Raw genomic sequence first — 55851 nt, 5'->3', positions numbered from 1 at the left:
GCCGAGCCGGTAGGTGCGGGTGAGCCGGTCCGCGTCGACGGACCAGCCGGGGAGCTCCCTCAGGCGGTCCTCGATCTCCTTCTGCGACAGCGGCTGTGTGGGCACGGCGGTGCTCCCTCCGGTCGGGTGGTGCGGGGTGACGGGGTGACGGACAGGGCCCCGGGGGAAAGCTACCCGGCGTCCCCCTCTGGGATACCGTCTGGCCATGACAACTGTCGTGACCGACACGGGGGTGGGCCCGCTGCTGCGCGGATGGCGTGAGCAGCGGCGGCTGAGCCAGCTGGAACTGGCGCTGCGCGCGGACTCCTCGGCGCGGCACATCTCCTTCGTGGAGACGGGCCGTTCCCGGCCGAGCGAGGAGATGGTGCTGAAGCTGGCCGAGCACCTGGAGGTGCCGGTGCGCGAGCGGAACGCGCTGCTGCTCGCGGCGGGGTACGCGCCCCGGTACGCGGAGTCGCCGCTGGACGCGCCGCGTCTGGAGACGCTGCGCTGGGGGATCCAGCAGCTGCTCGACGGGTACGAGCCGTATCCGGCGCTCGTGGTCGACGGCACGTACACCGTGGTGGCGGCGAACCGGGGGATCGAGCTGCTCCTCGGCGGGATTCCGGAGCATCTCCTCACCCCGCCGATGAACGCGATGCGGCTCACCCTGCACCCGGAGGGCCTGGCGCCGCGGATCCGGAACCTGCGGGAGTGGCGGGGCCATCTCCTGGCCCAGATGGAGCGTCAGATCGCGCTGGCCCGTTCGGAGCCGCTGCGGGAGCTGTACGAGGAGGTGGCGGCCTATCCGCTGCCCGAGCGGATCGACCCGGAGGACCGGCCGGACGCGGAGCCGTACCCGTACTTCGCGCTGCCGCTGCGGATCGAGCACGACGGGCGGGTGCTGTCGTTCGTGTCGTCGATCTCGACGTTCAACACGCCGATGGACGTGACCGTCGCCGAGCTGGCCATCGAGACGTTCCTCCCGGCCGACCCGGAGACGGTCGCGTACCTGCGGTCGCTCGCCGCGGCTGCGGCGGGCGCCTGACCCTTCAGCGGGCGGCGGGCGCGGCGGCCCTGAGGGCGGCCCACTGGAGCGCGGCGAAGCCGGCGACGGTGGCGGCCTGCATCGGGGTCCAGAGCAGGCCGGCGGTGGTCGGCTCCAGCCAGGCGACGAGGGCGACGACGCTGAGGACGGCCCAGAGGACGTTGGCGTCGACGACGAGCTTCACGGCGAGCGCCGGGGGCTGCGGGCGGCTCGCGAGCCAGGCGACGCCGGCGGCGAACGCGGTGAGGAACAGGCCGAGTTCGAGGAGGAGTCCCGCGTCGACGCCGAGGAGGTCGCCGAGCGGGCCGGAGGCGGCGAGGTAGGCGATCCCGTTGGCCCCGGTGACGACGGCGTCGAGGGCGAGGAAGCGGCGCACCGCGGACTGGGGGCGGGTGGTGCGGGCGAGGCCGGCGAGCAGGGTCTGGGACATGGCGGATCACCCTCCAGAGGGGGGACGTTCGTGCGGGTGGTGGGCCCGGAGCCCGAGCGGAGTGCGCCGCCCGGGTTCCGGTGTCCATGAGCATGCCGGGCGGCGCGGAGGGGGTCGATTACCTGCCGGGTAATGCCGGTCCGTGGGCGGCCGTGCCGTCGCTCCCCCGGGGTGAGTAGTCTTCGCGCCGGGGTGGCCGGAACCGGTGCCCCGGAGGGGGGAGAACGCCGATGGCGTGGAACAGGGAACGGGCCATGGTGGCCACCGGGGACGATCACAAGGTGACGCCCGCGGAGCTCTTCTTCGACCTGGTGTTCGTGTACGCGATCACGCAGGTCACCGCTCTGATGGCGGCCGCGCCCTCGCCGGTGCGGATGGTGGGCGCGATGGTCGTGCTCGCGCTGCTTTGGTGGTGCTGGTGCGCCTTCGCCTGGCTGGGCAATGTCGTACGGGCCGATTCCGGCGCCCTGTTCGGCGTCCTCGTCACCGTGATGGCCGTCGTCCTGATCGTGTCCCTCGCCGTGCCCAGGGTCTTCACGGACACGCCGGGCGGGCTGTCGGAGCCGTTGGTGTTCGTGCTCTGCTACGGCGCGGTGCGCACCCTGCACCTGACCTCGTACTGGCTCTCCAGCCCGGGGGACGCCGCGCTGCGGGCCACCCTGCGGCGTACGGCCATGGCGTCCGTGCTGCCGCCGCTGGTGCTGCTGCTCATCGGCTGCGCGTACGACGGGCGGGTCCAGCTCCTGTGGTGGCTGGGGGCGGTGGCCGTCGACTACGGCGGGATCTACATCACCGGTTCCTCCGGCTGGCGGGTCAACTCCCCCGGGCACTTCGCCGAGCGGCACGGTCTGATCGTGATCATCGCCCTGGGCGAGTCCATCGTGGCGATGGGCGTCGGCGTCTCCGGCTTCCCGCTCTCGTACGCGGTGCTCGGCGCCTCGGCCGCGGGGCTGCTGCTCTCGGCGGGGCTGTGGCGGCTGTACTTCCGGCAGCTCGGCGAGGCCGCCGAGCACCGTCTCACCTCGCTCGACGGCGACGAGCGCACCCGCTTCGCGCGGGACGTCTACACCTTCCTGCACCTGCCGCTGGTGGCGGGGGTCGTGCTCTGCGCGCTCGGGATGAAGAAGGTGCTCCAGCAGGTCGCCGACACCGCGCACTACGACCTGGCCGAGCCGCTGCACGGCGTCGTGGCCTGGTCGCTGACCGGGGGCGTCGGCGTCTATCTCCTTGGCGCCGCCGCGATCGTGCTGCGCACCTCGGGCCGGCGGCCGACCGCCCTGGCCGTGGGCGGGGTGTGCTGCCTGGCGGCGGGCCCGCTGGTGGGCCTGGTCCCGGCCCTGGTGGCCCTCGTGGTGCTTGCGGCGACGGCGACGGTCCTGGTGAGCCTGCACACGAGGCGGGGCCCGAACCGGTCGCCCGAGGATCAGGCGGCCTGAGGCGGGCGCGGCCTGCCGGAGCGGGGAGGGCTGGAGCGGGGAGGGCCGGATCGCCCTGCCCGGGTCTCAGTGCAGGTCACAGGCTCGGGCTGGAGGATCGTGACGGTTCGCCAGGTACGGAGCCGGGTGAACGTACAAGATCCAGAAGAAGGGCGCGCGGGCGCATCTAGCTCGTCACACTGGCCCCATGGCCCCCACCAGCCCCACTCTCATAGGTTCCGTCCGTCGAGCGCTGGCTCTGCTCGAACTCGTCGCCCAGCACGGCGAACTCACCGCCAAGCGCCTCTCGCGGATGGCCGGGCTGCCCCTGGCCACCACGTACCACCTGCTGCGCACCCTCGTCCACGACGGCCATCTGCGCCATGAGCGCGGGGCGTTCCGGCTCGGGCCCGCCGCGCCGCGGCTCGCCGGGCAGGAGCGCGGACACGGCGCCCGGCTGCCGGACTGGCTGCGGATGCTGGGCGAGGAGCTCGACGCGCCCGTGTACTACGCGGCCATGGACGACGGCGAGGTCGAGGTCGTCATGGGTGTGGAGGTCCCGGGGCGTCCGGTTCCCGAGGAGTGGGCGGAGTTCCGCGCCACCGCGCACGCCCACGCGCTGGGGCAGTGTCTCCTCGCCCAGCTGGACCCGGAGGCCCGCCGGGCGTATCTGGCGCGGCGGCCGGTGAGCCGGCTGACGCCGCGGACGGTCCCGGACGAGGAGGCGCTCATGCGCAGGCTGGCCGGGCTGCGCCGGGGCGTGCCCGTGGTCGAGCGGGAGGAGTACATGCTCGGCACGGTGTGCGGGGCCGTGCCGATCACGGTCGGCGGGGTCCACTCGGCGGTGGGGTTCTCGCTGCCGGTGGACGAGGAGGACCGTCTCGAGGAGACGGCGCTGCGGCTGCGCGTCCGGCTCGAACGGGCGTTGACGGCCCATGCCTTCACGGTGCTGACCTGAGGTCCGTCGGCCTCCCGGAGGGGGCTCCGGGAGGCCGGTGCGAGGTTCAGCCCAGAGGGCGTTCCCGGCGGAGGCCGTCCTTCCGGTGGGCGGGCGGCTCGGGCGTCGGCGCGGGTGCCGGGGTGCCGGGCTCGGGGGCGGTGCGTTCGGTGCGCCGGGCGCGGGCGGCCTCGGCGCGCAGCAGCGCCTGGAGGACGGCGTACGGGTCGACGGGCATGACGGGGCTCCTCGTGGTACGGGGGTGATGGGGGACTGCGGGGAGGCGGGGCCTCTCAGCAGCGCATCACCACGCACCGGAGCGCGTCGTCGCCGCGCGGGGCGGGTACGGGGGCGGAGGCACGGGCCCGGCGTGGGCCGTGCGGCCGGGGCCCGGGCACGGCGGGGCGCAGGCCCGTGCCGGCCCGTCGGCTCCGGCCGGGCAGTCCGGCCTCGGTGGCGGCCTGGTCGTGGGTCTCGCCGCCCGGGTCGGAGGCCGGGGCGGCGGCCGCGGCGCGCGTCTCGGCGACGGGGAGCGCGGCGGCCGCCCCGGTGCCGAGCAGCGCGGCGAGGACGAGGAGGAGCGCGATCCACCGGTGCCGGCCCCGGTCCGGGCGCGCCCGGCGCCCCGCCGGGGTGGCGGGCGCGGCGGGCGTCTGGCGGTCGGGGCTCACGGAGATCCGTACTGCCCCGCCGTGCGAGGAGTGCGGCGCCCGCGGTCCGAGATCCGCCCGGGCGGCCTACGCGCGGGCCCCGGATTTCACCGCCCTGGCCGTCAGGCCGTGGCGCGCTGCTTGCGGGCGGCCATCCACGCGTACACGAGCACGCCGGCGAAGAGGAACAGGACGCCTTGGTAGACGGCGGCGTAGCCGGAGCCGGCGACGAGCCAGAGGGAGAAGCCGAAGGCGGCGAGGGCGAGGACGCCGTCGCGGGCGAGCCGGGCCCGGGACACCTTCTCGGACTGCCCGGAGAGCAGGAAGTAGATCTGGGCGGCGGTGGACAGCAGGTAGGGGACGGTGGCGGTGAAGGTGGTGACGAGGACGAGGATCTCGAAGACCCCCTTCGTGCCGGCGGTGTAGTTGTAGACCGTCAGGAGCGAGGCGAGGACGACGGTGACGAGGACGCCGACGGTCGGCACGCCGCGCCGCTTGACGGTGAAGACCTTCGGGAAGAGTCCGTCGCGGGCGGCCGCGTAGGGGGCCTGGGCGCTGAGCAGGGTCCAGCCGTTGAGGGCGCCGAGCATGGAGACCATGGCCATGCAGGCGACGGCGGCGCCGCCCCAGGAGCCGCCGAACATGGCGTTCACGGCGTCGGAGAAGGGCGCGGTGGAGTCGACGAGCTTGTCGTGGGCGACGGTGCCGAAGACGGCGAGGGTGCCGAGCAGGTAGACGGCGGCGGCGCCGAGGGTGCCGAGGACGGTGGCGCGGCCGACGTTGCGGCGGGGGTCGCGGACCTCGCCGGCGCTGACGGCGGCGGACTCGACGCCGAGGTAGCTGAAGAGCAGGATCGCGGCGGAGGCGGAGACCGCGCCGAGCGCGCTGCCCCCGCTCGGGTGGAAGGGCCCGAGGTTGGCGCTGTCGAAGAAGAACAGGCCGCCGACGGCGACCAGGATCAGCGGGACGAACTTGAGCACGGTCGCGACCAGCTGCACGGCGCCGACGTAGCGGGTGCCGGCCAGGTTGGCGAGCGCGGGCAGCCACTGGAAGGCCAGGGCGGCGGCGATGGTGGCGGGCGTGGACGTGTGGACGGGCACGAGGACGTCGAGGTAGCCGACGGCGGCGACGGCGAGGGCGGCGTTGGAGACCCAGGCGGTGATCCAGTACGACCAGGCGGCGAGGAAGCCGGCGAAGTCGCCGAAGGCGGCGCGGGCGTACACATAGGGTCCGCCCGTCTGCGGCAGGCGGTGGGCGAGCCGGCCGAAGACGAGGGCGAGGGCGATCGCGCCGAGGGTGAGGACGCCGAAGGCGACGAGGCTGATGGTGCCGTACGGGGCGACGGAGGCCGGCAGCAGGAAGATGCCGCCGCCGATGATGTTGCCCATGACCAGGGCGGTCGCGATGGGCAGTCCGAACCGGCGGGCGTGCGGGGTGCCCTCCTCGTCCGGGGTGCCCTCCTGCTGTGCCGTGTCCCGCTGTGGAGTTGTGGTGGCCGTGCTCATGGGGTGGTGCGCCTTCCGTCGTGCAAATCCGGACCATCGTCCGGTAAGGGCGAACAGGCGTCCAAATCAGCGGTTTTTGTCCTGCGCGACCGGGTCGTCAACCGGAAGAACTGATTCCGATGCGCCCGTGGACGAGGAAATCTCCAGAGGCCCCAGCGGCACCTGCGGCCCCGACGACTCGCGCAGCCAGCGCCGCAGCACCCGGTGCACCTGCTCCGCCCCCACCAGCTCCTCCCCCTCCCCCACCGGCGGCGAGAGGTCCGGCGGCGAGAGCAGGAAGGCGTGCGACTGCTCACCGCCGAGACCGCCGTGCGAGCCGATCTGCTCCTCGAAGGCGTGCACGGTGCCCGTCGCCGGGTCGTACAGGGAGTTGACCATGATGTCCGCGACGTGCGGGAAACCGTCCGTGCGCCGCACCGCCCGCGCCGCGCCCCGCCCGAAGACGGCGAGCGGCCCGTCGTCCGCGAGCTCGGCGACCGGCACCTCCACCCCGTCGCGGGCGAGCACCACCGAACCGTGCTCGGCGCTCGCCACCAGCACGAAACCGACGCCCGGATGGTGCGCCAGGGTCCGCAGCAGTGCCGGATGGCGGCGGTCGATCTCCTCCCGGGTCATCCGGTGCGGCACATCGGGGAAGGAGACGAGACCGAGGTTCCCCGAGGCGAGGACCACCGGCTCGGAGAGCCGCGCGGGCAGCTCCCGCGCCGTCTCGTCCTTCTCGTCCACCGGCCGGTGCAGGGCGCTGCGCAGCGCGTCCCTGGCCGCGTCGCGCGCCTCGGAAGCTCCCCCGGACTCCGTCCGCGGGTGCCCCCATCGGGTCCGCCGTGCGCGGCGCGGCACCGGGAGCCCGCACCCCGCCCGTACGAGCTCCTTCAGCGTCAGACCGTACGCCGACGCGAAGGTCTCGCCCGGGGACTGCCCGTGGTCGGAGAGGAGCACGATCCGGTACGGGCGCGGGGCGTGCTCGGCGACGGTCGCGATGAGCGCGATCGCCCGGTCGAGGCGCTTCAGGACCTGGTCGGTGTCGCGGCCGTGCGGTCCCGAGTGGTGCGCCACCTCGTCGTACGCGACGAGGTCGGCGTAGACCGCGGTCCGGCCGGCCAGCATGTCCCCCATCACGGCGGAGACCACCACGTCCCGCTCGACGACCGTCGCGAAGGCCCGGACGAAGGGGTACGTGCCGCCGCGCGAGACCCTCGGGGTCTCCCGGCGCAGCCGCGCCCGCGTCGACTGGTACATCTCCCGGGCGCACTCGGCGACCAGCGATCCGGCGGTGCGGACGGCGTTGGCCGGGTCGGAGAAGTACGCGAAGTAGCCGGCCCGGGAGCGGTTGCGGCGGCCCCGGCGGGCGGCCATCGACAGGACGAGGGCGAGCTGGTCGGCGCCGCCGCTGAACAGGTTGCCGCGGGAGGCGCCGTCGACGGTGAGCAGACCGGCGTCCCCGGTGCGGCGCACGGCCCGCCGCTGGAGCTCGACCGCGCTCGCCGGGCGGTTGGACACCATGAGGCGGCCGGTGTCCTTCTCGTACCAGCGGAAGGCGGGCACGTCCTCGTTGGAACCGTGCAGGATGCCGAGTTGGCTGGCGCCGGTCTGGCTGGACCAGTCGGTGCGCCAGGGAGTGAGCCGGTGGCCGGCGTCCAGCCAGCCGGCGACGGTCGGCATGAGACCGTCGGCGACGGCGCCGCGCAGCACGTGGTGGCCGACGCCGTCGAGCTGCAGGAAGACCGTGCCGGGCACGGCCCCCGCCAGGTCGACGGGGTCGCGGGGGCGGGTGCGGCCGGTGAGCCGGTAGAGCCGGCGCCGGTAGGCGTCGTCGTCGCGGACGGCGAGGGCCGTGGAGGTACCGGAGGCGACGGCGGACATGACGGCGGCGACCACGACGGCGGTCTCGGGGTCGGCGGCGCCGCGCCCGTCGGGGATCAGCCAGAGCGCCACGAGCAGCAGCGAGCCGTTGAGGAAGAAGACGAGCAGGCCGAGGACGAGCGCCGGGACGAGCAGCAGGGCCCGCACGATCACCGGCCAGACGAGCGCGCCGAGCAGACCGAAGGCGCCCGCGGCCGTGGCGGCGGTGAGGGCGGTTCGCGTGAAGCTGTCGCCGTCGGCGGACTGGAGCTCGAAGTCGGGGAGCAGCCCGGCGAGGACGAGCATCGTGAGCGTGGACACCGCCCACACCGCGACCATCCGCCCCACCGCTCTGCCCGCGGACCGCCAGCGGTCGGCGCCACCCCATCGCCCGTCACCCACGCCCGCTTCACCTTTCGCCCGTTTCCTGCCTCAAGCGTGGCACAACGGCCGCGATCGGGCGGGAAGGGCGGGGGCCGGGAGCCGGTGGTGAGGAAGGGGGTTCAGGAACCGTCGTATCCGGCGGTGGGCATCGACAGCCGCCGGTGCACCCCCGCCTTCGCCGCCGTGTCGTACGGGGGTTCGTCAAGTCCGACGGTCTCCACCCGCACCCCCCGGCGCTCGCACTCGGCGCGGAAGCCGGGCACGGAGGTCAGCGCGCGGGCGAGGACCCGCTCGCTGGGCGCCACGAAGAGATCCACCGTCCCGGCCTCCACGTCGGCCCAGAGCTCCGCGTGGTCCGGGCGGATTCCGTAACAGAACAGCTGGCGGGCGAGCACGTACCCCTTGTCGTCCGCCCAGCGGGCGCACACCGCGTGCTGGCCGCGCGTGTCGACAAGGAAGGGGTCGCTGTCCAGCTCTTCGAGCGGGGTGAGGCTGGCGATCGCCGCCACCCGAACGTCGTCCATGGGCCGACCCTACTGCCGGAAGGTGATGCCCGAACATCCTCCGGAGCATGCTCCGGACATTTACTCTCGTTACGGAACGAGCACGGACGACGCGGAGCAGAAGGGCGGCATGCCGGTGGAGGTCACCTGGTGGGGTCACGCGACCTGCACGGTCGAGGACTCCGGGGTCCGCTTCCTCACCGATCCGCTGTTCGCGCGGCGGCTCGCCCATCTGCGCCGGCGGCGCGGCGCCCTGCCTCCGCCCGAGGCAACCCGGGCCGAGGCCGTCCTCGTCTCGCACCTGCACGCCGACCACCTCCACCTCCCCTCCCTCGCGCAGCTCCCGCCGGGGACCCGGGTCCTCGTGCCGCGCGGCGCGCCCGCCGCCGTACCGGGGCTGCGCAGGCTCGACCGGCACGGGCTGCGGCTGACCGAGGTGGAGCCGGGCGACGCGGTGACGGTGGAGGGCGTGACGGTACGGGCCGTCCCGGCACTCCACGACGGGCGGCGGCTGCCGGTCGGGCCGCACCGCTCCCCCGCGCTCGGGTACGTCGTGGAGGGCGAGGCGCGGACGTACTTCGCCGGGGACACCGGTCTCTTCGACGGCATGGCGGACGCGGTGGGCCCGGTGGACGTGGCCCTGCTGCCGGTCGGCGGCTGGGGACCGTACCTCGGGCACGGTCATCTCGACGCGGGGCGCGCGGCCGAGGCGCTCGCCGCGCTCTCGCCGGCGGCGGCGGTGCCGGTGCACTACGGCACGTACTGGCCGATCGGGCTCGACGGGGTGCGGCCGCACGAGTTCCACGCGCCGGGCGACGAGTTCGTCCGGCACGCGGCCCGGCTCGCACCGAAGGTGGCGGTCCACCTCCTCGGCCACGGCGACCGGGTGCGACCGGAGGTCGCGCGGTGACGGAGGGACTTGCGGCCCGGGGGCGCGGGGTGACGGAAGGACTTGCGGCCCGGGGTCGCGCGGTGGCGGAAGGACTTGCGGCCCGGGGTCGCGCGGTGACTGGAGGACTCGCGGCCCGGGGTCGCGCCGTGACGGAAGGACCGCGGGAGGTCGCCCGGTGATCGGTGGTCTCACCGGCATGGTCACGGCGGTGCGCGAGCTGCCGCCCGAGTCGACGCAGCAGGCGGTCGGCTATCCCTCGCTGTTCCTGCTCGTGGCGCTCGGCGCGCTGGTGCCGGTCGTGCCGACGGGCGCGATCGTCAGTTCGGCGGCGGTGGTCGCCTTCCACCAGTCCTCGCCGTTCTCGCTCCTCTTCGTCTTCCTGGTGGCGGCGGCCGCCGCGCTGCTCGGTGACACGGCCCTCTACTGGCTCGGGCAGCGCGGGGTCCGTTCCCGCAACGGCTCGCGGTGGCTGGCCGCGCTGCGGTCCCGGGTGACGCCGGACCGGCTCGCGCACGCGCAGGAACGGCTCGACACGCACCAGGTGTCGGTGCTCGTGCTGTCCCGGCTCGTGCCGGCGGGGCGGATCCCGGTGATGCTGGCGTGCCTGCTCTCGGAGATGCCGCTGCGCCGCTTCGTCCGGGGGGACGCGGCGGCGTGCCTGGCGTGGGCGGCGACGTACCAGCTGATCGGGATCCTGGGCGGCTCGCTGTTCCCGGAGCCCTGGCAGGGCGTGGTCGCGGCGGTGGGCCTGACGGTGCTGATCAGCGCGGTCCCGGCGCTGTGGCGGCGGCTCCGCCGGACACCCCGGGAGGCGCCGTCAGGGCACGAGCACCCGTGAGGCGCCGACCGGCAGGTCCCACAGGTCCTCGCGGGGCAGGCCGGCCTTCTCCCAGGCGGCCCTGACCCGGGTGAGGGGTTCGAGGACCGGCTCGGAGGAGAGCACGAAGGTGGCCCAGTGCATGGGCGCCATCCGCCGCGCGCCGAGGTCCTGGTGGGCGCGGACCGCCTCCTCGGGGTCGGTGTGGACGTCGCTGAGCCACCAGCGCGGGTCGTACGCGCCGATCGGGAGGAGCGCCAGGTCGATGCCGGGGTAGCGGCGGCCGATCTCGGTGAACCAGTGGCCGTATCCGGTGTCCCCGGCGAAGTGGACGCGGCGCCCGGCCCGGTCGGTGAGCACCCAGCCGCCCCACAGGGAGCGGCAGGTGTCCAGGAGGGTGCGCTTGGACCAGTGGTGGGCGGGGACGAAGTCGAAGCGGACGCCGTCGAGTTCGGCGGCCTCCCACCAGTCGAGCTCGGTGACGCGGCTGAACCGGCGGCGGGTGAACCAGCGGCCGAGTCCGGCCGGGACGAAGACCGGGGTGTGCCGGGGCAGCCGCTTGAGGGTGGGGCCGTCGAGGTGGTCGAAGTGGTTGTGGCTGATGACGACGGCGTCGACGGGCGGCAGGTCCGCCCAGCGGACCCCGACGGGGGTGAGCCGGGCCGGTGTGCCGAAGATGCGGCGGGACCAGACGGGGTCGGTGAGGACGGTGAGTCCGCCGACGCGCAGGATCCAGCTGGCGTGCCCGGCCCAGGTGACGGCGAGGGTGTCGGGTCCCGCGGGCGGCAGCGGGCCGGGCTCGAAGGGCAGCAGGGGGATGTCGCGGAGGCCCTCGGCGCGGGGGCGTACGGCTCCTTCGCGGGCGAGGCGGGCCAGGGCCCGGACGCCGGGCAGGGGTGCGGTGAGCCGGTCGGCGAAGGTGCGGGGCCAGTCCTGGCGCAGCCGTCCGAGGGGCTGGAGGAGGGGCGCGGGGGCGGGGGCCGGGGGCGCGACCCGGCCGGGGTACGGGGCCTGTCCGGCCCGGGCGGGGGGTGCCGTCCGTTCGGTCATCTGCGGGCTCCGTTCCGCTCGTGCTCGGCGCTGGGTGGCGGGGTCGTGGGACGCCGGCGGGGGAACGCGTGCGTCCTCGCTCTCATCGGAGTTCCTCCAGGGCTCCCCCGAACTCCTCCAACGCCCGTGCCACATGGGGAAGTTCCACCGGCTCGGCGGCTCCGAGGGTTTCGGCGCGCTCCTCCTCGCCCGCGCCGAGGAACATGCCGGTGCCGAACCTGACGCGCAGCGCGCCGAGTTCGTCGCCGAAGCGGTGGCCGCCGGTCGCCGGGGCGCCGAGCCGCTCGGTGAGGTGGCTCTCCAGCTCCAGGGAGTCCGTGACGCCCCGGGCGGCGAGCCCGGCACGCAGCGGGCCGAGGTCGGCGTAGAGGTGGCGGCCGGCCTGCGGGGGCCGGGCGAGGGCTCCCGCGTCGAGGACGGCGCGGTACGCGGCCGTCGCGAGCAGTCCGTGGACGGTGGCGGCGCGCCGGGCCCGTACGGTGACGTCCTCGGGTTCGTCGAGGGCGTGGGCCACGGCGGGGGCGACGGGCCCGGGGACGAGGGCGCCGAGGGCGGTGAGCACGTCGAGGACACGGGCCCGGGGGTCGGTCCAGCGGTCGGCGCGGGACGGGTCCGTGGGCGGGAAGCGGGCGACGGCGCAGGGCCAGGCGGCGGGGGTGAGGGCGCCGCCGAGGTCGGTGAGGACGGTGACGTCGTCGGGGCACATCTCGGCGGGGCTGAGCAGCACGGTGTCGTGGTGGTGGAGGGTGTCGCGCCAGGTCTCGTCGCTGATGACGTGGAGGCCCTCGGCGACCGCGGCCTCGCAGGCCTCGCGGACGAGTTCCGGCGGGGCGACGGTCGCGGTGGGGTCGTCGGCGACGGAGATCAGCAGGACCCGGGGGTCGCCGCCCTCGGCTCGGATCCGCCGGACGGTCTCCAGGAGGGCGTACGGGTCGGGGACGCCGCCGGCCTCGGCGGGCGTCGGCACGTGGTAGGCGGGGCGGCCGAGGAGGCGGGCCTGCGGGGTCCACCAGGCGGGGCAGGGGCGGGGCAGCAGGAGGTCGCCGCCGTGGGCGGCGATCAGGGCGAGCAGGAGGGCGGGGGCGCCGGGGGCGGCGACGACGTCCTCGGGGTGGGTGCGCAGGCCGCGGCGCCACCAGTAGCCGGCGGCGGCCTCGCGCAGGACGGGTCCGCCGCCGGGAGGCTCGGGGGCGGCGCGTCCGGCGGCCGCGGCGAGGAGCCCGGCGAGTCCGGGCAGCACCGGGAGGCCGGTGTCGGGTGCGGGTGGTCCGTAGCGCACCGGGCCGCGGCCTTCCGGAGCCGTCTGCCGCATGTCCCGTACCTCCTGAGCGCACGGGGGCGCCGGGCAGGCACCCCCGTGCCCTTTATACGAAGGTTCGGGCGTTTCCGCCCCTTCAGACGACGGTGACCGGGTGACGCACGACCGCGTTGAAGAGGTACCCCTGGGTGTTGTGGACGGCCCGCTCGGGCTGGGTGTTGCCGGCGGCGTCGGTGGTGCGGGAGAGCAGCGTGGCCGGCCCGGTGGTGTGCGGGCGCCACGGCACGCTCCAGCGGACCCAGCCGTCGCGGCGCGGGGTGTCGTGGAGGTGGGCGTGCCGCCAGTGGGCGCCGCCGTCGGTGGAGACCTCCACGGTCCGCACGGGCGCGAGGGCGGACCAGGCGCGGCCGGTGAGCCGGTGGAGACGGCCGGCCTCCAGGGTGGCGCCGAAGGGCAGCTGGTAGGCGGACTTGAGGGTCTGGCGGGTGATCGGCGCGCTGCCGCCGGCGGGGTGGGCGTCGCCGAAGAGGCGGTACCAGGAGGTGGACCAGGGCGAGGTCAGCGGCTTGGTGGAGACCTCGATGTCGCCGAGCCACTTGATGGAGGCGATGCCGACCCAGGAGGGCACGACGAGCCGGACGGGGTGGCCGTGGTCGTACGGGAGGGGCTCGCCGTTCATCTCGTACGCGAGGATCACGTCGTCGAGGGCCTTGGCGACCGGCAGCGGGCGGCGGACCCGGCCGTGGTCGACGCCGCCGGAGACGTACGGGTCGTCCAGGCCGCGCGGCTGGACGTCGACGGCGTCGTGGGCGATCCCGGCGCTGCGGAGCACGTCGGCGAGGCGGACCCCGCGCCAGCGGGCGGCCCCGACGGCGCCGAGGGTCCAGGGGGTGCCGGTGACCGGCTCGCCCTGCTGGGTGGCGTAGAGGCTGCGGCCGTTCCCGGCGCATTCGATCAGGGCCGTCCGGGTGACGGAGGGCAGGTCGCGCAGCTGCCCGTAGGTGAAGGTGACGGGGGTGCGGCCGTGGAGTCCGTCACCCCAGAGGGTCAGCCGCCAGTCGGAGGCGTCGAGGACGGGGGTGGAGGTGTGGTTGCGGACGAAGAACCGGTCGGCGGGGGTGAGGAGGCCGGTGTCGGCGAGGTTGTCGAAGCGCGCCTCGGCGTTGGTGCCGCGGACCGTGAAGTACTCCGGCGGGAGGGCTTTGACGATGCCGGGCGCGGAGCCCGCCCCGACGTTCAAGGGATCGGCGTACGCGGGGGCGGCGGTGGCGAGCCCGCCGAGGGCGGACACCGCCGGACCCGCTGCGAGCAGCTTCAGGAGGGAGCGGCGGGCGGGCGCGGGCGAGTGCGGCACGGGACTCCTCGGCACGTGGGAGAGACGGACCGCCGGGCGGCGGCGGGCCCACCCTAGGGGCGCGGGGGCGTCCGGGACGGTCCGTTCACGGGGCTGTCACACGAGGGTTCGTCAGGTCGACGGCCGGGGCGCCGGGGGCCGTCCGTCAGGGCGAGGGCCGAGGCACGGGGGCCCGATCATCGGGGGCGACGGCCGAGGCACCGGGGCCCTTCCGTCAGGGCGAGGGCCGAGGCGCCGGAGGCCGTTCGTCCGGTCGACGACGCCGAGGCACCGGGGCCGCGGGAATGCGGAGGCGGCCGGGGCGCGCGCGGGGACAGAATGGCGCATGCCGATACGTGAAGCGTTGCCCGAGGACGCGGCCGCACTCGCCGCCGTTCACGTCCTGTCCTGGCAGGCCGCCTACCGCGACCTCGTCCCCGACCCGTACCTCGACGCCCTGGACGTCGACGAGCGCGCCGCCACCTGGCGTGCCCGTCTCACGGCCCCCGACCGGCCCACGGTGCTCGTGGCGGCGAACGACGGGCGGCTCGTCGGGTTCTCCTGCTTCCGGGCCTGGCCGGACGGGGAGTTCGCGGCCGAGACCACGGCCGAGCTCGCGGCGCTGTACGCCCTGCCGGAGGTGTGGGGCACGGGCGTCGGCCGGGCGCTCCTCGCCGCGTCCACCAAGGCGCTCACCGCGGCCGGGTTCCAGGCGGCGGCGCTGTGGGTTTTCGCGGACAACGCGCGGGCGCGGAGGTTCTACGAGGCCGCGGGGTGGCGGCCGGACGGGACGACGGTGCGGGAGGAGACGGGCGGGAGGGTGCTAGAGGAACTCCGGTACCGGCGCGACCTGTTGAAGTGACCGAGTGTCCACATCCCAAGACATGGATCTCATCATTCGGCCGACGTGCGTACGGTGGAGGCACGCACCCACACCGAGGGAGTCGCTTCGATGACGCACGCCTCCGCGCAGCCCGCGGCCCATGAGACCGCCGTCTACACGCACGGCCACCACGAGTCGGTCCTGCGCTCGCACAGCTGGCGGACCGCCGCCAACTCCGCCGCCTACCTGCTGCCCGAACTGCACGCAGGCCTGGACGTCCTGGACGTGGGCTGCGGGCCCGGCACCATCACCGCCGATCTGGCCGCGCTGGTCGCGCCGGGCCGGGTGACCGCGGTCGACGCGGCCGAGGACGTGCTGGCCAAGGCCCGCGCCGTCGCGGCCGAACGCGGCCTGGAGAACGTCGAGTTCGCGGTCGCCGACGTCCACGCACTGGACTTCCCCGACGACTCCTTCGACGTCGTCCACGCCCATCAGGTGCTGCAGCACGTCGGCGACCCCGTCCAGGCGCTGCGCGAGATGCGGCGCGTGTGCCGGCCCGGCGGGGTCGTCGCGGCCCGCGACAGCGACTACGGGGCCTTCGCCTGGTTCCCCGAGCGGCCCGCGCTGGACGGATGGCTGGACCTGTACCACCGGGTCGCCCGCGCCAACGGCGGCGAACCGGACGCGGGACGGCGGCTGCTCTCCTGGGCCCGGCAGGCCGGCTTCACCGACGTCACGACGACGGCCGGCACCTGGTGCTTCGCCACCCCGGAGGAGCGGGACTGGTGGAGCGGCATGTGGGCGGACCGTACGACCGCCTCCGGCTACGCCGACCAGGCCGTCGAGGGCGGGCACGCGACCGCCGGCGAACTGGCGTCGATCGCGGAGGCCTGGCGGGAGTGGGGCAAGCAGGAGGACGCCTGGTTCATGGTCCCGCACGGCGAGATCCTGTGCCGGGTGTCCTGACCCGGAGCGCTTGGGGCCCGGCCGGCGTTCCGGGCGGGCCCGCACCCGCGCATCAGCTCGGGCGCATCCGGAACTCGTAGGCGTCCGGCAGCGGTTCGTCGGTGAGCTCCGCCCAGACCTCGCCGAGGATCTCCGCGCCCTCGCGCAGGTCCGCGACCTCGAAGCCCTCGTCGAAGACCGCGCGGGCCTCGCCCGGCCGGCCCTCGGCGAGCAGGATCCGGACCTCCAGGAGACGGAACGCGCCCCTCCCCCGGACCCCGTCCGGAAGACGCGCCCACAGCTCCCGGGCCCGGGCGGCCCGGCCCGCGGCGAGCAGCGCCGCCACGCCCTCCCGGCCCAGCGCCACGGCCACGGCCTCGCCGCCGTCCCGGTCCTCGTGGTCGGCGAAGGCCTCCGCGAACCGCTCGGCGGCCCGCTCCGGGTGACCGTCCTCCCGGTCGGCGACGGCCAGGCAGTACAGCAGCGGCCAGCGCACCTCCGCCCCGCGCAGTCCGCGCTCCCAGCTCCGTACCGCCTGGGCGCGGTCCCCGGCGTGCCACTGGGCGATCCCGAGGTGGTACTCGGTGGACGGGTCGGCCGGGGCGGTCTCCAGCATGTCCCGCCAGGGCGCGGCGACCAGCGGCGCGCCCGGTCCCGCGCCCTTCGCCGGGGGAGGCAGGACGCCGGTGCGCAGGAGTTCCCGCCAGGGTTCCTGGTCCGGGCCCAGCGTCGACTCGGGGAAGGGCGTACCGGGCAACGCGTGTCCCCCGCGCAGGACTTCGAGCGCTCCCCAGCCCGAGCCGGCCGCGAGGACGGTCTCCGGCTCGGCGTCGGCCGCCTCCTCGCGCCAGGCGGTGTACGCGGCGTCGACGGCGGCGCGGGGCAGCGCCGCCTCCAGCCGGTGTTCGACGTCCGCGCAGGCGGCGGCCCAGTCGTCGCCGAGCGCCGTGGCGGGGTCGGCGGCGAGGGGTCCGTACGCCTCCAGCCAGCTGAACTCCGCTCCGCCCGCGAGCTCCAGGTGCTCCAGCTGGGTGCGGGCGAGTCCGGCCTGGATCTCGGCGTAGCCGGGGGTGCCGGGTTCGGTCAGCCACTCCTGCCAGCGCCTGCCGCCGCGCTCGGTGCCCCACAGGAAGAGCTTGCGGCCGCGCAGCGCGTCGGTGGATGTCTGGACGAGTCCGCGGCCGTCCGCGTCGAGGGCGGCGATCCAGCGGCGCTGCTCCTCGGGCAGGTCGTAGAAGAAGTCGGCGGCGTGGGCGCCGTTCAGCGGGTACGAGCGGTCGGTGCCGTCCTCGGTGACGGGCACGGGGAGGCGGGTCAGGCCGCGGTCGTAGCCGTGGTGCCAGGCCGCGTCGGCGGGCGCGAGGACCCGGCGCTCCTCGGGGACGGCGATGTTGGACCACCAGTAGGCGGGGGCGGTCCGCTCGTGGGGGTTGCGGACGCGGACGCCGACGTAGAGGAAGTCGGAGCCTTCCGGGAGCCACAGGTCGACCTGGAACGGCAGGTCGCGCAGCCGTTCCCACTCCCACAGGCGGAGCATCGGGCCGCCGTCGGGGGCGCGGACGGTCGCCGCGTGGAGGGGCGAGCAGGAGAGGGTGGTGTGGCCGGTGGCCCCGATGTTCCACTCGACGCCGCCGGAGAACCAGGCGCCGTTGAGGGCGAAGGCGGCGGGCTGGAGGACGGGGTTGCGGTAGAGGAGTTCGCGTCCGGTGGGCTTGTGGTGCAGGGAGTGGACGCGGCCGCCGAGGCCGGGCAGCACGGTCACCCGGAGCCGGTCGTTCTCGATCACGATCGTGTCGAGGTCCGCGGGGGTGCGCTCGCGGCCGTAGCCGTCGCGCACGGGGGCGGGGAGCAGGCTGCGCAGGGGTGCCCGTCCGATGCCCCGGGCCATGTCGCGCGGGAGTTCCGCGAGGGTCCGCGCGTCGACCGCGTGTGCCCCGGCACCGGCGGGGGCCCGCAGTGCGGGGAGAGGGTTGTCCGGGCCCAACGGGGCCGCGGGCAGCGTCAGTACGGCACGTCGTACGGTCGTCATTGATCCATGGAACACGCCGGAGCCGGTCCTGACCAGGGGTTCTCCACGGTTCTCCGCGTCCGGCACCGGTGCGCGGATATTCCGGGCGGAGGCGGCGCTCGCGGCCGTAGGGTGACCGGTCGGAACCATGACACAAGGGCACAGGGAGTACGAGGAATGGGCACGCAGCACACCTACCGGGTCATCGTGCGCGGCACGTTCGACGGTCTGTCGGAGGAGAGCCGGGCGCGGCTGCTCGCCGAGGTGGAGGACCACGGGATGGCGGCGATGCAGTTCACGGAGGAGGGCTCGCTGGCCTACGACCGGACGCTGAAGGCCTTCTCGTACCGCCTGGTCGTCGTCTCGGACGCCGAGGACGGCGACGAGATGGCGGGCGCGATCGCCGAGGACCGGGTGGAGAGGGCGCTCGGGGAGCTGGGCCACGGGTACAAGGCGCTGCGGTCGACGGTGACGGACCTCGACACGATGAAGATCAACCGCAAGCGCTAGTCGGAGGCCGTGATGGCCCAGCGTTCGTGGTCGCGCCAGGCTCCGTCGATGTGCAGCATCGCGGGCGAGAAGCCCTCCAGGCGGAAGCCGGCGCGGCGGACGAGGGCGCGGGAGGCGGTGTTGCCGGGCTGGATGTTCGCCTCCAGGCGGTGCAGTTCCAGGGGCCCGAAGGCGTGGGCCAGGACCAGGCCGAGGGCCTCGGTGAGCAGTCCGCGTCCGGCGGCGTGCGCGAAGGCGCCGTAGCCGAGTGCGCCGCTGCGGAAGGCGCCGCGGACGATGTTGTTGATGTTGACGAAGCCGGCGATCCCGCCGGCTTCGCCGCGCTCGCACACGAGGAAGCCGACGCGGGCGGGGTCGCCGGTCAGGGCGCCGGCGTAAGCGGCGTACGCCTCGGGCGTGCACGGCGGGAAGAGCCAGGGGTGATGAAGCTCCCGGCTCTCACGGGCACGCGCGGTGAACTCCTCGGCATCGGCCACGGAGAAGGACCGCAGACCCACGCGGGGCCCGGCGGCGAGGTACGAACCATGATCGTCGGCCATGGGGCCAGGCTATGCGGCGGGAGCGGCGCCCGCCCCCCGTTGTGGGCAGGCGTTCCGCAAGGGGCCGTGCCCACCCCTCGTTGTGGGCATGCGTTCCGCAAGGGGCGTGGGGGTCCCCCCTGCTCGAGCGAAGCCGAGAGCTTGGGGGAGGGTGGGCACACGGAACGGCGCCCTTGCCGGCGCCCGAGGCTCCCGAGCCTGAACCCGCACCCCTGGTGGCGCCGTCGTCGTGGTGCGGGCCAAGGCGCGGAACGCGGAGGCGCCGCTGGGCGCGCCGTCCCGTGTGCCCACCCGTCCCGCCCTGCGGGACGATTGCCCACACGGCAGCAGGCGCGGGCCCACACGGCGGCGGGGGCGTCAGCGGCGGGCGTCGCGGACGCGGGGTGGGCAGGTCTCGCCCTTCCGGACGACTCCGATCATGACCGTGGTGCGCCGGTCGAGGCCCGTGCCCGCCGCCGGGTACTGGGTGCAGACCTGCCAGCGCGGCGGCCACAGCACCCGCCGGTCCCGGCCGCTCACGTCGTGGACGTCGAGCCGGGTGCGGCGGGGCAGACGGGTGAAGACCCGCCACAGGCCCCGGTCGAGGAAGTCGGGCATCGGCCGTGTCCCGGCCTCGTCGTCGGGTGCCGCCGCCTCCTCCGCCGAGGAGGCGGCGAGGGCCGCGAGGGCGAGGACCGCGCCGCCGACGACGACGGCGGCCCGCCTCACTTCCGCCTCCGGGCCGCGACGTAGTAGCCGCAGGCGGCGCCGAGGAGCGCGGCCACGAGCAGGGCCACGTAGAGCGGCATCGTGACCTCGGGGATCAGCAGGCGGATCTTCACCTCGCGGGTGTTCTCGAAGATGAAGACCAGGGTGAGGACCGCGACCGCGATCATCGCGATCCGGCCCGGGGTGAAGGCGCCGGCGAACCGGGACGACGTGTCCCCGCCCGCTGTCCGTGGCGTGTGCTTCGGACTCATTGCCCGGCCCCTCTCCTCCGTCGTGCCGTCGGTCGTACCCGGCCACAGCCGTGGGACCAGAATGGGACGCGCGGCGCCCGCCCGTGACGGCGAGGAGAGCCGTACGGGTGACTTGTCAGACAACGTGGGCCGACTACCGTGGTGCGCAGACCGGCGGAGAGCAGGCCGGGGACGAGACGAGGAGGGGCCGTGGCGGTCAGCGGACAGCGGCGGCGACCGGTCGTGGCGCTCTACGAGCGGATCGCGGACGCCGTCCACGACGGCACCTACCCGCCGGGCTCCACGCTCCCCTCCGAGCCGAAGCTCGCCGCCGAGCTGGGCGTCAGCCGGCCGGCCCTGCGCGAGGCCCTGCTGCTGCTCCAGGAGGACGGCGTCCTCACGGTACGGCGCGGGGTGGGCCGCACCGTCAACGACCGTCCGCCCCGGCGGGGCTTCGAGCACGTCCAGCCGCTGGAGCAGCTGATCGGCGCGGGCGCCCCGCTGCGGGTGCGGGCGCTGGTGCGGACCGTCGAGGAGCCGACCGACTTCACCACCCAGCACCTGCTCGCGCCCGCCCGCGCCGAGCTGCGGTTCTGGGAGTCCGTCCTGACCGGGGAGGGCGCGGCGGCGGCGCTGAGCCACGAGTGGGCGGCGCCGGACGAGCTGCTCGACCGGGTGCACCCGGAGTTCGGGCGGGCCCTGCGGGAGGCGGCGGCGGACGCCGGGGGCGCGGTCTCGATGCTCGCGGTCCTGGTCGCGGCCTCGCGGGAGACGGCCCTGAGCGCGCACAGCGGGATCACGGCGACGCTGCTCGGGCGGCGGCGCGGGGAGCAGCTGGGCCGCCCGGCGGACACCCCGGCGGTCCTGGTCACCCAGGTGGTGCGGGTCGGCGAGACGCCGGTCCTGGCGGCCAAGCACATGCTCCCGACGGGCACGCCCGCGCTGCCGGTGCTGCAGTCGCACTGAGGCCGGGAGAAGGGGCCCGCGGGGGGCCTGCCAGGTCCGTCACAGCACCGGGCCCGGCCTTGGCGTACACTTCCCCGCCATGCACTTGTCTGACAACCCTGCCACGCCTGCCGCCGCCACCGTCTCCGAGTGGATCCGCCGGGCCCCCAAGGCCGTCCTCCACGACCACCTCGACGGCGGGCTGCGTCCCGCGACCATCGTCGAGCTGGCGCGGGAGTGCGGTTACACCGCGCTGCCGACCGAGGACCCGGCCGAGCTCGCGGTCTGGTTCCGGGACGCCGCCGACTCCGGTTCGCTCGAGCGCTACCTGGAGACCTTCGCGCACACCTGCGCGGTCATGCAGACGCGCGAGGCGCTCACGCGCATCGCGGCCGAGTGCGCCGAGGACCTGGCGGCGGACGGCGTCGTCTACGCCGAGATCCGTTACGCACCCGAGCAGCACCTGGAGGGCGGTCTCACCCTCGACGAGGTCGTCGTGGCGGTCAACGACGGCTTCCGCGAGGGCGAGCGCCGCACCGGCGGCCGGATCACCGTCCGTACGCTGCTCACCGGCATGCGGCACACCGACCGCTCCCTGGAGATCGCGGAGCTCACGGTCGCGCACCGGGACAACGGCGTGGCCGGCTTCGACATAGCGGGCGGCGAGATCGGCAACCCGCCGGCCCGCCACCTCGCCGCCTTCCAGCACCTGAAGCGGGAGAACTGCCACTACACGATCCACGCCGGCGAGGCCGTCGGCGCGGAGTCGATCCACGAGGCCGTGCAGGTCTGCGGCACCGAGCGGATCGGTCACGGCGTGCGGATCACGGACGACATCGCGGAGGACGGCACGCTGGGCCGGCTCGCCTCGTACGTCCGGGACAACCGCATCGCCCTGGAGGTCTGCCCGACGTCCAACCTGCAGACGGGCGCCGCGAAGGACTACGCCTCGCACCCGATCGACGAGCTGCGCCGGCTCGGCTTCCGGATCACGCTGAACACCGACAACCGGCTGGTCTCCGGCACCACCATGAGCGAGGAGTTCCAGCACATGGTGGACGCCTTCGGGTACGGCCCGGAGGTCTTCGAGGAGTTCACGGTCGCCGCCCTGGAGGCCGCGTTCCTGCCGCTGCCGGAGCGGCAGCGGCTCGTCGACGAGGTGGTCCGCCCGGGGTACGCCGCGCTGTAGGACCTCCTATCGGACCCTGCCCTCCACCAGGGGCAGGGAGAGCGTCCCCGTGGACTCGGGGGCGCTGACGACGGTCACCGGCTTGATGCCGCGGTTGCCGGAGTACGCGGTGTCGCTCGCGGCGACGACGAACTCCAGCCGGTGGCCGGTCTCGTAGCGGTGCACGATGCCCGGCAGCTCGACCGTGAAGGGGCGGGTGACGTCGGGGACGCGTACGGGCGCGACCAGCCGGTTGACGAGGGTCTTCGTGCCGTCGGGGGCGACGTCGTACAGCTTGGCGAAGAGGACGAGCTTGTCGGCGGCGTCCCCCGATTCCTGGACCCGCTCGGTGGCCGGGGAGACGACCTGGAGGGTCGCCCTCGGTGCGCCGACGAGGTCGACGGGCTCGGTGAGCGGGGCGCTGGTCCAGCCGAGGTAGGTGCCGGGGGTGTCGTACGGGCGGGGGTCGGGGAGCCCGATCATGCCGGCGAGCGAGGACTCCGAATGGCTGGTCGGGACCAGCCAGTTGCTGTACAGGCGGGAGCCGCGGGCGACCTTCGTACGGTTGTCGACGAGCTTGCCGTCGCCGGAGAGGTACAGCTTCTGGCTGAGCGCCGGGACCCGGTCGGCGGTGCCGTAGCCGCTCCGCCCCTCGCGGTACCAGGCGAAGGCGGGGCCGGTGTCCGCGGCGGCGTTCTTCCGGAGGTACCGGTCGAACCAGGCGAGGACGCGCTGCCCCACGTAGCTTCCCTCGGGGTTCCCGAGGTCGAGTTCGCCCGGCCGCTGTCCCCCGCTGTGGCCCCAGGACTGCCAGATCATCCGGGTGTCGATGCCCCGCTCGCGCAGCCGGTCGTAGGTGGCGCGGGCCTCGTTGAGGTTGAACAGGCTGTCGGACTGGCCCTGGACGATCAGGGTGGGGGCGGTGATCCGGTCGAGGTAGGAGACCGGGGAGACGCTGCGGGCGTAGGCGAGCATCCGCTCGCTCGCGGCGGCCGGGTAGCGGCCGGAGTTGAGCAGCTTGATCGTGTCGCAGGCGTCGGTGACGAAGTGCAGACAGCCGAGGGAGTTGATCCGGCTGGGGTCGAGCGACGGGGAGAGCAGGGGCTGGCCCTCGCCGATGAGGTAGAAGCCGTTGGCCCACTGCCATTTGAAGACGCCGGGGGTGTTCCGGTCGGCGGCGTTGGGGGCGAGCGCGTACGCGAGGTCGTTCCAGGTGATGAGGGGGACGAGGGCGTCGATACGGGGATCGACGGAGGCGGCCGCGAGTTGGACGGCGCCGCCGTAAGAGCCGCCGATCATGCCGACGCGCGGGTCGTCCGCGCCGTCCCGGGTGACGAAGTCGGCGCGGGTGCCGTCGTCGGCGGCGCGGCTGCCGGCGAGGAAGTCGACGAGGCGGGCGGCGGCCCGGCCGTCGCCCTCCGGGGTGTCGAGGGAGATCAGGCAGCCGGACTTGCCGAAGCCGAGGCCGGAGTAGACGAGGCCGACGTAGCCGCGTTCGGCGAAGGCCTTGCCGATGGCGGCGGTGGAGCCGTCGCTCTTGCTGCCGCCGAAGCCGTTGGTGGCGAGGACGGCGGGCGCGGGGTGCGCGGCGTCCACGCCGGCCGGGCGGTAGAGGTCGGCGTCCACGGTGCAACTCCGGCCGCCCGCCTCGACGGTGAACCGGAGCGGGGTGACGGTGTACGGGGCAGCTTCGGGCTCCGCGCCGGCGGCGGGCGCGGCGAGGGCGAGGGGCGCGGCGAGCGCGACCGCACCGGCCGCGAGCGCGAGGACCTTGCGGGATCGGGGCACGGCACGGGACACAGAGACCTCCACGCTGAGGACGACGCCGAGAGACCCGGGTACCTACCGACTGGTAGGTACCCGGGCAGCGCCCATGCTGTGACACGTGTCATAGGCACGTCAACGCACCGGACGAAGGTTGTTGACGCAGATTCAGTGAAGGCGGCGCGGACCGCCCCGGCAGCCGGGTCCGCGGACCGCCGCCCACTCCTCGATGGGAGAATGGCGGCATGACAGGCGCTGAGGAATTCAGACCCGAATCGGAGCGGGTGACGCGCGCGCTGCGCGATCAGATCATCGACGGGACCCGGGCACCCGGCAGCCGGCTGGTGGAGCGGGAGATCGCGGCCGAGCTCGACGTGAGCCGGCTGCCCGTCCGCGACGCCCTGCGGGACCTGGTCGCGGAGGGCCTGGTGACGCCGCGGCCGCGCACCTGGGCCGTGGTCCGGGAGTTCAGCGCGTCCGACATCGCGGACCTCGGCGAGGTCCGGTCCGCCCTGGAGGTCCTCGGCTTCCGGCTCGCCGCGCAGCGCCGCACCCGGGCGGGGCTCACCAAGCTCCGCGCCGACCTCGACGCCGAACTGGCGGCGGCGGCCAAGGGCGACGGCCCGGCCGCACGCCGGGCGGCCGCCGACTTCCACGAGACCGTCACGGAGCTCGCGGACAACGCGCTGCTCAGCGAGCTCAACGCGACCCTGCGCAGCCGGATGCGCTGGATGCTCGGGCAGCACGACGACTTCACCGTCGTCGCCGAGGAGCACGCGGAGCTGTACCGGGGGATCGAGGCGCGGGACGTGGAGCGCGTCGAGAAGCTGGCCCTGCGCCACCTGGAGACGAGCCGGGACGAGGCCGCCGCGCACCAGCGCAGGACGGCGGAGCAGTAACCCTCCGGGCGTCGCCGGCGGCGGGTCGCGATCCCACCGGCGTGGGCCGTGGGCGCGGCGGGCGCGGGTCTGGCGCACCGGTTCGCCCCGCAGCTCTCCGACGCGGTGACCGGTGTCGTACGGACAGGGGCCCCTTCAGCGCAGGGCCGGTGCGTCCAGGGTGAGCGTGCCCGTGTCCGCGTCGAGGACGGCGGGCAGGCCGAGCGGCAGGGTCAGGGCGGTCGGGCTGTGTCCGAAGCCCATCTCCTCCAGGACCGGCACGCCGAGGCCGCCGAGCCGGTCGGCGAGGACCGCGCGCACCTCCTCGTACGGGCCGCACTCCTCCCAGGAGCCGAGGCCGATGCCCGCGACCCCGTCCAGCCAGCCGGAGCGGAGGAGTTGGGTGAGGATGCGGTCGAGGCGGTACGGCTCCTCCCCCACGTCCTCCAGGAGCAGCAGCCCGCCGCGCGCCGAGGGCCGTCCGTGCGGGGTGCCGAGGTCGGCGGCGAGGAGGCTGACGCAGCCGCCGAGCGTCACGCCCCGGGCGCGGCCCGGCACCAGGGCCCGTGCCGTCTTCGGGGCGAGCGTCAGGACGGTCTCGGGTGCGAAGAGGGTGGCCCGCAGCGACTCCTGGGTGGTGGCGTCCGAGAGGAATGTGGCGGCGGCGACCATCGGCCCGTGCAGGGTGGCGAAGCCCGCGCGGACGGCGAAGGCCTCGTGCAGGGCGGTGACGTCGCTGTAGCCGACGAACGCCTTGGGCCCGGCCGCCCGGATCGCCGTCCAGTCCATCAGGTCCACCATGCGCTGGGCCCCGAAGCCGCCGCGCGCGCAGAGCACGGCGGAGACGGCGGGGTCGCACCAGGCCTCGGTCAGGTCGCGGGCCCGCGCCCGGTCCGCCCCGGCGAGGTACCCGAGGGTGGGGTGGGCGTCCAGGACGTGCGGGGCGACGACCGGTTCGAGGCCCCAGCCGCGCAGGATGCCGAGCCCGGCGGTGAGCCGCTCCTCGGGTATGGGCCCGCTGGGGGCGACGACCGCGACCCGTGCCCCGGGCGCGAGCCGCTCGGCCCGGGCCAGGGCGTCCACCGGGGTCACGTGCGGTACTCCAGATCCGTCACGTCCGGGCGTTCGATCCCGAAGGTCCTTACGTACAGGGCGAGTTCGGCCTCCAGGGCGCGGATCATGGTGTCGGCCCTGCGGAAGCCGTGCCCCTCCCCCTCGAAGGCGAGGTAGGCGTGCGGGACGCCCCGGCCGGCCGTGCGGGCGAGGAAGCGCTCGGCCTGCGCGGGCGGGCAGATGACGTCGTCGAGGCCCTGGAGCAGCAGGAACGGGACCGTGACCCGGTCGACGTGCTCGATGGGCGAGCGCTCCTTGTAGCGGGCGGGCACCTCGTCGAGCGGTCCGATCAGTCCGTGGAGGTACTGGGACTCGAAGTCGTGGGTCTCGTCGGTGGCCCAGCCCCGCAGGTCGAGGATGGGGTAGATGATCGTGCCGCAGGCGTACACGTCGGTGGAGACGAGGGACGCGGCGGTCGTCCAGCCGCCCGCGCTGCCGCCGCGCACGGCGAGCCGGGCCGGGTCGGCGGTGCCCTCGGCGGCGAGCGCCGCCGCGACGGCCGCGCAGTCCTCGACGTCGACGACGCCCCACTGCTCGCGCAGCCGCTCCCGGTACTCCCGGCCGTAGCCGGTGGAGCCGCCGTAGTTGACCTCGGCGACGCCGATGCCCCGTGAGGTGAAGTAGGCGATCTCCAGGTCGAGGACGAGCGGGGCGTGCCCGGTGGGCCCGCCGTGCGCCCAGATCACATAGGGCGGCAGCTCGCCCTCGGGCCCGGTGAAGCCGGGGTGGTGGGGCGGGTGGACCTGTGCGTGGATCTCCCGGCCGCCGGGGCCGGTGAAGGTGCGGATCCGGGGCTCGGGGAGGTGGGCGGGGTCGACGGCGTCGCTGTGTGCGGCGCCGACGACGCGGCTGCGGCCGGTGCGGGTGTCGAGCTCGACGAGCTCGTAGGAGCGGTGCGGTCCCGCGGCGACGCCGACCACGCGGGTGCCGTGCGCGGCGAGGGTGGAGGCCCATTCGGTGCGGTCCCCGCCCGCGTCGACGAGGGCGCGGCGCTCGGGGTCGAGGATCCCGAGGGTGGTGGTGCCCCGGCCGTGGACGACGGCGATCAGCCCGTTCTCCAGGGGCGTGAACCAGCGCAGTCCGATCTTCCACAGCGGGCCGCCGAACTCCTCGGCGCGGGGGCAGAGCGCCTCGGGTTCGGCGAGGACGCCGTCGGCGGTCGCCTCCGCACGGTAGAGGTTCCACCAGCCGGTGCGGTCGCTGACGAACAGCAGTCGGCCGGCCGCGTCCCAGTCGACCTGCGGGATCGACTCGGCGGTCCCCCCGGCGACGGTCCTGGCCTCGCCGAAGGCGCCGTCGGGGGTGACCTCGGCGAGCAGGACCTCGGTGCCGTCCCAGGGCATCCGGGGGTGGTCCCAGGCGAGCCAGGCGGCCCGGCGGCCGTCCGGGGAGAGCCTGGGTCCGGTCACGAACCGGTGCCGCCCGTCGGAGAGTTCACGGACGGCGGTGCGGTCCTCGGCGGCCGAGCCGTCGAGGGGCACGGCGGCGAGGACGCGACGCACGTCGGTCGGCGCGGGGCCGGTGAACTCCTCCAGGACGCACCAGACCTCGCCACGCTCCGGGTGGATCACCGGGTCCACCCAGCGCAGTCCGCCGCCGACGGCGGAGACCGGGGTGAGCGGCCGCGGCTCCGCGCCGGGGGCATCGGGTTCGTACGCGTAGAGCCGCTGGTCGGGGAAGTGGCAGAACACGGCGAGCGGTCCGTCCGCCGGGCGCGCGACCGCCGCCCAGGGCTGCCCGCCGTACTCGATCACCCGGCTGCGGACGTTCCACGGGGCGGGCAGCAGGCCCTCCTCGGTGCCGTCGGCGCGCCGCCGGACGAGGGCGCGCCGGCCGCCCTCCTCGGGCCGGGGCGCGGTCCACCACAGCTCGTCGCCGACGGTGCCGAGGTACTCGGGTCGCCCGTCGCGCGCGGCGGCGAGCGCGGCGCTCACGGGCGACGGCCAACTGCCGTACCCGGCCGTGGTCGTGGGCATGCCGTCTCCGCCTGTCATGGGCCTGTCTCCCCCTGTCACGAGCCTACGCGGACTTCAGATAGTGGTCGAGCACCCGGACGCCGAAGTGCAGGGCGTCCACGGGGACGCGCTCGTCGACGCCGTGGAAGAGGGCCCCGTAGTCGAGGTCCGGGGGCAGCCGGAGCGGCGAGAAGCCGTAGCCGGTGATGCCGAGCCGGGAGAACTGCTTGGCGTCGGTGCCGCCGGACATGGTGAACGGCACGACGTGGCCGGCCGGGTCGAAGCGCTCGACGGCGGCCCGGAGCTTGGCGAAGGTCGGCGAGTCGACCGGGGCCTCCAGGGCCACCTCGCGGTGGTGGAACTCCCACTCCACGTCGGGCCCGGTGAGCTCGTCCATGGTCGCGGCGAACTCCTCCTCGGCGCCCGGCAGCGTCCGCCCGTCGATGTAGGCGACGGCCTGGCCCGGGATGACGTTGACCTTGTAACCGGCTTCGAGCATCGTCGGGTTGGCGCTGTTGCGGACGGTCGGCTCGACGAGGGCGGCGGCGGGGCCGAGCTTGTCGAGCAGGAGGTCGACGTCCAGGTCGGGGGCGCTCGTGTCGACGTCGACGCCGTACAGCGCGGCCAGTTCGGTGAGGGCCGCGCGGACCGTGGTGGTGAGGCGGACCGGCCAGGTGTGGTGGCCGATCCGGGCGACGGCCGTGGCGAGGCGGGTGACGGCGTTGGCCGTGTTCACCTTGGAGCCGTGGCCGGCCCGGCCGTGGGCGGTGAGCTTGAGCCAGGCGGTGCCCCGCTCCCCCGCCGCGATCGGGTAGAGGGTGGTGCCGGGCTGCGGATGGAAGCTGAACGCCCCGGACTCGCTGATGCCCTCCGTACAGCCCTCGAAGAGCGCGGCGTGCCGGTCGGCGAGGAAGCCGGAGCCGTCCTCGGCGCTGGCCTCCTCGTCGGCGGTGTAGGCGAGGACGATGTCCCGGCGCGGGCGGATGCCGTGCCGGGCCCAGTTCCGGACGACGGCCAGGACCATCGCGTCCATGTTCTTCATGTCGACGGCGCCGCGCCCCCACACGAGCCCGTCGCGGACCTCGCCGGAGAAGGGGTGCACGGCCCATTCGGCGGGGTCGGCGGGCACCACGTCCAGATGGCCGTGGACGAGGAGCGCCTCGGCCGAGGGATCGGTGCCGGGGATTCGCGCCACGACATTGGTGCGGCCGGGGGTCCGCTCCAGGAGGGCCGGCTCGATCCCGGCGTCGGCGAGCCGCTCGGCGACGTACTCGGCGGCCGGCCGCTCGCGGCAGTCGCCGCCGCCGCAGTTGGTGGTGTCGATGCGGATGAGCTCGGAGGTGAAGGTGACCACCTCGTCGAGCGCCGTCGTGTCCGGGCCCCGGACCTCCTCAGCCATACTGCTCCTCCACCGCGGCCGAGACGATGGTCGTGACCGCCTTGAACGTGCGAATTGCCTCGTACATCGTCTCGCTGGTGTACGCGACGCGCCGCTCGCCGCTCCGCGCCACGCCGGGAACCACCGTGGCGGCGGCGCCCAGGTGCTCGGCGTCGAACTCGAGCTCCACGGTGAACGGGCCGCCGCGGACCGGCTCGTGCCGGACGGCGAGCGCGGTGGCCGTCTTGGCGGCGGCCCGGATGTCGGCGGCGGTCCTGGCCGGGGTCCGGCACACCGCCGCGTACCGCGAGACGTGGTCCTTGACGGCGACCTTGGGCGCCTCCGGCGCGTACCCGAGGGCGTCCTCGCAGGTCAGGTCGTCCCCGGTGACGAGGACGACGGGCACTCCGTACTCCGCGACCACATGGGCGTTGAGCACGCCCTCGCTCGCCGGCTCGCCGTTGAGCCAGACCCCGGTGATGGAGTTGGCGAGGTAGGTGTGCGCGAGGACGCCCTCAGCCCCGGCGCCGGTGTGGTAGCCGACGAAGGCGATGCCGTCGACGTCCCCGTGCTGCACTCCCTCGACCATCGAGAGCGACTTGTGCCGTCCGGTGATCATCTCGGCCCGCTCGTCGAGCTGCTCAAGGAGCAGGTTCCGCATGGTCGAGTGCGCCTCGTTGATGAGGACCTCGTCCGCGCCGCCGTCGAAGAAGCCGAGCACCGCGGCGTTCACGTCGGAGGTGAACATCGCGCGGCACCGCTCCCACTGGGGCGTGCCGGGCATCACGTCGGCGGGCCAGGTCACACCGGTCGCGCCCTCCATGTCGGCGCTGATGAGGATCTTCATGCCTGGCACCGTACGCGCCGCCCGGCCGCCCTACCACCCCTGTGGATAACCGCCGTTGGAGTGGACCAATGGCACCCACCGGACGGCCGTACGGATCACCGGGCCGGTTCCGGATACCGCCTGGGGTCCTCCACCGCGAACCGGCGCAGCGCGGCGGCCGCGCGCCGCTCGGGCGGAGTGCCGTCGTCGCGCAGCCTCCACACGTACTGCCGCTGCTGCGCGTCCGGCGGGCCGCCGGGGGTCGGAGGCAGGTCGTCGTAGGTGATCACGGCCGTGTCCGGATCGCCGAACTCCGTGCTCGCCCACCCCTGCCTCAGGCCCCAGCGGGCAAGGAGCGCCGGCTGCTCTCTCAGCCCTCGGGCGATCAGCCGGGCGGTGTCCCGGGCCGGCCAGCTCCAGCCCCGGTCCCGCTCGGCGCGGGCGGCCTCCGTGTCGTAGGCGGCGGCGTCGAAGCGGAGGACGGGCAGGTCCGGCAGTCCCCGCGGCGCCCCGGGGCGGCTCCAGTCGCCCCACACCACGTGCGGGCCCTCCCGGCGCACGGTCACGTAGAGGGCGCCGCAGCAGCCCTCGGAGCAGTACGCCTCCGCGAGCCGGACCGCGCGGGGCTCCGCAGTGGCGCGCAGGGCACCGGTGTCGAGGAGCCGTTCGGGCGCGTCGCCGGGCCCGCGGCCGAACGCCCAGGGCACGAACGGCCGGCCGTCGACGAGGAAGCGGGTCTCGACGGCGTCCGGGTCGCCGGGGTCGGCGACGACGACCTCGATCCCCAGGCAGGGCACACGACCCGGCTCCGTCGCGAGCGGCTCCGCCACGGGCGGCTCGGTCGCGAGCGGCTCCGGCGAGGCGGTGGCGGCGCGCAGGCGGGGTGCCGTGCGGCGGATCCACGCGGCCCGCTGCCGCGCCCGCGGGTCGGCATCGGCGTCGCCATCGGCACCGGCATCCGTGTCCCGCTCCGCCTGCTCCCCGACCGCCGCGAGCAGGGCGCCGAGGACCTGCTCGCGTCGGCCGGGCGGCCAGTCGAGGAGGTGCGAGGCGCCGCTGTGGAGGTCGAGGGCGAGGGACAGCAGCCGGGCTTGCCGGTCGAGGCCGGTCGACGGGGTCTCGCCGGCCACGCGCGCGGTGATCGCCTCGTACAGGTCCACGGCGTCCCCGTACTCCAGGAGCGCGGTCGTGTAGTCGCGGCGGCTCGTCATCCGCGTCAGCAGGAGCACCGCCTGGGCGAGCAGTTCGGGGTCCTCGGGGTGGGCCCGGAGGAGTGCGGGGAGCCGGGTGGCCTCCGCGATCCATCGCGCCATGTCGGGGCCGACGTCCCTGGGGCGGTCGGCCGGCACCCGCACGACGAGGGCCCGGAGGTCGTTCGTACGGCCGGAGACGAGGGCGTCGGCGAGGGCGCGCAGCCCGGTCGCACGCGCGCGGTGGGCCAGGCTGACCGTCGCGGCGGCCGGCGGGTCGAGCGCCGTGAGGGCCTCGACGGCGGCGGAGTCGAGACCGTCGAGCATTCCGAGGTCGCGCAGGTACGGCACGTCCTCGGGTTCGCCGAGGACGCTCAGTAGCCCGATGCCGGCGGCCACGCCGACGAGGGTGGTCCCGGTCCGGACGAGGAGGCGGCCGAGGGCTCGGGCGGCCGGTGCGTCGGGGTGGTCGAGGGTCGCGGCGGCCCGCAGGACGGTCCGGTCGCGGACCCCGGTGGCCACGAGGGCGGTCTCCGGGTCGGCGCCGGGCGCGGCGAGCAGGCCGCGGAGGACCTCCGTCACGCGGGCGCGTGCCTCGTGGTGGAGGGGGCCGGGGCCGCGGGGGCGCGGAGTGCGCGCGGAGTCGGGGAGGGGGTGGCCGCCCCGGGGGACGGGCGCGCCGCGCAGGCGGCGGGCGTGGTCGGACAGGGCGGGGGCGAGCGTCGAGCGCTCGTGCGAGGCGCTCACCGCGCGGGGTGGAGCTCGATTCCGTGAGTCATGGGGGCATGGTGTCCTGGGGACGGCCCGGTGCGCCACCCGATTGGCGGACGTCGAATCGGACGAAACATCGCCAACGGGTGCGTATAGGCTGTCGGCCGCAGTTGTCGTTGTCGACCTTCCGGAGAGCTCTCGGTGACCATCGCCTTCACCCCGTCCGAATCCGCGCCCGTCGAGACCGAGTCCGTCGTCGTTCCTGAGCCCGCCGGGCCCGTGATGGCGGAGGAGCCGGAGTTCTGGGAGCCGTCGGCTCCCGAGCCGCAGGAGCCCCAGGGGGCGGAAGAGGCCGTCCAGGACGCGGACGACGTGCCGGACGCCCAGGACCACGACCCCGTCGTCGTCCGTGACGCCGAGGACTTCGGGGTCTACGCGCGGACCGGCGGCTGGACCTTCGCCCTCAAGGTGGCCCGGAGCGTCCGTCCCGGCGGCCAGCCCGCCGAGGGGACCGCCAGGACGAAGGTCTCGGCGAAGGCCTTCGCGCAGCTCGCGGGGTGCTCGCCCGAGCGGGTCATGCGCTACTACAAGGCCTGGGACATGGCGGCCGACGACGGTCTGGTCCCGCAGTTCGAGGTGCTGGTCCCGGGCGAGGACATCGAGCTGCCGGACGCGGACGTCTGGCTGTCGTACTACACCTCCCGCAACAGCGCGTCCTCCGTGCGCGGCCAGGCGATCACCGCGGCGGCCGAGGCGGAGGGCATCCGGCCGACGAAGGCGCTGGAGGTCGCGGAGAACCCGACGGCGCTGCGGGCGGCGATCCTCGCCGACCCGGGGACGGCGGAGGCCGCGCGCGGGGCGCTGCTCGACCGGATGAAGGAGGACCCGGCCCTCCAGACCGAGATGGCCCGGGCCTTCGCCCGTACCGACGACCTGAAGAAGGCGGTGGCGAGCGAGGCGAAGGCCGCCGACCGCATCGGGTACGTGCGCCAGATCGTCGAGAACGGCCAGATCAAGACCCCCGCCGGGCAGACCGTGGAGGCGCCGGCCGAGCTGCGGGCCGAGGCCGAGCGGCACCTGTCGCTCCTCGACGAGCTGGACGACTCGGAGGAGGCGGGCGAGTGGGCCGGCGAGGCCTACGACACGGTGAAGGGCCTGGTCGCCAAGGCGGTCGAGGAGGATCCGGCGCTGCGCGTCCAGGAGCGGCGGACGAAGTTCTACAACAGCCTGCAGAAGGCGACGAAGGTCTTCGAGGAGCTGACGCTCGACGAGGTGATGGAGGAGGACATCTACGAGGCGGACATGCTCCAGCGCCTCGAAGCCCTCCAGGAGGCGATCGCCACCTGCATCAGCGCGCTGCGCAAGGCGACGACCACCTCCTGAGACTCCGCGGTCAGTCCTCGTGGCCGAGCTGGAGGTCGCGCTCGGTGCGGCCGCCGCCGGCCACCTGGAGGACGGTGGCGACGGGCGGGTACCCGGCGGCGATGACCGTGTACTCGCCGGAGGACAGGTCGATGAAGCGGAAGGTGCCGTCGGCGCCGGTGGTGAGGGTGTCGACGACGTTGCCCGCGGCGTCGAGGAGGGTGACCCGGGCGTCCTCGACGGGGCGCCCTCCCCCGGCCCGTACGGTGCCGCGCAGCACCGCGCCGCCGGCCAGTTCGATGTCCTGGCGGGTCTCGCGGGAGGACTGGACGCTCACGGGGAGCGCGGCGGGCCGGAAGGCGGGGGCGCTGGCGGCGAGCGTGTACTCGCCCGCGACGAGTTCGCCGATGACGTACCCGCCCTCGCGTCCGCTGCGGGTGGAGGCGACGACCTCGCCGCGTACGTCGGTGAGGGTGACGGCCGCGTCACGCACGGGCGTGCCGTCGGCGGTGACGACGCTGCCCGCGAGCCGGCCGGCGCCGCCGAGGACGACGTCGAGCTCCACCGGCCGGTCGCCGACCGTGACGGAGACGGCCTGCGGCTGGTGGCCGCCGGCCGCCGCGATCAGCACGTACGCGCCGCCGCCGGGGACGCTGAGGGCGTACCGGCCGTCCTCGCCGCTGGCGCCGCGGCCGATCTGCCGGCCCTGGACGTCGATGAGGGTGAGCGCGGCGCGGGGGACGCGGCTGCCGTCGTGGTGCTGGACGGTGCCGCAGACGGGTACGCCGGAGTGCGCGGGGGTGACGGCGGCCGGGGCGGGGGCGGCGTGGCGGGCGTGCGGCACGGCCTGGGCGGCGGTCTCGAAGGCGATGTCGGTGGCCTCGGTGAGGGGGCTGTGGTGGGACACCAGCGGTTTCTCCTTGAGGAAGAAGGCGAGGACGAGGCCGAGTACGAGGACCGGCACGAGGTAGAGGAAGATCCGCGGCATCGCGTCCGCGTACGCCTGGATGTACGCGTCGCGCAGGGCGGGCGGCAGGCTGTGGACGGTCCCCGGGGTGATCGATTCCGCGGGCGGCGGTGACACGGGGCCGCCCTGGGCGAGGACGCCGGCGAGCCGGTCGCCGAGGGCGTCGTCGAGCCGGGAGGCGAAGAGGGTGCCGAAGACGGCGGCGCCGACGCTGCCGCCGATCTGGCGGAAGTAATTGTGGGCGCTGGTGGCGGTGCCGAGGTCGGCGGGGCGGACGGAGTTCTGCACGGCGAGCACGAGCACCGGCATGACCAGGCCGATGCCGGTGCCGAGGACGGCCTGCCAGAGGCTGTGCTGGAGGCGCGGGGTGTCGGTGTCCATGCGGGAGAGCAGCCACATGCCGAGGACGGAGACGGCGCCGCCGATCACCGGGTAGATCTTGTAGTGGCCGGTGCGGCTGATGAGCTGGCCGGAGACGACGGAGGCGATGACGATGCCGCCCATGAGCGGCAGCATCAGGAGGCCGGACTCGGTGGCGCTGGCGCCCTCGACCATCTGCAGGAAGCTGGGCAGGTAGCTGGCGGCGCCGAAGAGCGCGATGCCGACGACGGCGCCGACGAGGGCGGTGACGGTGAAGACGGAGTCGCGGAACAGCCGCAGCGGGATGAGGGGTTCGGGCGCGAAGTGCTCGACGACCAGGAAGAGCAGGGCCGTGACGGCGGCTCCGCAGGCCAGGGCGAGGATGACCCGGGAGTCCCAGGCGTACTCGGTGCCGCCCCAGCTGGTCAGCAGGACGAGGCAGGTGGAGGCGGCGGCGAGGAGCAGGGCGCCGAGGACGTCGAAGCGCGCGCGTGCGGTGGGCTTCGGGAGCTTGAGGACGGCGGCGACGACGGCGAGGGTGACGAGCCCGAACGGCACGTTGAAGTAGAAGCACCAGCGCCAGGAGACGTGGTCGGTGAAGAAGCCGCCGAGCAGCGGCCCGGCGACGGAGGCGAGGCCGAAGGCGGCGCCGATGAGGCCCATGTAGCGGCCGCGTTCCCGGGCGGGGACGATGTCGGCGATGATCGCCTGGACGCCGATCATGAGGCCGCCGGCGCCGACGCCCTGGACGGCGCGGAAGGCGATGAGCTGGTCCATCGTGCGGGACCAGCCGGCGAGGCCGGAGCCGATGACGAAGACGACGATCGCGAAGAGGAAGACGCCCTTGCGGCCGAGGAGGTCGCCCAGCTTCCCGTAGACCGGCAGGCCGATGGTGGAGGTCAGCAGGTAGGCGGTGATCGCCCAGGACATCCGGTCCAGGCCCTGGAGTTCGCCGACGATCTTCGGCAGGGCGGTGGCGACGATCATCTGCTCGAGCGCGGCGAGGAGCAGCGCGAGCATGAGGCCGCAGAAGACGAGCCGGACGCGGCGGGGTTCGAGGCCGGCGGGTCCCGGGCCGGCCGGTGGGGCGGGGTCGGTGGGCGGAGGGTCCAGGGGTTCCGCGTCCCCCGTGGCGTCCTCGACGCCTTTCACGATCGTGATCGCACCCACGTGTCTGCTCCCCTCGTCACGGCGTCTGCGCCGCGCCATTCTTCGCATTGCGCGCGAAGGGGGAGCAAGTCGGGCGGTACGGGAGGGTGGTGGCGCGCCGGTGGGTGAACGTCCCTGCACCACGGCGCACTTGGGTCGCTCATCAGCGCGTTTACGAGAAGGCCCGCGCCCCCGGTACGCGGTTGCGCGGGTACGGGGGGCGCGGGCGATCCACTCGAATCGGTGAACGCTCCGGGCGTTACTTCTCGACCTCGTCCGCCAGCTTGGCGAGCAGGGCGTCGTAGATGCGGCCGAGGCCCTTGGGCGCGAAGGTCTTCTCGAAGAAGCCGCCGATGCCGCCGGCGCCGTTCCAGACGGTGGAGACGACGGCGCGGGACTTGCCCTCGCCGGCGGGGGTCACGGTCCAGGTGGTGACCATGGAGGAGTTGCGGTCCTTCTCGACGAGCTGCCCGTCGGTGGGCTCGGTGACCTCCAGGAGGCAGTCGCGGACGCGCTTGCTGGTGGCCTGGAGCTTCCAGTGGACGAGGGTGCCCTCGCCGTCGCCGCCCTCGCGCACCTCGTACTCGCTGAAGTGCTCGGGGAGCACCTTCTCGCGCGTACCGCTGTAGTCGGCCAGCGCGTCGAACACCGTCTCCGCGTCGGCGGCGATGATCCGTTCGGTGGTGGCCTCGACCTGCGCCATGGACTTCCTCCAGCTTGTGGTTCCTCAGGGGTGTGGGCCAAGCGAACCACGTGGGCTCCGGCGGGCGAAATCCGGGTTGCAACGATCAAGGGAACAGGTGTTCTATTCTGAGCGAACGGCCGAGGCAGAGCCACCGAGGAGGCGTCCATGCGCTGGGACAATCTGGGCGACACCCCCGCCGCCCCCGCCGACATCGCCCTGTTCGGCACGGACGCGGTCACCACCCGCACCTTCGACACCCCCGAGTTCCGGGGCATCACCTTCCACGAGGTCCGGGCCCGCTCGATCCTGAACCGGGTGCCCGGCGCCTCCCGGATGCCGTTCGAGTGGACGGTCAACCCGTACCGGGGCTGCACGCACGCGTGTGTGTACTGCTTCGCCCGCAAGACCCACAGCTATCTCGACCTCGACACCGGAGTCGGCTTCGACTCCCAGATCGTCGTCAAGATCAACGCCCCGGAGCTGCTCGCCCGGCAGCTGGCCTCCGCGCGCTGGCAGGGAGCGCACATCGCCATGGGCACCAATGTCGACTGCTACCAGCGCGCCGAGGGCCGCTACCGGCTGATGCCGGGCATCCTCACGGCGCTGCGGGACCGGGCGAACCCCTTCTCGATCCTCACGAAGGGCACCCTGATCCTGCGCGACCTGGAGCTCCTCACCGAGGCGGCCGGGGTCACCGAGGTCGGCATTTCCGTCTCCGTCGGCTTCACCGACCAGGAGCTCTGGCGGACGATCGAGCCCGGCACCCCCTCGCCGCAGCGGCGCCTCGACGTCGTCCGCACCCTCGGCGAGCACGGCATCGACTGCGGGGTCCTGATGGCACCCGTGGTGCCCTTCCTCGGCGACCGGCCCGAGCAGCTGCGCGCGACGGTCCGCGCGATCGCCGAGGCCGGCGCGAGCTCGGTCACCCCGCTCGTGCTGCACCTGCGGCCGGGCGCCCGGGAGTGGTTCATGGCCTGGCTGCGCGAGCACCACCCGGGCCTGGTGCGGCGGTACGAGCGGATGTACGCGGACGGGGCCTACGCGCCGACCTGGTACCAGCGCCGGATCACCCGTCAGGTGCACGAACTGGCGGCCGAGTTCGGCATCGGGCCCGCCCACCGGGGAGCGGCGCGCCGGATCCCCGTACCGGAGGAGCCCTCCCCGGCGGCGGCCCCGGAGCAGCTCACGCTCCTCTGAGACGCCCCGTCGATCCCGGGCCGATCATCGGACCGGTCAGCTGACACGCCGTCGGATCGCCCTCCGTTCGGGTCAACTCTGGGCGAAACAGGTCCCCTCGGCGCCGGTTCGGGACACAAACGCCCTATGACCCCACGCGCAGGAATGCTGATCGCCGCTGGAGCGCTGGTCGCCGGGACGGTCACCGTCCTGCCCGCCGCCCCCGCGGGCGCCGGTGAACCGACCCCCCGACCGCTCCCCCCGCTCGCCTGGACGGACTGCGCCACGAAGGCGTACCCCAGGCTCCAGTGCGGCACCCTGAAGGTGCCGCTCAACCACGACGACCCGGCCGGGCGGAAGGTGACCCTCGCCCTCACCCGGGTCCCGCACACCGCGAGGACCTTCCAGGGCCCGCTCCTTGTGAACCCGGGCGGACCCGGCGGCAGCGGGCGCGGCATGGCCGGTTACGTGGCGGCCTCGCTGCCCCCGAAGGTGGCCGCCGAGTACGACATCATCGGCTTCGACCCGCGCGGGGTCGGCAAGAGCGAGCCCGCGCTCGACTGCAAGCCCGGCCACTTCGCGCCCGTGCGGGCGGACTCGGTGCCGAACGGCGCCGCGGCCGAGCGGGCGGCGATCGAGCGGGCCCAGTCCTTCGCCGAGGCCTGCGGCAAGAAGTACGCGGACGTGCTGCCGTACATCGACACCGTGAGCACCGCCCGCGACCTGGACGCCATCCGCGTCGCGCTCGGCGCGCCGAAGATCAACTACCTCGGCTACTCGTACGGCACCTACCTGGGCTCGGTGTACGCGCGCCTGTACCCGGACCGGGTCCGGCGGATGGCGCTCGACTCCGTCGTGAACCCGCACGGCGTCTGGTACGAGGACAACATCGCGCAGGACTACGCCTTCGACACCCGCCACAAGGACTTCATGGCCTGGGTGGCCCGGCAGAACGCCGTGTACAAGCTGGGCACCGACCCGGCGGCGGTCGAGGCCGCCTGGTACCGGATGCGGGACGCGCTGCGCGAGACGCCGGCCGGCGGCAAGGTCGGTCCCGGCGAGCTGGAGGACACCTTCCTGCCGGGCGGGTACTACAACGGCTACTGGCCCCGGCTCGCGAGCGCCTTCGCGGCGTACGTCAACGACGCGGACCCGGCGCCGCTGAAGGAGGCCTACGAGCGGTACGGGGAGGCCGACGCGGCCGCCGACAACGGCTACTCGGTCTACACGAGCGTGCAGTGCCGGGACGCGGGCTGGCCGCGCGACTGGAGCGTGTGGCGCAAGGACAGCTGGGACGTGCACGCGAAGGCGCCGTTCTCGACCTGGAACAACGCCTGGTACAACGCTCCCTGCGCCTTCTGGCCGGTGGAATCCCTGACCCCGCCGGACGTCACGAACGACCAGGTGCCGCCGGTCCTCATCCTGCAGGCCACGGACGACGCGGCCACGCCGTACGAGGGCGGGGTGGCCCTGCACCGGCTGATCCGCGGCTCCAGCCTCGTCGTCGAGGAGGGCGGCGGGAACCACGGGGTGACCCTCGGCGGGAACGGCTGCCTCGACGAGCACCTGGCCTACTACCTCGCCACGGGCAAGGTCCCGCGCGGCGACGGCGACGCCGAGGTGGACGCGGTCTGCGCCGCGCTCCCCGAGCCCGAGCCGGAGCCGGTGACCGCGGCCGCGCCGTCGGCCCCGGAGAAGTCCGGCAAGCGGGCCGGCGCCGTCCGCGCGGAACCGGCGGGCGTCGCCCTCCACGGCCTCCTGGGCCACGTCCGCTGACGGCCTTCCCGGCCCCACGGTGCCCGCGCCCCGCAAGGGGTGGCGGGCACTGTCAGTGGTGTGCGCGAGGATGTGGGGCATGACGAGCCACCTCACCCACGTGCCCGCCCCCGACGGCCTCGCGCCCAGCCCGCAGTACAGCCACGTCGTGTGGGGCACGGGGCGGTTCGTGGCGATATCCGGGCAGTGCGCCCTCGACGCCACCGGGGCGGTCGTCGGCGAGGGCGACGCGGCGGCCCAGGCCCACCAGGTCTTCGCCAACCTGGAGCGCTGCCTCGCGGCGGCCGGCGCGGGCTTCGGGGACGTCGTGAAGCTGACGTACTTCGTCACGGACGTGGCCCACCTCCCGGCGGTGCGGGACGCCCGGGACGCCCACTTCGCGGGCGCGCCCCTGCCGGCGAGCTCGGCGGTCCAGGTCTCCGCCCTCGTCCGCCCGGAACTCCTCGTGGAGATCGAGGCCTTCGCCCTGATACCGGAGCAGGCCGCGGCGGCACCGGACGGGACCGGGGCGGAGCTCCGTCTGCTACGTTGACGCGCATGTTCCTCTTCCGTGCGTAGGAGTCGGCGATCCGACGACCGTGCCCTGCCGGGCGCGGTGTCCCGCCGTCCCCGCACGCTTCGGCGCCGCAGGCCAACGCCCGGTGCCCTCTTCGAGGAACTCCGTCATGTCCGTGACCTCCCCTGTCCACTCCCCCGCGCCCACCTACGCGGCGGTGCTGCGGACCCCGCACGCCCGCCGTACCTTCGGGGCGGCTCTCCTGGGGCGGCTGTCGTACGGCACCGCCCCGCTCTCCCTGATCCTCTCCGTCAAGGGGAGCACCGGTTCGTACGCCGCGGCCGGCACGGTCATGGCCGCGTTCGGGCTGACCGGTGTCGTCATGTCGCCCGCGCGGGCCGCCCTGGTCGACCGTTTCGGGCCGCGCCGCGCTCTGATACCGCTGGCCACCGCGTACGCCCTGCTGCTCGTCGCGCTCGCGGTGGCGACGGCCCGGCCGGCGACGCCGGCGGTCGCCCTGGTGATCCTGGCCTGCGGCGCGGGGGCCCTGACTCCGCCGCTCGGGCCGGTGACGCGGGCGCTGTTCAGCGCGATGCTCCCCGACCGGGACCTGCTGCGGCGCGCGTACAGCCTGGACACCGTGGCGGAGGAACTCCTCTTCGTCACGGGCCCGTTGCTGGTGGGACTGCTCGTGCGGTACGCCTCGGCGCCGGCCGGGCTCGTGGTGAGCGCCGGGCTGGTCCTGACCGGCACGCTCGCGCTCGTCACCTCGCCGGCGGTGCGGGGCGCGACCGGGCAGCGGGAGCCCGGGGCGCCGGAGAAGGCGGCGGGCCGGGCGGGCAGCCCGGGTGCGGGGGTGCTCAGGGCGGCGGGCGTGGCGGCCGCGGTCGGCGCGTGTCTGGGCGCCGTCGAACTCCTGGTGATCGCGTTCGCCGACGCACACCACCGCCCCGGGGCGGTGCCGTGGGCGATGGCGGCCCTGTCGGCGGGCAGCGCCGTCGGCGGCCTCGTGTACGGCGCCGTGCCGTGGCGGGTGTCCACCGCCGTGCGCCTGTCGGCCCTGGCACTCGGACTCGGTGCGGTCCTCGCGGTGGCGGGCCTCTCCCCGCATCCGTACGCGCTGGTCGGCTGGCTGGCGCTCGGCGGTCTGTTCCTGGCGCCGGCGATCACGAGCGCCTATCTCCTCGCCGACGAGTCCGTGGCCGCGGGGCAGCGCACACGGGCCGGCGCCTGGGTCAACACCGGCTTCAACGCGGGCACCACGGGCGCGACGGCCGCTGCGGGATTCCTGGTGGGCGGTCTGCCGCTGCCCGTGTGCTTCGCGCTCGCCGCGCTCCCGCCGGTGCTCGCTGCGGTCGGCACCCTGCGCCCGGCCGGGACGCGCGCCGGCTCGGCGTCAGCCGGCCGGGTCGATCCGGGTCAGTGACCGCCGGGCCTCGGCGCCGAGCCGGGGGTGCGGGAGCGCCGCCTCAAGGGCCGGGCGGGCACGGGGGTCACCGAGGGTGCCGAGGCCCTCGACGCAGGCGAGGCCGACGCGCCAGTGGGGGTCGTCGGCCCGAAGTCGCCGTCCGAGGACGGTGATCAGGGCCGGGACGGACTCGGGCGCGCGGAGTTCGGCGAGCAGCCGGACCGGCAGCAGGGCGTAGGCGACCCGGAGTTCGTTGGTGGCGAGGGCGGCCGCCGCGCGCGCGGTGCGCGGGTCGCCGAGCCGGACCAGGGCGTGGGCGGCGGTGACGCAGCGCTCCGGGTCGCGGTGGTTGAGGAGGAGGACGAGGGCCTCGAAGGCGCGCCGGTCCCCGGCGACGCCGAGGACGTACGCGGCGATCTCGCGGGCCCAGAGCGGCTGTCCGGGCGCGGTGAGGACGCGGTGCAGTTCCTCGTGATCCTCCGTCGCGGCGAGTTCCGTGAATGCCGCCGGGACTTCTCCGGCGGCATTCTCGATCTCGTCCCGCAATCGATCGATCATCGAGCAGAATTCCGGGTCCTCGGAGATTTCCATGAATCCGACCCTATCCGCGATCCAGATCACACTTTCCCAACTTGCCGGGACTGGCGCGCTCGTTACCGGCCGGTTAGTCTCAGGTGAGCGGGCACCACCCGCACTTCGCACGACGGCCTGGTGACGCAGCCGTTGTGTTCGCTTGTCGGTTCGGCAGTTTCGACGTGGCTCCGGGACAGAGTCCGTCGCTCCTTTTCCCAGGGCACGGCCCTCTTTTTCCGGGCATCGCCCTCGCTCTTTCCCGCGCCCCTTTCGTGCGCGCACTGCCCTCAGTCGTCACTCTTCCTCTGGAGTCCCCTGATGGACACCCCTCTCTCCACCATCGCCGTCGTCGGTCTCGGCACCATGGGCGCGGGCATCGCCGACGTCCTCGCCCGGGCCGGCCGCGAGGTCATCGGCATCGACATCAGCGACACGGCCGCCGCCCAGGCCGTCGCGGCCCTGGAGGCCTCCACCGCCCGTGCGGTGGCCCGCGAGCGGATCACCGAGGAGGAGCGGCAGGACGTCCTGGCCCGCTTCCGTACCTTCTCCGACCTCCAGGCGGCCGCCGAGGCCGACCTCGTGATCGAGGTCGTGCCCGAGTCGTACGAGGCGAAGCAGGAGGTCTTCCGGGCCCTGGACGGGATCGTCCGGCCCGACGCGATCCTGGCCACCGGCACGAACGCCCTCTCCGTGACCCGGCTCGCCGCCGACTCCGCGCACCCCGAGCGGGTCCTGGGCCTGCACTTCTTCGCCCCGGTCCAGGCCATGAAGCTGGTCGAGGTCGTCTCCTCCGTGCTGACCGACCCGCGCGCCGTGGACGCCGTGACGCGCCTCGCGCAGGACCTCGGCAAGGAGCCGGTCGCGGTCGGCGACCGGGCCGGTTTCATCGCGGACGGGCTGCTCTTCGGCTACCTGAACCAGGCCGCCGCCATGTACGAGGCCAAGTACGCCTCCCGCGAGGACATCGACGCGGCGATGAAGCTGGGCTGCGGCCTGCCGATGGGCCCGCTGGCGCTGCTCGACCTGATCGGCGTCGACACGGCCCGTACGGTCCTGGAGGCCATGTACGCGGCCTCGCACGACCGGCTGCACGCCCCCGCCCCGATCCTCAAGCAGCTCAGCGAGGCCGGGCTGACCGGCCGCAAGGCGGGCCGCGGCTTCTACACGTACGCGGCGCCGGGCTCCGGCGAGGTCGTGCGCGACGCGCTGACCCCGCTCACCTCCGCCGGCACGGGCGCCGCCCGCGAGGTCCGTTCGGTCGGCGTCGCCGGCTCGGGCACGATGGCCTCCGGCATCGCCGAGGTCTTCGCGAAGGCCGGGTACGCGGTCGTGCTCGCCGCCCGTTCCCAGGAGAAGGCGGACACGGCCAAGGCGCGGATCGCCAAGTCCCTGGCCCGCTCGGTCGACAAGGGCCGGATGACGGGCGAGGCCCGCGACGAGACCCTCGCCCTGATCACCGCGGCCGGCTCGCTCGACGCCTTCGCCGAGGTCGACCTGGCCGTCGAGGCGGTCGCCGAGGACCTGGAGATCAAGCAGGAGCTGTTCGCGCGGCTCGACAAGATCTGCAAGCCGGGCGCCGTGCTCGCCACCACGACCTCCTCGCTGCCGGTCATCGCCTGCGCCCGGGCCACCACGCGCCCGCAGGACGTCATCGGGATGCACTTCTTCAACCCGGCGCCGGCGATGAAGCTGGTCGAGATCGTCCGTACGGTCCTGACCGGCGACGACGTCCACGCCACCGTCCGCGAGGTCACCGCGAAGATCAGGAAGCACCCGGTGGACTGCGGCGACCGCGCCGGCTTCATCGTGAACGCGCTGCTCTTCCCGTACCTGAACAACGCGATCAAGATGGTCCAGGAGCACTACGCCACCCTGGACGACATCGACGCCGCGATGAAGCTGGGCGGCGGCTACCCGATGGGCCCGTTCGAGCTGCTCGACGTGGTCGGCCTGGACGTCTCGCTGGCGATCGAGCAGGTGCTGCACCGCGAGTTCCGCGACCCGGGCCTCGCGCCCGCGCCGCTCCTTGAGCACCTGGTGGCGGCGGGCTGCCTCGGCCGCAAGACGGGTCGCGGCTTCCGCGAATATGCCCGACGCTGAGCCCCGCACCGCCGGCTGGGGCGGTCTGCTGAGTCCCCCGGGCACCGCCGGTGACCCGGGGGTCTCCCCGCCCCCACCTGGGCACACTCCCACTCCGATGCAGTACGTTCGGACCATGCCCAAGGCCGCGAAGACACCCCGTGCCACGTCCCCGTCCGATGCTCCGGAGAGCACGGCGGGCACTCGCGCCGCCGCGCAGCGGCTCAAGATGCGCCGGGAGCTCGCCGCCGCGGCGATGGAGCTCTTCGCCACCAAGGGGTACGAGGCGACGACCGTCGACGAGATCGCGGCCACGGCCGGGGTCGCGCGGCGGACGTTCTTCCGGCACTTCCGGTCCAAGGAAGAGGCGATCTTCCCGGACCACGACGACACCCTCGTACGGGCGGAGGCGGTGCTGAACGCCGCCCCGCCGCACGAGCACCCGCTCGACACCGTGTGCCGGGGCATCAAGGAAGTCATGAAGATGTACGCGGGGTCCCCCGCGGTCTCCGTGGAGCGCTACCGGCTCACCCGTGAGGTGCCGACGCTGCGGGAGCGGGAGATCGCCTCGGTGGCCCGCTACGAGCGGCTCTTCACCCGCTATCTGCTCGGGCACTTCGACGAGCGGGACCACCACGCCGGCAACGACGACCCGCTGCTGGCCGAGGTGGCCGCGTCGGCGGTCGTCACCGCCCACAACCACGTGCTGCGCCGCTGGCTGCGGGCCGGCGGCGAGGGCGACGTGGAGGCCCAGCTCGACCACGCCTTCGCGATCGTCCGCGAGACCTTCGGCACCGGCATAGGCGCCCGCCCCGCGCCCGCGGGGAGCACCACCACCACCGCCGTACCGGCCGAGCCGGCGCCGGAGCAGCCGGTCGCCGCGACCGCGTCCACGACGGGCGACGTCGTGGTCGCCGTGGCCCGTACGGACGCTCCGCTCGACGAGGTCATGCGGACCATCCAGCAGGCGCTCACCCAGTCCTGAGCCCCGTTCCACGAGAGGGCCGTCCCCGGATTCCGGGGGCGGCCCTCTTGGCGTTCCCGCAGCTCACGGGCCATTTCGATCGATCATCGCTCATCCGTGACGGGCAGATTGCATCTGAGTGAAATTGTTGGCACGCAGTGCCTTGTCAGGTGACACGGCGTGCCATACGTTGATGTTGTCCGGGCGGCCGGCGCGCAGAGATCACACCTCGCGCGCCGGCTGTCCCCACCAGCCGACGGCAGGTGCGCCCGGACGCCTGCGTCACAGGCAACCCCGCGCTCCACCACACAGCGCCGCCACCGCACCACCCAGCCGAACCGACGGCACACCTCCACAGCAGCAGCACTCCCCGCCGTAACCCCCAGGCGTCCCTCCCTCAGGACGCTCACCGCCGGAGGCAACCCGTGAAGGAAATCCTGGCCGCGATCCAGTCGCCGGACTCCACGTCCGCCGACTTCGCGAACATCCCGCTCCCCGAGTCGTACCGGGCGATCACCGTCCACAAGGACGAGCAGGAGATGTTCGCCGGGCTCGCCAGCCGCGACAAGGACCCGCGCAAGTCGCTCCACCTGGACGAGGTCGGCCTGCCCGAGCTCGGACCGGGCGAGGCCCTGGTCGCCGTCATGGCCAGCTCCGTGAACTACAACTCGGTCTGGTCCTCGATCTTCGAGCCGGTGTCGACCTTCGGCTTCCTGGAGCGCTACGGCCGCCTCTCCGAGCTGACCAAGCGCCATGACCTGCCGCACCACATCATCGGCTCCGACCTCGCGGGCGTCGTCCTGCGCACCGGCCCGGGCGTCAACTCCTGGAAGCCCGGCGACGAGGTCGTCGCGCACTGCCTGAGCGTCGAGCTGGAGTCCTCGGACGGCCACAACGACACGATGCTCGACCCCGAGCAGCGCATCTGGGGCTTCGAGACCAACTTCGGCGGCCTCGCCGAGATCGCCCTCGTCAAGTCCAACCAGCTGATGCCGAAGCCCGGCCACCTCAGCTGGGAGGAGGCGGCGGCCCCCGGCCTCGTCAACTCCACCGCCTACCGCCAGCTGGTCTCCAACAACGGCGCCGGCATGAAGCAGGGCGACAACGTCCTCATCTGGGGCGCGAGCGGCGGACTCGGCTCGTACGCCACGCAGTTCGCCCTCGCCGGCGGCGCCAACCCGATCTGTGTCGTCTCCTCCCCCGAGAAGGCCGACATCTGCCGCTCCATGGGCGCCGAGGCGGTCATCGACCGCAACGCCGAGGGCTACAGGTTCTGGAAGGACGAGAACACCCAGGACCCGCGCGAGTGGAAGCGCTTCGGCTCCAAGATCCGTGAGCTGACCGGCGGCGAGGACATCGACATCGTCTTCGAGCACCCGGGCCGCGAGACCTTCGGCGCCTCCGTGTACGTCACCCGCAAGGGCGGCACCATCACCACCTGCGCCTCGACCTCGGGCTACATGCACCAGTACGACAACCGCTACCTGTGGATGTCGCTGAAGCGGATCATCGGCTCGCACTTCGCCAACTACCGCGAGGCGTGGGAGGCCAACCGCCTGATCGCCAAGGGCAAGATCCACCCCACCCTGTCGAAGGTCTACTCCCTGGAGGAGACCGGCCAGGCCGCCTACGACGTCCACCGCAACCTGCACCAGGGCAAGGTCGGCGTCCTCGCCCTCGCCCCGCAGGAGGGCCTGGGCGTCAGCAACCCGGAGCTCCGGGCCCAGCACATCGACGCCATCAACCGCTTCCGGAACATCTGAGGTCCCGAAGATGACTGAGCGCCAGAAGGACCGGCCGTGGCTCATGCGGACGTACGCCGGTCACTCGACCGCCGAGGCGTCCAACGAGCTGTACCGGCGCAACCTCGCCAAGGGGCAGACCGGCCTCTCGGTCGCGTTCGACCTGCCGACGCAGACCGGGTACGACCCCGACCACATCCTCGCCCGCGGCGAGGTCGGCCGGGTCGGCGTCCCCGTCTCGCACCTCGGTGACATGCGCCGGCTGTTCCAGGACATCCCCCTGGAGCAGATGAACACCTCGATGACCATCAACGCCACCGCCATGTGGCTGCTGGCGCTCTACCAGGTGGCCGCCGAGGAGCAGGGTGCGGACATCACCCAGCTCCAGGGCACCACCCAGAACGACATCGTGAAGGAGTACCTGTCGCGCGGGACGCACGTCTTCCCGCCCGGCCCCTCGCTCCGCCTCACGACGGACATGATCGCGTACACGGTCAACCACATCCCGAAGTGGAACCCGATCAACATCTGCAGCTACCACCTGCAGGAGGCCGGGGCCACGCCGGTCCAGGAGATCTCGTACGCGATGGCCACCGCGATCGCCGTCCTCGACTCCGTCCGCGACTCGGGCCAGGTCCCCGAGGAGCGGTTCGGCGAGGTCGTCGCCCGCATCTCCTTCTTCGTGAACGCGGGCGTCCGCTTCATCGAGGAGATGTGCAAGATGCGCGCCTTCGGCCGCATCTGGGACAAGATCACGCTTGAGCGGTACGGCATCGAGAACCCGAAGCAGCGGCGTTTCCGCTACGGCGTCCAGGTCAACTCGCTCGGACTGACCGAGGCGCAGCCGGAGAACAACGTCCAGCGGATCGTCCTGGAGATGCTGGCCGTCACCCTCTCCAAGGACGCCCGCGCGCGTGCCGTGCAGCTCCCGGCCTGGAACGAGGCCCTCGGCCTCCCCCGGCCCTGGGACCAGCAGTGGTCGCTCCGCATCCAGCAGGTCCTCGCCCACGAGTCCGACCTCCTAGAGTACGACGACATCTTCGCCGGCTCGCACGTGATCGAGGCCAAGGTGGACGCCCTGGTCGACGAGTGCCTGGCCGAGATCGACCGGATCCAGGAGATGGGCGGCGCGATGGCCGCCGTCGAATCCGGCTACCTCAAGTCGCAGCTGGTCTCCTCGCACGCCGAGCGGCGCGCCCGGATCGAGGCCGGCGAGGACAAGATCGTCGGCGTCAACATCTTCCAGTCGACCGAGGAGAACCCCCTCACGGCCGACCTGGACACCGCGATCATGACGGTGGACCCCGCGGTCGAGGCCCGGGTCGTCGGCTCGATGAAGACCTGGCGCGACAACCGCTACCAGCCGCCGTTCAACCACCCGCGGCCCTGCAAGGCCCTGGAGCGCCTCAAGGAGGCCGCCAAGGGCACGGAGAACCTCATGGAGGCCACCCTGGAGTGCGCCCGCGCCGGGGTCACCACCGGCGAGTGGGCCGGGGCCCTGCGCGAGGTGTTCGGCGAGTTCCGCGCCCCGACCGGCGTCTCCTCGGCCCCGGTCGCCGTGACGGCCGAGGCGGGCACGCCGCTCGCCCTCGTCCGCGACAAGGTGGCCAGGACCGCCGAGGACCTGAACGTCGGGCGGCTGCGGCTGCTCGTCGGCAAGCCGGGCCTCGACGGTCACTCCAACGGGGCCGAGCAGATCGCCGTACGCGCGCGTGACGCCGGTTTCGAGGTGGTCTACCAGGGCATCCGGCTGACCCCCGAGCAGATCGTCGACGCCGCTCTGGCGGAGGACGTGCACTGCGTGGGCCTGTCCATCCTCTCCGGCTCGCACTCCGCGCTGGTCCCCGACGTCCTCGACCGCCTCCGCGAGGCGGGCGCGACGGACATCCCGGTCATCGTCGGCGGAATCATCCCGAACGCCGACGCCGCAGAACTGAAGCGCGCGGGTGTCGCCGCCGTCTTCACACCGAAGGACTTCGGTATCACGGAGATCATCGGCCGTATCGTCGACGAGATCCGGCAAGCGAACAAGCTCAGCCCCCTGGAAAGTACGGAGGTCCTCGCATGACCAGCCCTGTGAACCGGCTCCGCCCCCGCCGCTCCTGCCTGGCGGTCCCCGGCTCCAACCCGCGCTTCCTCGAGAAGGCCCAGGGCCTCGCCGCCGACCAGGTCTTCCTGGACCTGGAGGACGCGTGCGCCCCGCTGGCCAAGCCCGAGGCCCGGCACACCATCGTCAAGTTCCTCAACGAGGGCGACTGGACCGGCAAGACCCGCGTGGTCCGCGTCAACGACTGGACGACCCACTGGACCTACCGCGACGTCGTCACGGTCGTCGAGGGCGCCGGCCAGAACCTCGACTGCATCATGCTGCCCAAGGTCCAGGACGCCCAGCAGATCGTCGCCCTCGACCTGCTGCTCACCCAGATCGAGAAGACCATGGGCTTCGAGGTCGGCAAGATCGGCATCGAGGCGCAGATCGAGAACGCCCAGGGCCTGACCAACGTCAACGCGATCGCGCAGGCCTCCCAGCGCGTCGAGACGATCATCTTCGGCCCGGCCGACTTCATGGCCTCCATCAACATGAAGTCCCTCGTCGTCGGCGAGCAGCCGCCCGGCTACCCGGCCGACGCGTACCACCACATCCTGATGAGCATCCTGATGGCCGCCCGCGCCAACAACCTCCAGGCGATCGACGGCCCCTACCTGCAGATCCGCAACCAGGAGGGCTACAAGGCGGTCGCCCAGCGCGCCGCGGCCCTGGGCTTCGACGGCAAGTGGGTGCTGCACCCGGACCAGGTCGCCGCCGCGAACGAGATCTTCTCGCCCTCGCAGGAGGACTACGACCACGCCGAGCTGATCCTCGACGCGTACGACTACTACACCTCCGAGGCCGGCGGGAAGAAGGGCTCCGCGATGCTCGGCGACGAGATGATCGACGAGGCCTCCCGCAAGATGGCCCTGGTCATCTCCGGCAAGGGCCGCGCCGCCGGCATGCAGCGCACCAGCAAGTTCGAGATCCCGGAGGCCTGAGTCCCATGCAGTTCGGCCGTACCTACGAAGAGTTCGAAGTCGGTGCCGTCTACAAGCACTGGCCCGGAAAGACGGTCACCGAGTACGACGACCACCTCTTCTGTCTGCTCACCATGAACCACCATCCGCTGCACATGGATGTGAATTACGCCGAGAACACGACGGACTTCGGCAAGAACGTCGTCGTCGGCAACTACATCTACTCGCTGCTGCTCGGCATGTCCGTGCCGGACGTCTCCGGCAAGGCCATCGCCAACCTGGAGATCGAGTCGCTGCGGCACGTGGCGCCGACCTTCCACGGCGACACGATCTACGGCGAGACCACGGTCCTCGACAAGACCCCGTCGAAGTCGAAGAACGACCGCGGCATCGTCTACGTCGAGACCAAGGGCTACAAGCAGGACGGCACCCTCGTGTGCGTCTTCCGCCGCAAGGTGATGGTCCCCACCGAGACGTACATCAAGGAGCGCGGCGGCGAGCAGCCCGGCCGCCCCGAGCTCAAGGAACAGGGGAAGTAGTCATGGCGCGACTCGCCCAGACCCACGGTCTGACCGATGTCCAGCAGGAGATCCTCGCCACGGTCCGGGACTTCGTCGACAAGGAGATCATCCCGGTCGCGACGGAGCTCGAGCACCGCGACGAGTACCCGCAGCAGATCGTCGACGGGCTCAAGGAGCTCGGCGTCTTCGGCCTGATGATCCCCGAGGAGTACGGGGGCCTCGGCGAGTCGCTGCTCACCTACGCGCTGTGCGTGGAGGAGATCGCCCGCGGCTGGATGTCGGTCTCCGGCATCATCAACACGCACTTCATCGTGGCGTACATGCTCAAGCAGCACGGCACCCAGGAGCAGAAGGAGTACTTCCTTCCGCGGATGGCGGCCGGCGAGACGCGCGGCGCCTTCTCGATGTCGGAGCCGGGCCTCGGCTCGGACGTGTCGGCGATCACGTCGAAGGCCGTCAAGGACGGCGACGAGTACGTCCTCAACGGCCAGAAGATGTGGCTGACGAACGGCGGCACGTCAACGCTCGTGGCCGTTCTCGTCCGAAGTGACGAAGGACACCCGGAGGGCACGGCCCCCCACAAGTCGATGACGACCTTCCTCGTCGAGAAGGAGCCCGGCTTCGGAGAGGTCCGCCCCGGCCTCACGATCCCCGGGAAGATCGACAAGATGGGTTACAAGGGCGTCGACACGACCGAACTCATCATGGACGGACTGCGCATTCCGGCCAATCGTGTGCTCGGCGGGGTCACCGGCCGAGGGTTTTACCAAATGATGGACGGCGTCGAGGTCGGCCGCGTGAACGTGGCGGCCCGTGGTTGCGGCGTCGCGCAGCGTGCTTTCGAACTGGGTGTCTCTTATGCCCAGCAACGTCACACTTTCGGCAAGGCGATCGCCCAGCACCAGGCGATTCAGTTCAAGCTGGCCGAGATGGCTACCAAGGTCGAGGCCGCCCATGCCATGATGGTGAATGCAGCACGCAAAAAGGACTCTGGGGAACGAAACGACCTCGAAGCAGGGATGGCGAAGTACCTCGCCTCCGAATACTGCAAGGAGGTCGTCGAGGACGCCTTCCGCATCCACGGCGGTTACGGCTTCTCCAAGGAGTACGAGATCGAGCGTCTCTACCGCGAGGCGCCGATGCTGCTCATCGGTGAAGGTACCGCCGAGATCCAGAAAATGATCATTGGTCGTCGGCTCCTGGAGGAGTACCGATTCCAGGGCTGATTGTCGCTTTTGAGTCGGTTCGGCCGCGAAGAAGATCACACCCTGTGTTCGTCTTCCGGCCGTCGACTCGGTTCCTGGCTTGCCCAGTTGCGCCCCGCAACCGATAGCATCGCCGGAAAGCCGCCGTCCCCCGTTGCCAGTGCGGCATCATCCGCTACGAAGGTCATCCATGCCCGACAGTCGAACCTCTGCACATCGCGACAGCCTCAAGGGCACGCGCATCGCTCGCGGAGCATCGCCGTGGCTTCTGCCGACCGTCGCCACCGCGGCACTCAGCCTCGCGCGCTCCCGCAAGTCGAGGCGCGCCGCGGCCATCGCCGTGCCGACCACCGCTCTCGCGGCCGGCATGCTGTGGTTCTTCCGCGACCCCGAGCGTGAGATCGCTCAGGGCCGGGTCATCTCCCCCGCCGACGGTGTGGTGCAGAGCATCATGCCGTGGAAGGACGGACGGACCCGGGTCGCCATCTTCATGAGCCCGCTGAACGTCCACGTCAACCGCGCCCCGCTTGCCGGCACGGTGACGTCCGTGGAGCACGTCCCCGGCGGGTTCGTCCCGGCGTTCAACAAGGAGAGCGAGAACAACGAGCGCGTTGTCTGGCACTTCGACACCGAGCTCGGCGACATCGAGATGGTCCAGATCGCGGGCGCCGTCGCCCGGCGGATCGTGCCGTACATCCCGCAGGGGACGAAGGTCGAGCAGGGTGACCGTATCGGTCTGATCCGCTTCGGCTCGCGCGTCGACATCTACCTCCCCGAGGGTGTCGAGGTCGCGGTCGAGGTCGGCCAGGCCACCACAGCGGGGGTGACTCGCATTGACCGTGATTGATCCCGACACACGGGCCGCCGACTGGGTCGCCGACGCCGAGGCGGAGGCGGCCGACGAGGCCGAGGAGATGCCGCTGTCGCTGAGGCTGTCCATAGCGGACGCCCTCACGCTCGGTAACGCCACGTGCGGCTTCATGGCGGTGTACTTCACCACCACCGGCATCCTCATCCCGCACCTCACCGGCAGCAGCGAGACCGGCATGGCGCGCAACAGCGCCGCCACCGCCGTGATCCTCATGCTGGCCGCGGCGATCTTCGACCTCTTCGACGGCATCGTGGCGCGCAAGCTCCGCAGCTCGCCGATGGGCGCCGAGCTCGACAACCTGTCGGACCTGATCAGCTTCGGTCTGGCCCCGGCCTACTTCGTGCTCGTGTACGGCATGGTCGCGGACGACGCGCAGCAGAAGGTCTCGGCGGTCGCCGCGATCGTGGTGTTGCTCGCGGTGGTCCTGCGGCTGGCCCGCTTCTCCTGCGTGACGATGAAGGACGGCATGTTCCAGGGCATGCCGAGCCCCTTCGGCGCGCTGACGGTCGTCTCGATCGTGCTCCTGGAGCTGCCCTTCATCCCGACGCTGCTCGCGATCATCGGAGTGGCGTGGCTGATGGTCAGCCGGGTCGAGTACCCGAAGCCGCGGGGTGTCCTCGCGGTGGCGATGCTCAGCTGGATCGTCGGTGCGATGGCCATGCTCGCGGCCTGGGCGTTCGACGCCCCGGGCGGAGCGTTCCTGCTCCAGACCGGCTGCGCGCTGCAGGTCGTGATGGGCGCCGTGATCCCCCTCTTCGCGACGGCCCGCCGAGTGAACACCTTCCGCGGCAACCGGCGTGAGAGCCGGGAGGCGCGGGCGGCGCAGCTGCCGTAGCGCACGGACGTCGCAAGGAAGTCGTACGGAAGGGCCCGGGAGGCGCATCGCCTCCCGGGCCCTTTCGCATGCCCTAGCCGAGGCGCTTGTAGTAGAGCGTGGTGGCGCGGAGGGTGCCGGCCGGGTCGGCGGCGAAGTCCGGGATCGTCCCTGCGGCGGTCCAGCCCGCGCCCCGGTAGAGGCGCTCGGCCGGGCTGTCGGTCTGGGTGTCCAGGACGAGCAGCCGGAGGCCGATGGCGGCGGCGTGGGCCTCGGCCGTGGCGAGCAGCCTCCGCCCGAGGCCCCGGCCGCGGGCGGAGCGGTGGACGAGGAGCCGGGCGATCTCGCCGCGGTGCCGGCCGTTGGCCGTCCCGGCGCGGACGAGGGTGACGACGCCGGTGAGCCGGCCTTCGGGCCCGTGGGCGGCCCAGACGTCCCGTACGCCCTCCGCGGCCTCGTCGGCGACTCGGGACCACCAGGCGGCCGCGTCGGCCCTGTCCAGGGGCGCCAGGAAGCCGACGGAGGCCCCGCCGTCCACGGCGTCCACGAGGAGCGCGGCGAGTCCTGCGGGGGCGTGGGCCCGTACGGCGTCGGGGTCGAGGCGCTCGACGACATCCAGCCGCCGCTCCAGGCAGAGCAGGTCCGGGCGGTCGTCCCAGGGGTCGACCGTCTCGAAGCCGAGGCTCCGGTAGAGGGCGAGCGGCTCCTCCCGCCAGTTCCAGACGGTGAGGCGTACGGCGGACACGCCGGAGTCCGCGGCCCGGCGCAGGGCCTCGGCCATCAGGGCCTTCGCGACGCCCTTCCGCCGGGCCTCCGGTTCGACCCAGAGCCGCTTGATCTCGGGAACCCCGTGGGAGGCCTTGAGCACGACGCAGCCGGCCGGCTCGTCCGCACCGGGCGGGGTGGCGAGCAGCACCGTGTCGGCGGCGAACGCGGCGGCCGGGTCCTCGGCCTCGGCGCGGTATACGGCCGGGAGCTCGGCGACCGACTCCACGGCCGTTCCCTTCTCGGCCTGGTTGACGAGGTGGTAGGCGCGGAGCAGGGCGGGGAGGTGGGGGTGGGAGCGGTTCTCCTCGATACGTGCAGCAGTCATGGACGGAGCTTCACACCACGGTGTTTCGCCCAGATGACGAACCGGGGCGCCCCGCCCCGCGCCGTGTGGGCCCGCGCCCCGCGCCGTGTGGGCCCGCGCCCACCCCCGTGTGGGCAATCGTCCCGCTGGGGCGGGACGGGTGGGCACACGGGACGGCGCCCTCCGCGGCGCCTCCGCCTTCCGTGCCTGGACCCGCACCACCAGCTCGGTGCACGTGGTGCGGGTTCAGGCGCGGGAGCCTCTGGCGCCGGCAAGGGCGCCGTTCCGTTGTGCCCACCCGTTCCGCCCCGGCGGAACGCATGCCCACAACGGGGCGTGGGCACCGTCCGTGCGGGTGGGCGCCGCCCCGGCGGAACGCCTGCCCACAACGGGGTGGGGCCTACGACAGGAAGTCGGTGGCGATGTTCGACGCCACCATTTCGAGCAGCGGGCCCGCGTTCGCGATGCACTTCGCCGTGTCCGGCTCCAGCGCCGTCAGCGGATAGGCCCGGCGGATGCCGGCCGCGCCCAGGGCCTCCGGCGGCAGGGCGAGGCGGCCGCAGACCGCGACGACCTCCTTGCCCGCGGCGCGCGCCGCGGCGGCGACGCCGGCCGGCGCCTTGCCGTGCAGGGTCTGCTCGTCGAGGGAGCCCTCACCGGTGATGACGAGGGTGGCCCGCTCGAGCGCGGGGGCGAAGCCGAGGACCTCCAGCATCAGCTCGATGCCGGGCCGGAAGCTCGCGCCGAGGATCAGCGCGCCGTACCCGATGCCGCCCGCCCCACCCGCGCCGGGCGCGACGGCCGCTTCGGCGGCGCGCGGCCCGATGGCCTTCTCCAGGACGGTGGCGAAGTGCGCGAGGGCCGCGTCGAGCACCCGGACGTCGTCGGGGGTGGCGCCCTTCTGCGGTCCGTAGACGGCGGGCGCGCCCTTCGGGCCGGTCAGCGGGTTGTCGACGTCGCTCGCGAGGATCAGGTCGACGGAGCCGAAGCGGGGGTCGAGGCCGCTGAGGTCGGCCGTGGCGAGGTCGGCGAGCGGCGCGCCGCCGGGGCCGACGGGCTCGCCGGACGCGTCGAGGAAGCGGGCGCCGAGCGCGGCGAGCATGCCGGAGCCGCCATCGGTGGTGGCGCTGCCGCCGACGCCGAAGACGAGGGTGGTCGCACCGGCGTCGAGGGCGGCGCGGAGCAGCTCTCCGGAGCCGTACGTGGTCGCCGTCAGGGGGGCGAACACGCCGGGCGGGAGGAGCTGGAGGCCCGAGGCCTCGGCCATCTCGACGACCGCGGTGGTGTCGCGCAGCGCGAACGCCGCGGTGACCGGCTCGCCGAGCGGGCCCGTCACGCGGACCTCACGCCGCTCGAAGCCGGCCGCGACGGCCGCCGCGACGGTGCCGTCGCCGCCGTCCGCGACGGGCAGCGTCTCCACCGTGAGGCCGGGGACGATCCGTCGCAGTCCTGCTGTGACCCGCTCCGCGACCTGTACGGCCGTGAGCGAGCCCTTGAACTTGTCGGCTGCCACGAGAACGTGTGCGGCCTGAGTTGCTGCCCCGTCCGTCACCTTGCATCCCTTGCTTTCGAACGTGCAGTCGCGCCGAGGGGGAGCCTATCCGCACGGCCAGACGGCGTGCCACCCCCCGATAAGGCGATATTCCGGACCATAGTGGGGTCACATGAGTACGGAAAAGATCGTTCCGGACGGCACGGGAGACGGCAGGCCCGACGGCGCGGTCATCGGGATCGGGGTCGCGGCCGTGGTCGCGGTGGTCGGCTGGGCGGCGCTGGGCGAGGACTCCTTCGACCGCGCGTCCTCCACCGCCCTGACGTGGGTGTTGTCGAACTTCGCCTGGCTGTTCGTGGTGGCCGCGGACATCTTCCTGGTGCTGTGCGTGGTGAT

The 55851-nt window shown here is 73.6% G+C and carries 51 protein-coding genes (2 of these 51 running past the window's edge); 26 read left to right on the top strand and 25 right to left on the bottom strand.

The features are described from left to right. A protein-coding gene (locus tag ACWGN5_RS15790) for a 4a-hydroxytetrahydrobiopterin dehydratase (RefSeq protein WP_453515211.1) crosses the window boundary here: on the bottom strand, positions 1–105 show its 5' end (the start). Its footprint begins 201 nt before the window's first position; the window shows 105 of its 306 coding nt (coding positions 1–105); it begins with the start codon at positions 103–105; the stop codon falls past the left edge of the window. 100 nt (positions 106–205) lie between these two features. Between ACWGN5_RS15790 and ACWGN5_RS15785 the strand changes: the two genes are divergently transcribed. After that, the gene (locus tag ACWGN5_RS15785) at positions 206–1027 is read left to right on the top strand and encodes a helix-turn-helix domain-containing protein (protein ID WP_453515209.1); all 822 of its coding nucleotides are present in this window, start codon (positions 206–208) and stop codon (positions 1025–1027) included. Between the two features lie 4 nt (positions 1028–1031). Here ACWGN5_RS15785 and ACWGN5_RS15780 read toward each other — a convergent pair whose 3' ends face one another. Then, a complete protein-coding gene (locus tag ACWGN5_RS15780) occupies positions 1032–1457 on the bottom strand; it encodes a hypothetical protein (RefSeq protein WP_453515208.1) in 426 nt (141 codons plus the stop codon). 230 nt (positions 1458–1687) lie between these two features. On the opposite strand from ACWGN5_RS15780, the gene ACWGN5_RS15775 reads away from it, so the two are divergent. Together ACWGN5_RS15775 and ACWGN5_RS15770 are read left to right on the top strand one after the other, a co-directional pair. After that, on the top strand, positions 1688–2893 hold the full coding sequence (locus ACWGN5_RS15775) for a low temperature requirement protein A (RefSeq protein ID WP_453515206.1): 1206 nt from the start codon (positions 1688–1690) through the stop codon (positions 2891–2893). Between the two features lie 187 nt (positions 2894–3080). Next, positions 3081–3830 (top strand): IclR family transcriptional regulator, encoded by a 750-nt coding sequence (locus ACWGN5_RS15770; protein ID WP_453515205.1) that lies wholly within the window; start codon positions 3081–3083, stop codon positions 3828–3830. Positions 3831–3876: 46 nt separating this feature from the next. Here ACWGN5_RS15770 and ACWGN5_RS15765 read toward each other — a convergent pair whose 3' ends face one another. The 5 genes from ACWGN5_RS15765 to ACWGN5_RS15745 all read right to left on the bottom strand — a co-directional run bounded on the left by ACWGN5_RS15765 (position 3877) and on the right by ACWGN5_RS15745 (position 8714). Then, a complete protein-coding gene (locus ACWGN5_RS15765) occupies positions 3877–4047 on the bottom strand; it encodes a hypothetical protein (RefSeq protein WP_453515204.1) in 171 nt (56 codons plus the stop codon). A gap of 55 nt (positions 4048–4102) precedes the next feature. Then, positions 4103–4480, bottom strand: coding sequence for a hypothetical protein (locus ACWGN5_RS15760; RefSeq protein WP_453515202.1), 378 nt, complete (start codon positions 4478–4480; stop codon positions 4103–4105). A gap of 101 nt (positions 4481–4581) precedes the next feature. After that, entirely contained in the window at positions 4582–5964 is a 1383-nt protein-coding gene (locus ACWGN5_RS15755) for an amino acid permease (RefSeq protein WP_453515201.1), read from the bottom strand. Between the two features lie 66 nt (positions 5965–6030). Continuing rightward, positions 6031–8145, bottom strand: coding sequence for a phage holin family protein (locus tag ACWGN5_RS15750; RefSeq protein ID WP_453515216.1), 2115 nt, complete (start codon positions 8143–8145; stop codon positions 6031–6033). A 164-nt stretch (positions 8146–8309) separates the two neighbouring features. Then, positions 8310–8714 (bottom strand): hypothetical protein, encoded by a 405-nt coding sequence (locus ACWGN5_RS15745; protein WP_365221420.1) that lies wholly within the window; start codon positions 8712–8714, stop codon positions 8310–8312. A gap of 109 nt (positions 8715–8823) precedes the next feature. Between ACWGN5_RS15745 and ACWGN5_RS15740 the strand changes: the two genes are divergently transcribed. Beyond that, positions 8824–9603 (top strand): MBL fold metallo-hydrolase, encoded by a 780-nt coding sequence (locus ACWGN5_RS15740; RefSeq protein ID WP_453515199.1) that lies wholly within the window; start codon positions 8824–8826, stop codon positions 9601–9603. 178 nt (positions 9604–9781) lie between these two features. Continuing rightward, the gene (locus ACWGN5_RS15735; protein WP_453515215.1) at positions 9782–10423 is read left to right on the top strand and encodes a DedA family protein; all 642 of its coding nucleotides are present in this window, start codon (positions 9782–9784) and stop codon (positions 10421–10423) included. Here the strand turns inward: ACWGN5_RS15735 and ACWGN5_RS15730 are convergent. From ACWGN5_RS15730 to ACWGN5_RS15720, 3 genes are all read right to left on the bottom strand, one after another. Continuing rightward, the gene (locus ACWGN5_RS15730; RefSeq protein WP_453515198.1) at positions 10403–11452 is read right to left on the bottom strand and encodes an MBL fold metallo-hydrolase; all 1050 of its coding nucleotides are present in this window, start codon (positions 11450–11452) and stop codon (positions 10403–10405) included. The two genes, ACWGN5_RS15735 and ACWGN5_RS15730, sit on opposite strands and share 21 nt — an antisense overlap. An 82-nt stretch (positions 11453–11534) precedes the next feature. Beyond that, on the bottom strand, positions 11535–12764 hold the full coding sequence (locus ACWGN5_RS15725) for an aminotransferase class I/II-fold pyridoxal phosphate-dependent enzyme (protein WP_453515197.1): 1230 nt from the start codon (positions 12762–12764) through the stop codon (positions 11535–11537). Between the two features lie 82 nt (positions 12765–12846). Beyond that, positions 12847–14064, bottom strand: a complete 1218-nt coding sequence (locus ACWGN5_RS15720; protein ID WP_453515195.1) for a sulfite oxidase — start codon at positions 14062–14064, stop codon at positions 12847–12849. 325 nt (positions 14065–14389) lie between these two features. On the opposite strand from ACWGN5_RS15720, the gene ACWGN5_RS15715 reads away from it, so the two are divergent. Together ACWGN5_RS15715 and ACWGN5_RS15710 are read left to right on the top strand one after the other, a co-directional pair. Further along, entirely contained in the window at positions 14390–14905 is a 516-nt protein-coding gene (locus ACWGN5_RS15715) for an N-acetyltransferase family protein (RefSeq protein ID WP_453515193.1), read from the top strand. 90 nt (positions 14906–14995) lie between these two features. Further along, entirely contained in the window at positions 14996–15832 is an 837-nt protein-coding gene (locus tag ACWGN5_RS15710) for a methyltransferase domain-containing protein (protein ID WP_453515191.1), read from the top strand. A 52-nt stretch (positions 15833–15884) separates the two neighbouring features. Here the strand turns inward: ACWGN5_RS15710 and ACWGN5_RS15705 are convergent, their stop codons facing one another. Continuing rightward, positions 15885–17840, bottom strand: coding sequence for a DUF5107 domain-containing protein (locus ACWGN5_RS15705; protein WP_453515189.1), 1956 nt, complete (start codon positions 17838–17840; stop codon positions 15885–15887). Positions 17841–17996: 156 nt separating this feature from the next. Here ACWGN5_RS15705 and ACWGN5_RS15700 point away from each other — a divergent pair, with 156 nt between their 5' ends. Beyond that, complete coding sequence (locus ACWGN5_RS15700) at positions 17997–18329, top strand: DUF6204 family protein (RefSeq protein WP_453515187.1); 333 nt, start codon at positions 17997–17999, stop codon at positions 18327–18329. Here ACWGN5_RS15700 and ACWGN5_RS15695 read toward each other — a convergent pair. From ACWGN5_RS15695 to ACWGN5_RS15685, 3 genes are all read right to left on the bottom strand, one after another. Then, complete coding sequence (locus ACWGN5_RS15695; RefSeq protein ID WP_453515185.1) at positions 18326–18868, bottom strand: GNAT family N-acetyltransferase; 543 nt, start codon at positions 18866–18868, stop codon at positions 18326–18328. The two genes, ACWGN5_RS15700 and ACWGN5_RS15695, sit on opposite strands and share 4 nt — an antisense overlap. A 357-nt stretch (positions 18869–19225) precedes the next feature. Then, entirely contained in the window at positions 19226–19576 is a 351-nt protein-coding gene (locus tag ACWGN5_RS15690) for a hypothetical protein (protein ID WP_453515184.1), read from the bottom strand. Next, complete coding sequence (locus ACWGN5_RS15685; protein WP_453515183.1) at positions 19573–19827, bottom strand: lipopolysaccharide assembly protein LapA domain-containing protein; 255 nt, start codon at positions 19825–19827, stop codon at positions 19573–19575. Before ACWGN5_RS15685 ends, ACWGN5_RS15690 begins: the two co-directional genes overlap by 4 nt. Positions 19828–20016: 189 nt before the next feature. Here ACWGN5_RS15685 and ACWGN5_RS15680 point away from each other — a divergent pair, with 189 nt between their 5' ends. Next, a complete protein-coding gene (locus ACWGN5_RS15680; RefSeq protein ID WP_453515181.1) occupies positions 20017–20772 on the top strand; it encodes a GntR family transcriptional regulator in 756 nt (251 codons plus the stop codon). 79 nt (positions 20773–20851) lie between these two features. Then, the gene (locus ACWGN5_RS15675; protein ID WP_389233218.1) at positions 20852–21940 is read left to right on the top strand and encodes an adenosine deaminase; all 1089 of its coding nucleotides are present in this window, start codon (positions 20852–20854) and stop codon (positions 21938–21940) included. Positions 21941–21946: 6 nt separating this feature from the next. On the opposite strand, the gene ACWGN5_RS15670 is transcribed toward ACWGN5_RS15675, so the two are convergent. Continuing rightward, positions 21947–23719 (bottom strand): CocE/NonD family hydrolase, encoded by a 1773-nt coding sequence (locus tag ACWGN5_RS15670; RefSeq protein WP_453515179.1) that lies wholly within the window; start codon positions 23717–23719, stop codon positions 21947–21949. A gap of 209 nt (positions 23720–23928) precedes the next feature. Here ACWGN5_RS15670 and ACWGN5_RS15665 point away from each other — a divergent pair, with 209 nt between their 5' ends. Beyond that, positions 23929–24582, top strand: a complete 654-nt coding sequence (locus ACWGN5_RS15665) for a GntR family transcriptional regulator (RefSeq protein WP_453515178.1) — start codon at positions 23929–23931, stop codon at positions 24580–24582. 135 nt (positions 24583–24717) lie between these two features. On the opposite strand, the gene ACWGN5_RS15660 is transcribed toward ACWGN5_RS15665, so the two are convergent. The 5 genes from ACWGN5_RS15660 to ACWGN5_RS15640 all read right to left on the bottom strand — a co-directional run bounded on the left by ACWGN5_RS15660 (position 24718) and on the right by ACWGN5_RS15640 (position 31770). Beyond that, on the bottom strand, positions 24718–25653 hold the full coding sequence (locus ACWGN5_RS15660) for a S66 peptidase family protein (protein WP_453515176.1): 936 nt from the start codon (positions 25651–25653) through the stop codon (positions 24718–24720). Further along, the gene (locus tag ACWGN5_RS15655; protein WP_453515175.1) at positions 25650–27668 is read right to left on the bottom strand and encodes a prolyl oligopeptidase family serine peptidase; all 2019 of its coding nucleotides are present in this window, start codon (positions 27666–27668) and stop codon (positions 25650–25652) included. The genes ACWGN5_RS15660 and ACWGN5_RS15655 overlap by 4 nt, the downstream gene beginning before the upstream one ends. Before the next feature lie 25 nt (positions 27669–27693). Further along, complete coding sequence (locus ACWGN5_RS15650; protein WP_453515173.1) at positions 27694–29028, bottom strand: M20/M25/M40 family metallo-hydrolase; 1335 nt, start codon at positions 29026–29028, stop codon at positions 27694–27696. Continuing rightward, on the bottom strand, positions 29021–29854 hold the full coding sequence (locus ACWGN5_RS15645; protein WP_369147453.1) for a M55 family metallopeptidase: 834 nt from the start codon (positions 29852–29854) through the stop codon (positions 29021–29023). The genes ACWGN5_RS15650 and ACWGN5_RS15645 overlap by 8 nt, the downstream gene beginning before the upstream one ends. 95 nt (positions 29855–29949) lie before the next feature. Continuing rightward, positions 29950–31770 (bottom strand): hypothetical protein, encoded by a 1821-nt coding sequence (locus ACWGN5_RS15640; protein ID WP_453515171.1) that lies wholly within the window; start codon positions 31768–31770, stop codon positions 29950–29952. A gap of 165 nt (positions 31771–31935) precedes the next feature. Between ACWGN5_RS15640 and ACWGN5_RS15635 the strand changes: the two genes are divergently transcribed. After that, positions 31936–33117, top strand: a complete 1182-nt coding sequence (locus ACWGN5_RS15635) for a hypothetical protein (protein WP_453515169.1) — start codon at positions 31936–31938, stop codon at positions 33115–33117. Positions 33118–33127: 10 nt separating this feature from the next. Here the strand turns inward: ACWGN5_RS15635 and ACWGN5_RS15630 are convergent, their stop codons facing one another. Continuing rightward, positions 33128–35593, bottom strand: a complete 2466-nt coding sequence (locus tag ACWGN5_RS15630) for an MFS transporter (RefSeq protein WP_453515167.1) — start codon at positions 35591–35593, stop codon at positions 33128–33130. A 238-nt stretch (positions 35594–35831) separates the two neighbouring features. After that, positions 35832–36275, bottom strand: coding sequence for an SRPBCC family protein (locus tag ACWGN5_RS15625; protein ID WP_453515165.1), 444 nt, complete (start codon positions 36273–36275; stop codon positions 35832–35834). Positions 36276–36422: 147 nt separating this feature from the next. Here ACWGN5_RS15625 and ACWGN5_RS15620 point away from each other — a divergent pair, with 147 nt between their 5' ends. The 4 genes from ACWGN5_RS15620 to ACWGN5_RS15605 all read left to right on the top strand — a co-directional run bounded on the left by ACWGN5_RS15620 (position 36423) and on the right by ACWGN5_RS15605 (position 41131). Further along, a complete protein-coding gene (locus ACWGN5_RS15620; RefSeq protein WP_453515164.1) occupies positions 36423–37454 on the top strand; it encodes an Rv2578c family radical SAM protein in 1032 nt (343 codons plus the stop codon). A 126-nt stretch (positions 37455–37580) separates the two neighbouring features. Then, positions 37581–39209: an alpha/beta hydrolase gene (locus ACWGN5_RS15615; RefSeq protein WP_453515162.1), complete on the top strand. Its 1629-nt coding sequence runs from the start codon at positions 37581–37583 to the stop codon at positions 39207–39209. Between the two features lie 79 nt (positions 39210–39288). Further along, positions 39289–39741, top strand: coding sequence for a RidA family protein (locus ACWGN5_RS15610; protein ID WP_453515160.1), 453 nt, complete (start codon positions 39289–39291; stop codon positions 39739–39741). A gap of 133 nt (positions 39742–39874) precedes the next feature. Further along, entirely contained in the window at positions 39875–41131 is a 1257-nt protein-coding gene (locus ACWGN5_RS15605; protein ID WP_453515159.1) for an MFS transporter, read from the top strand. Here ACWGN5_RS15605 and ACWGN5_RS15600 read toward each other — a convergent pair. Beyond that, positions 41102–41704 (bottom strand): HEAT repeat domain-containing protein, encoded by a 603-nt coding sequence (locus tag ACWGN5_RS15600; protein ID WP_453515157.1) that lies wholly within the window; start codon positions 41702–41704, stop codon positions 41102–41104. The two genes, ACWGN5_RS15605 and ACWGN5_RS15600, sit on opposite strands and share 30 nt — an antisense overlap. A 300-nt stretch (positions 41705–42004) precedes the next feature. Here ACWGN5_RS15600 and ACWGN5_RS15595 point away from each other — a divergent pair, with 300 nt between their 5' ends. The 9 genes from ACWGN5_RS15595 to pssA all read left to right on the top strand — a co-directional run bounded on the left by ACWGN5_RS15595 (position 42005) and on the right by pssA (position 52912). After that, the gene (locus ACWGN5_RS15595; RefSeq protein ID WP_453515155.1) at positions 42005–43786 is read left to right on the top strand and encodes a 3-hydroxyacyl-CoA dehydrogenase family protein; all 1782 of its coding nucleotides are present in this window, start codon (positions 42005–42007) and stop codon (positions 43784–43786) included. A 115-nt stretch (positions 43787–43901) separates the two neighbouring features. Then, complete coding sequence (locus ACWGN5_RS15590; RefSeq protein WP_453515153.1) at positions 43902–44750, top strand: TetR family transcriptional regulator; 849 nt, start codon at positions 43902–43904, stop codon at positions 44748–44750. A gap of 404 nt (positions 44751–45154) precedes the next feature. Further along, on the top strand, positions 45155–46492 hold the full coding sequence (gene ccrA / locus ACWGN5_RS15585) for a crotonyl-CoA carboxylase/reductase (RefSeq protein ID WP_453515152.1): 1338 nt from the start codon (positions 45155–45157) through the stop codon (positions 46490–46492). A 10-nt stretch (positions 46493–46502) separates the two neighbouring features. Next, a complete protein-coding gene (locus tag ACWGN5_RS15580) occupies positions 46503–48539 on the top strand; it encodes a protein meaA (protein ID WP_453515150.1) in 2037 nt (678 codons plus the stop codon). After that, a complete protein-coding gene (locus ACWGN5_RS15575) occupies positions 48536–49501 on the top strand; it encodes an HpcH/HpaI aldolase/citrate lyase family protein (RefSeq protein ID WP_015037486.1) in 966 nt (321 codons plus the stop codon). The genes ACWGN5_RS15580 and ACWGN5_RS15575 overlap by 4 nt, the downstream gene beginning before the upstream one ends. A gap of 5 nt (positions 49502–49506) precedes the next feature. After that, positions 49507–50019 (top strand): MaoC family dehydratase, encoded by a 513-nt coding sequence (locus tag ACWGN5_RS15570; RefSeq protein ID WP_015656728.1) that lies wholly within the window; start codon positions 49507–49509, stop codon positions 50017–50019. Between the two features lie 2 nt (positions 50020–50021). After that, positions 50022–51227 carry an acyl-CoA dehydrogenase family protein gene (locus tag ACWGN5_RS15565; RefSeq protein ID WP_017236794.1) on the top strand — a complete coding sequence of 402 codons (1206 nt, stop codon included), beginning with the start codon at positions 50022–50024 and terminating at the stop codon, positions 51225–51227. Positions 51228–51396: 169 nt separating this feature from the next. Further along, the gene (locus ACWGN5_RS15560) at positions 51397–52053 is read left to right on the top strand and encodes a phosphatidylserine decarboxylase (protein WP_369147440.1); all 657 of its coding nucleotides are present in this window, start codon (positions 51397–51399) and stop codon (positions 52051–52053) included. Then, positions 52046–52912 carry a CDP-diacylglycerol--serine O-phosphatidyltransferase gene (gene pssA / locus ACWGN5_RS15555; protein ID WP_392156430.1) on the top strand — a complete coding sequence of 289 codons (867 nt, stop codon included), beginning with the start codon at positions 52046–52048 and terminating at the stop codon, positions 52910–52912. The genes ACWGN5_RS15560 and pssA overlap by 8 nt, the downstream gene beginning before the upstream one ends. A 73-nt stretch (positions 52913–52985) precedes the next feature. On the opposite strand, the gene ACWGN5_RS15550 is transcribed toward pssA, so the two are convergent. Then, a complete protein-coding gene (locus ACWGN5_RS15550; protein ID WP_453515147.1) occupies positions 52986–53984 on the bottom strand; it encodes a GNAT family N-acetyltransferase in 999 nt (332 codons plus the stop codon). 379 nt (positions 53985–54363) lie between these two features. Next, positions 54364–55515, bottom strand: coding sequence for a glycerate kinase (locus tag ACWGN5_RS15545; RefSeq protein ID WP_453515145.1), 1152 nt, complete (start codon positions 55513–55515; stop codon positions 54364–54366). A 112-nt stretch (positions 55516–55627) separates the two neighbouring features. Between ACWGN5_RS15545 and ACWGN5_RS15540 the strand changes: the two genes are divergently transcribed. Continuing rightward, positions 55628–55851 carry the start of a BCCT family transporter gene (locus tag ACWGN5_RS15540; RefSeq protein ID WP_453515143.1) on the top strand. The gene runs 1462 nt beyond the window's last position, so the window shows 224 of its 1686 coding nt (coding positions 1–224); the start codon lies at positions 55628–55630; its stop codon lies off the right edge, out of view.

The organism is Streptomyces sp. NPDC055815 (assembly GCF_053616475.1).
This window is presented reverse-complemented; position numbering and strand designations above follow the sequence as displayed.

Excerpts from the sequence above, each read along its gene's own strand:
- ACWGN5_RS15740 (WP_453515199.1), top strand. The coding sequence starts at position 8,824 with ATGCCGGTGGAGGTCACCTGGTGGGGTCACGCGACCTGCACGGTCGAG.
- ACWGN5_RS15620 (WP_453515164.1), top strand. The coding sequence starts at position 36,423 with ATGCGCTGGGACAATCTGGGCGACACCCCCGCCGCCCCCGCCGACATC.
- ACWGN5_RS15560 (WP_369147440.1), top strand. The coding sequence starts at position 51,397 with ATGCCCGACAGTCGAACCTCTGCACATCGCGACAGCCTCAAGGGCACG.
- ACWGN5_RS15730 (WP_453515198.1), bottom strand. The coding sequence starts at position 11,452 with ATGACCGAACGGACGGCACCCCCCGCCCGGGCCGGACAGGCCCCGTAC.
- ACWGN5_RS15695 (WP_453515185.1), bottom strand. The coding sequence starts at position 18,868 with ATGGCCGACGATCATGGTTCGTACCTCGCCGCCGGGCCCCGCGTGGGT.
- ACWGN5_RS15750 (WP_453515216.1), bottom strand. The coding sequence starts at position 8,145 with ATGGTCGCGGTGTGGGCGGTGTCCACGCTCACGATGCTCGTCCTCGCC.
- ACWGN5_RS15765 (WP_453515204.1), bottom strand. The coding sequence starts at position 4,047 with ATGCCCGTCGACCCGTACGCCGTCCTCCAGGCGCTGCTGCGCGCCGAG.
- ACWGN5_RS15745 (WP_365221420.1), bottom strand. The coding sequence starts at position 8,714 with ATGGACGACGTTCGGGTGGCGGCGATCGCCAGCCTCACCCCGCTCGAA.
- ACWGN5_RS15770 (WP_453515205.1), top strand. The coding sequence starts at position 3,081 with ATGGCCCCCACCAGCCCCACTCTCATAGGTTCCGTCCGTCGAGCGCTG.
- ACWGN5_RS15715 (WP_453515193.1), top strand. The coding sequence starts at position 14,390 with ATGCCGATACGTGAAGCGTTGCCCGAGGACGCGGCCGCACTCGCCGCC.
- ACWGN5_RS15625 (WP_453515165.1), bottom strand. The coding sequence starts at position 36,275 with ATGGCGCAGGTCGAGGCCACCACCGAACGGATCATCGCCGCCGACGCG.
- ACWGN5_RS15550 (WP_453515147.1), bottom strand. The coding sequence starts at position 53,984 with ATGACTGCTGCACGTATCGAGGAGAACCGCTCCCACCCCCACCTCCCC.
- ACWGN5_RS15755 (WP_453515201.1), bottom strand. The coding sequence starts at position 5,964 with ATGAGCACGGCCACCACAACTCCACAGCGGGACACGGCACAGCAGGAG.
- ACWGN5_RS15570 (WP_015656728.1), top strand. The coding sequence starts at position 49,507 with ATGCAGTTCGGCCGTACCTACGAAGAGTTCGAAGTCGGTGCCGTCTAC.
- ACWGN5_RS15580 (WP_453515150.1), top strand. The coding sequence starts at position 46,503 with ATGACTGAGCGCCAGAAGGACCGGCCGTGGCTCATGCGGACGTACGCC.
- ACWGN5_RS15565 (WP_017236794.1), top strand. The coding sequence starts at position 50,022 with ATGGCGCGACTCGCCCAGACCCACGGTCTGACCGATGTCCAGCAGGAG.
- ACWGN5_RS15610 (WP_453515160.1), top strand. The coding sequence starts at position 39,289 with ATGACGAGCCACCTCACCCACGTGCCCGCCCCCGACGGCCTCGCGCCC.
- ACWGN5_RS15615 (WP_453515162.1), top strand. The coding sequence starts at position 37,581 with ATGACCCCACGCGCAGGAATGCTGATCGCCGCTGGAGCGCTGGTCGCC.
- ACWGN5_RS15650 (WP_453515173.1), bottom strand. The coding sequence starts at position 29,028 with ATGGCTGAGGAGGTCCGGGGCCCGGACACGACGGCGCTCGACGAGGTG.
- ACWGN5_RS15785 (WP_453515209.1), top strand. The coding sequence starts at position 206 with ATGACAACTGTCGTGACCGACACGGGGGTGGGCCCGCTGCTGCGCGGA.
- ACWGN5_RS15685 (WP_453515183.1), bottom strand. The coding sequence starts at position 19,827 with ATGAGTCCGAAGCACACGCCACGGACAGCGGGCGGGGACACGTCGTCC.
- ACWGN5_RS15665 (WP_453515178.1), top strand. The coding sequence starts at position 23,929 with ATGACAGGCGCTGAGGAATTCAGACCCGAATCGGAGCGGGTGACGCGC.
- ACWGN5_RS15780 (WP_453515208.1), bottom strand. The coding sequence starts at position 1,457 with ATGTCCCAGACCCTGCTCGCCGGCCTCGCCCGCACCACCCGCCCCCAG.
- ACWGN5_RS15600 (WP_453515157.1), bottom strand. The coding sequence starts at position 41,704 with ATGGAAATCTCCGAGGACCCGGAATTCTGCTCGATGATCGATCGATTG.
- ACWGN5_RS15705 (WP_453515189.1), bottom strand. The coding sequence starts at position 17,840 with ATGACGACCGTACGACGTGCCGTACTGACGCTGCCCGCGGCCCCGTTG.
- ACWGN5_RS15645 (WP_369147453.1), bottom strand. The coding sequence starts at position 29,854 with ATGAAGATCCTCATCAGCGCCGACATGGAGGGCGCGACCGGTGTGACC.
- ACWGN5_RS15575 (WP_015037486.1), top strand. The coding sequence starts at position 48,536 with ATGACCAGCCCTGTGAACCGGCTCCGCCCCCGCCGCTCCTGCCTGGCG.
- ACWGN5_RS15775 (WP_453515206.1), top strand. The coding sequence starts at position 1,688 with ATGGCGTGGAACAGGGAACGGGCCATGGTGGCCACCGGGGACGATCAC.
- ACWGN5_RS15605 (WP_453515159.1), top strand. The coding sequence starts at position 39,875 with ATGTCCGTGACCTCCCCTGTCCACTCCCCCGCGCCCACCTACGCGGCG.
- ACWGN5_RS15710 (WP_453515191.1), top strand. The coding sequence starts at position 14,996 with ATGACGCACGCCTCCGCGCAGCCCGCGGCCCATGAGACCGCCGTCTAC.
- ACWGN5_RS15735 (WP_453515215.1), top strand. The coding sequence starts at position 9,782 with ATGGTCACGGCGGTGCGCGAGCTGCCGCCCGAGTCGACGCAGCAGGCG.
- ACWGN5_RS15675 (WP_389233218.1), top strand. The coding sequence starts at position 20,852 with ATGCACTTGTCTGACAACCCTGCCACGCCTGCCGCCGCCACCGTCTCC.
- ACWGN5_RS15595 (WP_453515155.1), top strand. The coding sequence starts at position 42,005 with ATGGACACCCCTCTCTCCACCATCGCCGTCGTCGGTCTCGGCACCATG.
- ACWGN5_RS15655 (WP_453515175.1), bottom strand. The coding sequence starts at position 27,668 with ATGACAGGCGGAGACGGCATGCCCACGACCACGGCCGGGTACGGCAGT.
- ACWGN5_RS15700 (WP_453515187.1), top strand. The coding sequence starts at position 17,997 with ATGGGCACGCAGCACACCTACCGGGTCATCGTGCGCGGCACGTTCGAC.
- ACWGN5_RS15725 (WP_453515197.1), bottom strand. The coding sequence starts at position 12,764 with ATGCGGCAGACGGCTCCGGAAGGCCGCGGCCCGGTGCGCTACGGACCA.
- ACWGN5_RS15590 (WP_453515153.1), top strand. The coding sequence starts at position 43,902 with ATGCCCAAGGCCGCGAAGACACCCCGTGCCACGTCCCCGTCCGATGCT.